The organism is Streptomyces sp. NPDC047043 (genome assembly GCF_040644055.1).
Classification (GTDB): Bacteria; Actinomycetota; Actinomycetes; order Streptomycetales; family Streptomycetaceae; genus Streptomyces.
On sequence record NZ_JBEYVO010000011.1, the window covers coordinates 1 to 54,197 of the forward strand.

The window sequence follows — 54,197 nt, forward strand, 5'->3', positions numbered from 1 at the left end:
CTCGTAGCGGAGCTACTAGGGCTTTTGACCGGTGCGGCGAGAGGGCGTGCCGGGCGTCGCGACGCCGCGGAGATCCATCAGAAGAGCCCTAGCCGACCGGCGGCTTCCTGAACGCGCGCAGGGAGAACTCCGGGTCGGGGCGTGCGCGGTCCTGGTCGGGCAGGGCCGCCACCTGGGTGGCGAACCGCTCGGTGACCGGGTCGCCGGGCGGCAGCACCGTGAACCAGCCGCGGCGCAGGTCGGCCACGGTCCTGCGGGGGCTGCGGCCCTGTCCGCGGCCCGGGAAGGAGGCCTGCCCGGCCGGGAAGAGGCGGTGTGCGGCGGCGTACGACTCCACGAGCTGCCCGGCGTCCCGGGCCGGGCGGCGCGGCCGGGCGGCGAGGACGGCGTCGATGTCGCTGCCGACGTCGTGCGCGGCGGCCTTGTCGACCGTGGTGACGTACACCCCGCCGGGCCGCAGCACCCGGGCGCACTCGGCGACGACCGCCCGGACGTCCTCGGGTTCGTCGAGGAGGTGCAGCAGCCAGACGCTGGTGACGGCGTCGAACGTCCCGTCGTGGAACGGCAGTCGGCGGCTGTCGGCCAGCAGCACCGAGCCGGGCAGCCGGGCGGCGGCCATCCGGGCCATGCCGTACGTCAGGTCGGCGCCCGTCACCCGGGTCGCGGGCCGCGCGGACACGAGCCGCCGGGTGACGATGCCGGTACCGCAGGCGACGTCCAGGAGCCGCTCGGTGCCGGCGGGGATCAGGCCCAGTACGGCGTCCGCGGCGGCCTCGGCCCTGGGCTCGCCGCCGCGTGTGGCGTCGTACGCTGCGGCTTCCTTGTCGTAGTCGAGCACACGGGTCAGTGTGCCCCGTGTCCCGGTGCCAGATCCTCGACCCTGCGTGCGAGCCCGAAGTCCAGCTCGGTGACGGCACCGCCCACGCTGTGCGTGTTCACGGACAGGGACACCGTGTTGTAGCCGAGGGTGAGGTCGGAGTGGTGGTCGAGCTCGTCCTGGACCTGGGCGATGTGGATGACCATCGCGGTGGCCGCGAAGTGCGAGCCGAGCCGGTAGGAGCGGGTGAGCCGGTCGTCCTCGACCGACCAGCCCGGCAGCTCGGCCAGCCGGTCCTCGATCTCCTTCTGCGACAGCGGTTCCACGGGCATGGCTCGCTCCTTCCGAGGGGCGGGGGTTCCTTTTCAGCGTGCCACAGCTGTGCCGTCGAGGCCCTGGTCAGAACGGGTTGCCGATGGTCAGCGACGGGCCGTTTCGGCCGCCAGGTCGTCCGCCAGTGCGGCGATCCGGGAGCGGCCCTCGACCTGCTGGACCCAGGCGTGCGGCAGGCCGACGTCGCCGTGCAGCGCGCCGAGCAGGTTGCCGCAGATGGAGCCGGTGGAGTCGCTGTCGCCGGAGTGGTTGACGGACAGGAGCAGGGCGTCCCGCACGCGCGACTCTGCCAGCGCGCAGTAGACGCCGATGGCGAGGGCCTCCTCGGCGACCCATCCGGCCCCGAGAGTCTCGACCTTCTCCGCGGTCGGCGATCCCTGTGCGGCCAGGTCGAGGGCCTCTTCGAGGGCGGCCGACGTCTCCTCGTGGCCCGGGTGGCGGGCGAGCAGCCGCAGGGTGCGCAGGACCGCGCCTTCCAGGGACTCTCCGTCCACGAGGTGGGCCACGATCGCGGCCAGCGCGCCCGCCGCGTAGTAGCCGGTGGGGTGGCCATGAGTGATCTGGGCTCCGCGGGCGGCCATCGCGAAGGCCGCGTCGGCGGGGTTGACCAGGCCGAAGGGGGCCGAGCGCATCACGGTGCCGCAGCCCTTGGAGTCGGGGTTGACCTGCCCCGGCTTGCCGTCCAGCTCGAGCCACGGGTCGGGCGCGTACAACTGGGCAATCCCCGAGAGACAGGCGTTGCCCGGGGCGCGGCGGGCGTACAGCCAGGGCTCGGTGATCAGACCGCCGGTGGGGGCGCCGCCCTGCTCCGGACCCGGCTTCGACTGGGTGTCCAGCCAGCGTTCGTACGCCTGGCGCAGCAGCAGCGCCCAGGCACCGCCGATCCCCTTCTCCCGCTCCCGGGCATGCGCCTGGATCAGGGCCTCGACGGTGAACAGGCTCATCTGGGTGTCGTCGCTGATCCGACCGGTCACGCCCTGCGCGCCGGATACGAACCCGGTCACTCCGCGCTCGCCGTGGCTCCCGCGGATCCGGTCGAGGGTGGCGAACTCGACGGGGTAGCCGAGGGCGTCGCCGACAGCCCCTCCCAGAAGGCAGCCGCGCACTCGGGCGCGGTACACCGCGGCGGTCTCCAGGATCGGTTGCGACGGCCAGGTCATCTGCTGCACTCCTCGACTACGGTCGTACGTATGACCATTGTCGCGACCGGAACAGACGCCTCCGCCACCGGCCCCGCCGACAAGGGCGTCGGGCCCCTGCTGCGGGCCTGGCGGGAGCGGCGGCGGGTGAGTCAGCTGGAGCTGGCGCTGCGGGCCGACTCCTCGGCGCGGCACATCAGCTTCATCGAGACGGGGCGTTCGCGGCCGAGCGAGGAGATGGTGCTCAGGCTCGCCGAGCACCTGGAGGTCCCGGTGCGCGAGCGCAACGCCCTGCTGCTGGCGGCCGGTTACGCCCCGCACTACCCGGAGACCCCGCTGGACTCCCCCGCGCTGGACGCCCTCCGGCAGGGCATGGAGCGCCTCATCCAGTGCTACGAGCCCTACCCGGCGCTCGTGGTCGACTCGGTGTACAACGTCGTCGCGGCCAACCGTGGCGTCATGATGCTCATGGAGGGCGTCGCGGAGTCCCTGCTCCAACCCCCGCTGAACGCCATGCGGTTGACGCTGCACCCCGAGGGTCTCGCGCCCCGCATCCGCAACCTGCCCGAGTGGCGCGGACACCTGCTCGCGCAGATGGAACGGGAGATCGCCCTGCACCGCTCCGCACCACTGCGCGCACTGTACGAGGAGGTCGCGGCCTACCCGGCACCGGAGCCGGGGCACGGCCACGAACCGGCCGAGCCCGTCCCGTACTTCGCCCTCCCGATGCAGATCGAGCACGACGGCCGGACCCTGTCCTTCATCTCCTCCATCTCCACCTTCAACACCCCCATGGACGTGACGGTCGCCGAGCTGGCCATCGAGACGCTGCTGCCGGCCGACCCGGCGACGGTCAAGTACCTTCAGTCCCTGATGTCCTGACGCGCCTTCAGCGCCATGTACTGCAGTGCCGCGAAGGCGGCGACGACCAGCGCCTGCAGCAGGGTCCACACCGCACCGGCCGCGGACGGCGACAGCCACACGGCCAGGGCGACGCAACTCAGCACGGTCCACGCGACGTTGGTCTCGATCACCGCCCGCACCGGCAGCGCGGCCGGCCGGGCCCGGGAGGCGAGCAGGCCCACCACCGCCCCGGACAGCGCGAGGACCACACCGAGTGCGAGCAGAAGATGGGAACTCACCCCGAGAAGCCGGCCGAGCGGCCCGGAGACGGCGAAGGTGGGCGAGCCCGTCGGCGCCCGTCACCACCGCGTCCAGGGCGAGGAAACGACGCAGCGCGGTGTGCGGGCCGAGGTGCGGGCGAGTGCGGTGAACTGGGTCGCGGACATGGCGAATCACCGTCCGTCGAGGTCGCGTTGCAGCAGCGGGAACCCGGGTTCCGGACCGGAGTGCGCCGCCCCGGAACCCGGTGCCACCACCATTCCGCGCGCCGCCGCGGCGGTCGATTACCCGTGGGGTAACGCAGTACCCGTACGCCCCGCCGACCGGCACGCGTGGCAAGCGCCTCACCGCCGATCCCGTGAGACTGACGGCGGAACATGAAACACTGCTTCGCGCATACTTCGGCGCGTGGGTGCATGATCCGCCGGACAGACCCCAGGGGAGGCGTGGCGTGAGTGAGCGACGTCCCGCGCCCACTGTCGGTCAGGTCGTGCTCGGCAGGCGCCTGCAGGAACTGCGGGAGGCGGCCGGGCTCAAGCGCGAGGAGGCCGCACGCGTGCTGCGCGTGGCCCCCGCGACCGTACGGCGGATGGAAATGGCCGAGGTCGCGCTGAAGATCCCGTACGTCCAGGTCCTGCTGACCGCGTACGGCGTCGCGGACGACGAGGCGGCCGCGTTCGTCGCGCTCGCCGAGGAGGCGAACCAGCCGGGCTGGTGGCAGCGCTTCCACGACGTGCTGCCGGACTGGTTCAGCCTGTACGTGAGCCTCGAGGGCGCCGCCGGCATCATCCGTTCCTACGAGCCGCACTTCGTGCCCGGGCTGCTGCAGACCGAGGCCTACGCCCGCGCGGTCATGGAAGCAGGAACGATCGGCCAGACCGGGCCGGAGAACATCGACCGGCATGTCTCCCTGCGCATGGCCCGGCAGAAGCTCCTGGAACGCCCGGACCCGCCCCACCTGTGGGTGATCATGGACGAGACGGTGCTGAAGCGGCCGGTGAGCATCCGCGGCGACGTGATGCGCGAACAGCTGGACAAGCTGCTGGAGTTCGCGGAGCGGGACCGGGTCACGATCCAGGTCGCCGAGTTCAAGGACGGCCCGCACCCGGGGACGTACGCGCCCTTCACGCTGTTCCGTTTCGGCGAGCCCGAGCTGCCCGACATGGTCTTCACCGAGTACCTGACCGGCGCCCTGTACCTGGACTCGCGCACGGAGGTCTCCGCGCACCTGGAGGTCCTCGACCACATGACGGCGCGGGCCGCCTCGGCCCAGCGCACGAGGAAGATCCTGCGGGAGTACCGCGAGAACTTCTGAGCCACTGTCGAACCACAGCACCTTCGAGTCACGCACCGCACCTTGACCGTCCCGAGGGGGAGACACCGCATGACCGGACCCGACGCCGCGCCCGTACAGATAGACACCAGTCGCCCGCACCCCGCCCGCGTCTACGACTGGTGGCTGGGCGGCAAGGACAACTACCCGGTGGACGAGGAGCTGGCCCGCAAGATCCTCGCCCTGGACAGGACGGCGGTCCGCGGGGCGCGGGCCAACCGGAGGTTCATGCACCGGGCCGTCCGCACCGTCGCCGAGGCGGGGATCCGCCAGTTCCTGGACATCGGTACGGGCATCCCCACCGAGCCCAACCTCCACCAGGTGGCCCAGGAGGTCGCGCCGGAGTCCAGGGTGGTGTACGCGGACAACGACCCGATCGTGCTGCGGCACGCCCAGGCGCTCCTGCACGGCTCCGCCGAGGGCAGTACGGAGTACGTGCACGCGGACGTGCGGGACATCGACACGCTGCTGGAGCGGGCCGCCGAGTCGCTCGACTTCGCGCAGCCGGTCGCGCTCTCGCTGGTCGCGCTGACCCACTACCTGGGCGACGAGGCGGACGGCGACGACGTCCACGGCCTGCTGCAGCAGTACGTCGCGGCCCTCGCCCCGGGCAGCTACCTGATCCTGTCGCAGGTCACCCCCGACCTGAACCCGGAGGCCATCGCGAAGGCGGCCGGCGCCTTCCGGGCCAGCGGCACCCCCTTCTACCCACGCCCGATCACCGAGTTCCAGCGCTTCTTCGAGGGACTGGAACTGCTCGGCCCCGGGGTGATCCCGGTGACCGGATGGCGCCCGGAGGCCGAGGACGTGGCGGCGCAGGCGGAGGGGGTCGTGCCCGTGTATGCGGGGGTCGCCGTCAAGCGCTGACGTGGAGTGGCATGTGACATAGCACTGAGAGTGGTGTGTCACATAGCACTGCCGCCGGTATGTGACACAGCACTGCGACTGGTATGTGACACAGCACTGCCCCCACCCCACCCCCTGCACCCGTACGGCCGCCGTGAACCGGTGCGCTCCCCCGCTCGCCCCTAGCGTCGAAGCACAGGGCCAGCAGGGGAGCGACGCACCGTGACCGACACGCGAATACCGCCCACCGAGCCGGGAGCGGCGCTGCTGCGCGCCGCGAGGTTCTTCCGCCCCGGCACGCCGTCGCCCGACCTGCACAGCATCGGGAGGGCGGGCGGCCGCGAGACGGACGCCTTCTACCGGGACCGCTGGAGCCACGACACCCTGCGCATCCCGCTGGAGTACCTGGCGGAGGTCTTGACGGCCGGTGAGGTGGGGCCGGTGCGCGCCTCACTCGAGAAGCTCGCCGCGATGCGCGCCCACATGCGGGCCGTCAACCTCGGCGAGGAACCCGACGAGGCCGTCGCCTCCGCCGTCGGTATGGGGCCCGCCGAGATCGAGGCGATGTACCGGCTGCTGGCGATCGCCACGTACGAGGACCGGTACGTGATTCCGACCGCGGCCGTGGGCGATGCCCAGCGGCTGGAGGAGTCGGCGCTGCCGGACGAGTGCAGCCTCGACCAGGCCGGCGGGCCGGGCATGGGCGGTGACGGCCCGTCCGGCCAGGACTCGGGACGCAAGCAGGTGCCGCTGGTGTCGGTGGAGAACTTCCACGTGCTGCGCAGACGCCAGACCACGGACGACACGAAGGAGACCTGATGCCCTCGGACGCCGTGCTGTACCAGGGCGCCGCGCTCTGTCTGACGTACCCCGACGAGGACTTGCGCGCCCGGCTGCCGCTGCTGCGCGAAGCCGCCCCGCAACTACGGGAGTTCGTCGACCACGCGGCGGTGACGCCGCTCCAGGAGCTGGCCGCGCACTACGTCCAGGTCTTCGACTTCAAGAACCGCCACAGCCTCCACCTGAGCTGGTGGCGCGACGGCGACACCCGGCGGCGCGGCATGTCGCTGGTCCGCTTCAAGGAGGTCTACCGCGCCGCCGGCCTGGAGTTCACCGGCGAGGAACTGCCCGACTTCCTGCCCGCGGTCCTGGAGTTCACGGCCCGCACCGGCAGCACGGACCTCCTCACCGAACACCGCGACGGCCTGGAGCAACTCCGCTGCCGGCTCACCGACTTCGGCACGCCGTACGCATCCGTTCTGGACGCCGTGTGCGCCGCACTGCCGACCGCACACAAAGGGGTGCGCCCATGACCACACTCCTCCGGGGGCGTCCTGCCGTACGTCGCCTTCGCCCTGCTGGTCGCCGGCCTGATCTGGCGCCACCGCTACGACAAGTACGGCTGGACCACCCGCTCCTCGCAGATCTACGAGTCGAAACTGCTCAACGTCGCCTCCAACGCCTTCCACTACGGCATCCTGTTCGTCCTCGCCGGCCACCTCGTCGGCCTGTTCGCCCCCGTGTCCTGGACCGACTCGATCGGCATCAGCGAGCACACGTACCACCTGCTCTCGCTCTACGGCGGCACGACGGCCGGCGTCCTCACGGTCGTCGGCATCCTGCTCCTGATCTACCGGCGCCGCACCAGGGTGCCCGTCTTCCGCGCGACGACGGCCAACGACAAGCTCATGTAGTCGTGCTGCTCGCCGCGATCGTCCTGGGCATGGTCGGCAAGCTCACCCACGCCTCCGGCGGCGGCTACAACTACCGTGAGACCATTGCCCCTTGGGCCCGCAGCCTGTTCGCACTCCGGCCGAGGACGCAACTGATGGACGGCGCACCGGTCCTCTACCACGTCCACGTCCTGACCGGCATGCTCCTCCTCGCCCTGGTCCCGTACACCCGCCTGGTCCACATGTTCAGCGCCCCGGTGCAGTACCTGTTCCGCCCGTACGTGGTGTACCGCAGCGGCGACCCGAAGCAGCTGGGGGCGCGGCCGGAGCGGCCGGGCTGGGAGCGGCTGCGCGGCTGAGCCCTCGGGTAGCATCGCGACTGCGAAGAATCGATGCTTCCGGTGAGCGCGGCGGGGGAAAGCGGGCATGCCCAAGCGGTACGTGGTCTCGCAGCACGGGGGTTGGCGGACCTACCCCGACATCACGTCCGCGCTGCGTGCTGCCGAGGGCAGCAGATCGGCGCGTATCGAGATCAACGCCGGACACTACGAGGAGACGCTCGCGGTACGTGGCGCGGTCGAGTTGGTCGCGCTCGGGGATCCGGGCACCGTGGTGGTGAACCCACCCCACGGCAAGGTGCTCGACGCCTCCGGCTCGGTGACGGCAAGGGGGTTGGTGCTGGTCGGCCGCGGCGCCGACGCCGTCGACTGCCGTACGGGCACCCTCACCCTGGACCGGGTGGAGGTCCGGGCCCACGACGGTGTCTGTGTGCACGCCAGGCGGAACACCGCCGTGAATTTGATGGACAGTCAGTTCTATTACGGCCGGGTTCTGTTCGCCGGTGCCTCGGGCAGTGTCGAGCGGTGCCGGTTCGTCGACTCCGCCGACAACGCGGTGGCGGTGATCGAGGGTGCCCGGGTGTCGGTCCAGGACAGCTGGATCGGTGGCAGCGCGCTCCACGGCGTACGGGTCAGCGGCGCATGGGCTCACGTCGCCCGGTGCGAGCTCACCGGCACGCGGCGGGGAGCCGTCTGTGCGGACGCACGGGCGGAACTCACTGTCTCGGACTGTGCGATCACCGCAGTGCACGAGGACGGCCTCATGTTCATCGAGCAGTCGCGGGGCTTGGTGCACGGCACGCGCGTCACCGACGCGGAGTACGGGATCGGTGTGACAACCGGTGCCGATCCCGTGGTGCGGAACTGCGTGTTCGCCGACTGCCGCGAGACAGGCATCACCGTCCACTCCGCGGGCCGTGGCACCTTCGAGGACTGCGAGATCCGTGACGCGCGCGTCGTCTCCGTGTTGTCGTCCAAGGGCGGTGCGCCACGGGTCACCGGCTGCCGCATCTCGGGAGGCAACGTCGGCATCGCAATCATCGAGAAGTCCCGCGGTCACTTCACGCGGGTCGACGTACAGGGCCTGACCAACCTGGCCCTGCGGGTCCGGGACGGATCCAACGCCGTGTTCGAGGAGATCCGCGTCGCCGGTTGCCCGGCAGGACTGGAGACACTGGGCGACGCGGCCACCACGGCCGAGCTGACCGACTCGAGCATCCGCGACTTCGACATGACGGCCGTCGCCGCCGGGGGCCAGTCCCGGGTCAAGCTCAGGCGGGTCTCGGCGGAGCGCGGGCTGGTGGGCTTCGGCGCTGTCGAGGAGTCCCAGCTGCTGGTGGACGACTGCACCGCGACGACCATGACCAGGAGTGGGGCGGTCGCCGCGGGCAAGGCGACCTTCATCGCGCAGAACCTCACCGTCACCGGCTCGGCGGGTCTCGGCCTCAGCTGCAGAGACTCCGTGTACGTGGCCGTGACGGGCAGTCACTTCAGCGACTGCGCCACCGGTGTGTCCTTCGAGGGCTCGGCCGGCGGCCAGCTGGTGGACTGTTCCGTGACGGGCGCGGAGAAGGGCCTGGCCGTGCTCCACAACGGCCTGGTCGAACTGGTCTCGCTCCGCACCCGGCTGCGGGTCGTCGAGCGTCCCGCGGAGCCGACCCCTCCCCCGGTGACCACGGTGGTCAACAACTTCAACGGACCGGTCATCTACGGCGCGGTCCAGAATGCCAATCTGGCGTGGAACAACGCCCACGTCGTCCAGCAGCAGACCCATACCGACGGAGCCGACGCATGAGCGAACCGCATCAGGTCAACAACTACGACGGACCCGTGATCCACGGCGGCGTCTCGAACTCCCAGTTCGCCTGGAACAACGAGAAGGTCGACCAGAAGCAGGAGAACAACGGCGCGGCCGCCCCGGGGTTCGAGGCGCTCTCAGCGCTGGTTCACGACCTGTTGCGGCAGCTGCCCGAGGTCGGTCTCGCCGCCCAGGACCGCACGGACACCGAGGCCGCGGCCCGGGGGGTGCTCGCCGAGATCACCGGTGCCGCAACCCCCGAGCCGGGCAGGTTCCGCCACGCGCTGAACGCACTCCGGGGAGCGCTGGTCCCCGTCGCGGCCGGTCTCACGGCCGGCGTGACCGCGGGGGCCCAGGAGTGGGCCCAGGAGGCGATCAGAAGCCTGACGAGTCTGGTCTGAGCCGCCGGGGAGCGGGCCGCCGCCCGAGGCCGGGCCCCGGGCGGCGCACGGACCTCAGGCGGCTCCGCCCTTCGCGTCCTTGTCCTCGTCGACGATCTCCGCGTCGACCACGCCCTCCTCGTCCTGCGGTGAGGTGTGCTGCTCGGTGCCGCCGTCGGTCGGTGCCTGGTCGGCCTGGGAGTACATGGCCTGGCCCATCTTCTGGCTGACGGTGGCGAGTTTCTCGACGCCGGTGCGCAGTTCGCCTGTGTCGGCGTTGCGCTCCAGGAGCCCCTTCAGTTCCGTGGCCGCTTCCTCGACCTCCGCCTTGGTGTCGGCCGGGATACGGTCCTCGTTGTCCCGTATGAACTTCTCGGTCTGGTAGACGAGTTGCTCGGCCTGGTTGCGGGTCTCGGCGGCCTCGCGGCGCTTGCGGTCCTCCTCGGCGTACTGCTCGGCCTCCCGCATCATGCGGTCGATGTCGTCCTTGGGCAGCGCCGAGCCGCCGGTCACGGTCATCTTCTGTTCGCGGCCGGTCGCCAGGTCCTTCGCCGACACGTGCATGATGCCGTTCGCGTCGATGTCGAAGGCGACCTCGATCTGCGGCACCCCGCGCGGGGCCGGGGGCAGACCCGTGAGGTCGAAGACGCCCAGCTTCTTGTTGTACGCGGCGATTTCACGCTCGCCCTGGTAGACCTGGATGCCCACCGAGGGCTGGTTGTCGGTGGCGGTCGTGAAGATCTCCGAACGCCGGGTCGGGATGGTCGTGTTGCGTTCGATGAGCTTCGTCATGATGCCGCCCTTGGTCTCGATGCCGAGGGACAGCGGGGTGACGTCGAGCAGCAGGACGTCCTTGACGTCGCCGCGGATGACGCCGGCCTGGAGGGTCGCGCCGACGGCCACGACCTCGTCGGGGTTGACGCCCTTGTGCGGGTCCTTGCCGGTGAGCTCCTTGACCAGTTCGGTGACCGCGGGCATCCGGGTCGAGCCGCCGACGAGGATGACGTGGTCGACCGCGGCGAGCTTGATGCCGGCGTCCTTGACGGCCTGGTGGAAGGGGGTCTTGCAGCGGTCGAGGAGGTCGGCGGTGAGCTCCTGGAACTGGGCGCGGGTCATCTTCTCGTCGAGGTGCAGCGGCCCCTCGGCGGACGCGGTGATGTACGGCAGGTTGATCGTCGTCTCCGACGAGCTCGACAGCTCGATCTTGGCCTTCTCGGCGCCCTCGCGCAGCCGCTGCAGCGCCATCTTGTCCTTGCCGAGGTCGATGCCGTACTGCCCCTGGAACTTCTTGACCAGGAACTCGACGATCCGCTGGTCCCAGTCGTCGCCGCCGAGGTGCGTGTCGCCGTTGGTGGCCTTGACCTCGATTACGCCGTCCCCGATCTCGAGGAGCGACACGTCGAACGTGCCGCCGCCGAGGTCGAAGACCAGCACGGTCTGCTCCTCGCCCCGGTCCAGGCCGTAGGCGAGGGCCGCAGCCGTCGGCTCATTGATGATCCGCAGGACCTTCAGGCCTGCGATCTCCCCGGCCTCCTTGGTCGCCTGCCGCTGCGAGTCGTCGAAGTACGCCGGTACGGTGATCACCGCGTCCGTGACATCCTCGCCCAGGTAGGACTCCGCGTCCCGTTTCAGCTTCTGCAGGACCCGCGCGGACAGCTCCTGCGCCCGGTAGCGCGTCCCGTCGACGGCGCCCTGGTCCGGGAAGCGCCAGCTCCCGTCGCCCATGTGCCGCTTCACCGAGCGCGCGGTGCGCTCCACGTTGGTCACGGCCTGCCGCTTGGCGACCTCGCCGACGAGCACCTCCCCGTTCTTGGCGAAGGCCACGACCGACGGCGTGGTCCTGGCCCCCTCCGCATTGGCGACGACCGTCGGCTCACCGCCCTCCAGGACGGCCACCACGGAGTTCGTGGTCCCGAGATCGATCCCGACCGCACGTGCCATCTCCGTCCCCTTCCGCCAGGGCACATCTCAGACTCCAGCACAAAACTTGAGTGCGCTGTTGTCAATGGGGCGGCCCCGGGAGGGGGCGGCCGGACGGGGTCAGGTTCCCGCGGTACGCCGCCTGACCAGGCGTACGAGGACGGCGGCCGCCACGGCCGAGCCGGCCACCAGCGGGATGTCGATCAGCAGGAACTCCCAGCCGATCTCGAACTCCCCGCTGATCACCGTGGCGACGACGCCGAGCGCCACGGCGAGCGCGGCGCCCGCCCAGCGGGGCAGCCCGGGACGGAGCAGGGCGATGAACAGGCCCAGGGCGACACCGGCCGCGATCGGGAACAGTTCGTTGCTCATGGTCCGACCTCTTCCTCGGCGGGCGCCGCTCCGGCCGACAGCGCGCCGCCGGCGTCCGTCTGCTGGGGCAGCTCGGTGAAGGCGGGCGGCTCCTGCACCAGACCGCCGCTCGCGGTCAGGCCCACGGGGGCCGGTCCCGCGTCCAGTGCCGGTGCGGCGTTCTGCGGTGTCTCGCCCGTGGTGGAGACCGACACGGGCTGGTCGGGTGTGCCGGTTTCGATGGTGATGCGCATGGGTGTCCTGCCTTCCGCCGACCGTGGCCGGCCGGGGTCAGTTGAGGACGGCGTACCGGCCCTCGAACGTGACGGTGTTCTGGGTGAGGTTCTTGACGGTGATCCAGTACGTGGCCCGGTCGGCGGAGGCGCGCTCGACGGCGACGTCCCAGTCGACCTGCGGGGCGCCCGGCGCCGGCGAGGTGGGCACCATGTACCAGACGACGTGCCAGGACGTGGGCCAGTTGAAGGTGAACCAGCGCTGGGTCGCGCCCGGCGACAGGGTCCCCGCGAACTGGGTGTTGGTCCACATGACCGTTCCCCTCTCGACGTGTCTCGACGTCGGCGGTCTCAGTAGCGGCTGAGGATCTCGTAGCGGCCCTCGAAGGAGACCGGCTCCTGGGTGAGGTTCCTGACGGTGATCCAGTAGGTGACGTACTCGTTGGAGGCGCGCTCCACCTGGGTGGTCCAGCTGATCTGGGGCGCGCCGGGGTGCACGGTGGTCGGCATGACCGTCCACAGGACGTGCCAGGTCGCGGGCCAGTTGAAGGTGAACCAGCGCTGGGTGGCGCCCGCCGCCAGGGTGCCGGTCCACTGGGTGCCGCACACCGGCTGGGTCATCCAGCCGTCGACGGGCACTTCCCACACGCCGCGGTTGCGGGTCCCGGCGCGCAGCACGCGCGCGTGTGGGTGCAGGACGATGTCGCCGACGAAGGCGTTGGGCAGCCCGGTGCCGAACTGCTGCCAGCTCGCCCCTTCGTCGGTGCTCTGGTACACGCCCAGGTCGGCGGCGACCCAGATGCGGGCGCGGTTGCGCGGGTCGACCTCGACGGCGTTGAGCGGCAGGCCGGGCAGTCCGGTCGTGGAGCGGTCGGTCCAGTGGCTGCCGCCGTCCGTGGACTGCCAGACCCGGCCGCCGCCGACGGATGTGTGCGTCACCCACAGGCGGTTGGTGTCGGCGGGGTCGGCGTGGATGTCGCTGATCCAGGCGCCGGTGCGCGGTGCGGTCAGCGCATTGAGGGCGCTCCAGGCGGTGCCGGACCAGGTGGTGCGGTAGAGGCGGCCGTCGGTGGTGCCGACGAGGATGTGGTCGGCGGTCGGGATGTACATGGCGCTCGCGGTGGCCGCGTTCGGGAAGGCCAGGCTCGTCCAGTTGGCCGCGTTGTCCCGGGACACGTACAGCTTCGCGCCGCCCAGCGCGACCGTGCTGCCGTTGGTGGCGCTGGTCTCCAGCGGCGGGTAGAAGAGCGAGCCCTCGCCGGCCGGCACGGGCGGGGACACGTTGGTCCAGCTGCCGAAGTCGCCGCGGCTCACGGACCGCTCGAGGCTCATGCCGAAGAACGTGTGGAACACCGTCCGCGGATCGTTGCGGTTGACGGCGCAGTCGCCGCCGTCGCCGTCCTGGGAGTGCGTCCACACCGGCGACCCGGTCCAGCGGTTGGTGCCGTTGTCCTGGGTGCCGCCGATCACCCAGCGCGAGGAGCCGAAGTCCTGGGCGAGGTACTCGAACTCGGTGATGGTCAGCCCGTTGTTGAGGTGCTGCCAGGTGATGCCCCGGTCGGGGCTGCGGAACAGGCCGCCGTCGTTGCCGACGTAGATCGCGTCGGGGCTGCCGCTCTCGAAGGCGACGGCGTGCTGGTCCGGGTGGATGGAGTCGCCGGTGGCGCCCTTGTTGGAGATGGTCTGCCAGGTCCAGGTCGTGCCGGACAGATCGCCCCGGTAGGCCTCGATGGCGCCCAGGTAGATCCGGTCCGCCCGGTCCGGGGCGACGGCGAGGAACCAGTCGTACCAGGCCTGGCCGGTGGAGACACCGGGCGGAGGTGTCACCGCGGCCCAGGTGCCGCCGGCCCGCCGCCACAGGCGTGCGGTGGTGCCCGTGGCGCCCCAGGTGTAGGCCACCGTGGTGTCGGAACGGGCGATCGCGGTGGCGAGCCGGTCGAAGGAGGCCGGTGCGCCGGGCAGGGTGACGGCGGTCCAGGTGGTGCCGCCGTCGGTGGAGCGGAACAGTCCGTCCCGGCAGGCGGCGAGTGCCTCGCCGGCCGCGACGGACAGCGACCAGGTCCGGGTGGAGCGGCGCCGGGTCCAGGTCGCGCCGCCGTCCGTCGAGACGTACAGGCCGCCGGTGGTCGCCGCGTGCACCGTGCCGGCGCGCGTGGCGTCGAAGGCCAGGTCGTAGAAGCCCTGCCCGACGAAGGGGGTGGTGGCCAGCGGCGACCATTTGGTGCCGCCGTCGGTGGAGCGCAGTACTCCGGTGCCGAGCCAGGACCACCAGTTGCCCTCGCCGGTGCCGGCCAGCACGGTCGAGGCGTTCGCCGGGTCGAAGGCGAGCGCGCCGACGGTGAGGGTGGCCGCGTCGTCGGTGCGCGGCGCCCAGGAGGCCCCGCGGTCGTGGCTCTCCCAGACGCCGCCGTTCGCAGCGCCGACCAGGAGATGGGCGGCGTTGCCGGGGTCGGTGGCGATGGCCGAGACGCGGCCGGAGACGTTGACGCGGCTCGCGCCGTACGTCTGTCCGCCGGGCACCGTCCACGGCCCGAGCGAACGCCATGCCGGGCCGACCGCGGCGGGCCCGGCGAGGGCCTCGGCCGTCTGCTGGTACTCGGCCGCGACGCCGCCCGGCTCCGGGGCGGTGGGCCGGGCCTGAGGCCCGACAGCGCGTTCGATCAGGGCGTTCGTCCCGTCGGCGTCGAGTTGGGGGGCGGCGAGAGCGACCTGGGAGGCGGCTTGTTCGGCGAGCCCGGCTCGGGTCAGTTCCTGCACCAGCCGGGCGAGTGCCTTGCCGCCGGGCGGGCGGCCCGGTCGTCCGGTGGAGCCGCCTTCGGCTGTGCTGCCTGCCGCGTCCTGGGGCTCGTGTGGTTCGGGATCGTTCGGCCCACGCATGACTGCACCTCCCCCGAGGCCGGCGCGGCATACGCCTGTCCGCCGGCGTGGTGCGTGCTTACGGGAGACCCCCGTGCGCTCCGCCCCTCATCCATCCCACCGGTGTCGACCGCTGTCAATCGGCCTCGGTGTCGCTGGGATCAGGGGTGTCGGGTGGTGCCAACAACGAGTCGTTCCGGTGGGGTTGGGCTTCCTCTGCCCCGTTTTCGTGCGCCGGTGGTACCTCGTCCGCGCCCTCTTCGGGGGTGGCCGGATCCGCATCCTGAACAGGTTGCCGGGCGTTCAGGAACTGGCGCAGGCGCTCGGCGGCATGTCCGCCCTGCGACTCGGACGGCTCTCGGTCCTCGGAGCGTTTCTCGCCCATGCACGGCACGGTACTGCGTCGCGCCGCCGCGTCCAGCGCGCCGGGGTGCCGGGCTGCCGGGCTGCCGGGCTGCCCGGGTGCCGGGGTGCCGGGGTGCCGGGGTGCCGGGGTGCCGGGGTGCCGGGCAGTGACGCCCGGCACCCGTGCCGCGGCGGTTCAGGCGAGCTTGGCCGACAGCGTGATGGTCGTGCCGGTCAGGGCCTGGCTGACCGGGCAGTTCTTCTTGGCGTCCTCGGCGGCGGCGCCGAAGGTCTCGTTGTCGATGCCGGGGACCGTGCCCTCGACGGTGAGGTGGATGCCGGTGATGCCCTCTCCCGGCTGGAAGCTGACGTCGGCCGAGGTGACGAGCTTGGTGGGCGGGGTGCCGGCGCCGTTCAGGGCGTGCGACAGCGCCATGGAGAAGCAGCTGGAGTGCGCGGCGGCGATCAGCTCCTCGGGGCTGGTCTTGCCGTTGGCCTCCTGGGAGCGCGAGGCCCACGTGACCGGCTGCGCCGCGATGGCACCGGAGGAGTCGAAGTTGACGACACCGCTGCCCTCGATCAGGTTGCCTTCCCAGACGGTGTGTGCGGAGCGCGTGGTTGCCACGGTGAATCCTTCCGAATTCCGGGTGTTCCTTTGGGATCCCATCCGATCACATTCCGGCTCACTGCACCCGGAACACCGGCCCCCGGGCGGTGAACGGCAGCCGTGCCCCCTGTGGGATCAGATACGCGTGCTCGCGCCGCACCCGGAGCACGTCGCACCAGCCGTCCGTGATGACGAGGACCGGCGCGCCCGGCGGGAAGTCGTCAGCCCGGTGCAGGAGGTCGATGCCGGGCTGCAGGACCGTGCCGCCGCGGCCGTGCACCCGGACCCGGCCGGCGATCTCCGTGACCGGCACGAAGCCGGCGTCGTGCGGGGCCGCGTCGCAGAAGACGACGCGGGCGGCCGGTACGTCGCGGGCCTCGGCGTAGGAGGCGATGGCGCCGAGGGCCTTGCCGAGGAGGGTGCGGTCCATGGAGCCGGAGGTGTCGAGGACGACGCCGAAGGTGCAGCGGGCGATCTCCTCGGGCGGGAACCACCGGCCCGCGCGCGGGATGTCGGGCGTGGAGGACTGACGGCGGGAGGGGCGGGCGTAGGAACGTACGGGCTCGGGGCGGGGCACGAACTCGTCGAACCAGCGGGCGAGTCGGGCGTCCCACGGCAGGGGCGGGTGGCTGAGCGTGCGGATCTCCTCGACCAGGCCGGCGGGCAGGAAGCCGCGCTCCTGCTGCTGGTGCAGGTCCAGGCCCTGGCACAGGCCCCGGCGGTAGAACTCGTCGAGGTCGACGTAGTCGCCGGGCGCGCCCAGCGGGGCGCCGAGCATGTCGCCGGCGCCCTTGCCGCGCAGGGTGGCCAGGCGGCGCATGCGGCGCAGGTCGCCGGCGATGCGGTCGTAGACCTCCTCGGCGGAGAGGCCGGTGAGCGCGGGGTCGTGCAGGAGCCCTTCGGGCATCGTGCCGACCTGCATGTCGCAGAGCCAGCCGTTGATGACGTAGTCGCAGGCGATGTTGAAGAGGTAGTGGTCGCGGGTGCCGCAGCGGTCGCCGTGGCGCAGGGCGGCGTGCAGCATCTCGTGGGCGAGGATGAACCGCCACTCCTCGTCGTCGAATCGGCGGAGCGGGTTGATGTAGATCTCGCCGGCCTCCGCGTTCACCGCGGCCACGGAGATGCCGTGCGCGCGGGCGAGTTCGGCGTCGGCGACGAGCTTGATGCCGGCCGCGATGCCGCCGAGCAGCGGGTAGGAGGAGATGAACCAGCTCAGGGCCTTCTGCCAGGGGCGCTGCGGGGCGAGCTCCCCGCTGAGGGAGTCGCGGCGGCCGCCCGCCATGTCCATCGCCGCGGACACGGTCCGGGTCAGCGCGGTGGCGAACGCCAGCTGGTGGTCCGGGGGTTGGCCGTAGTACCCGTGCCAGGTCAGGAGCCGCAGGTCCGGCTCGTCGCCGGCCGTACCGCAGCGCTCGTACGCGGCCGGGAGGCCGTCCCGGCGCCAGCGCGCGGCGAGTTGCTCCTCGTCGCCGTCGGGGTAGGAGGCGGGGAGCGCCTCGGGGGTGTCGCCGATGGTGAAGTTCAGCAGGAAGCGGTTGACGACGACGCAGCGTGCGGCGAGGTCGTAGCGGTCGGGCTGGGTGCGCTCGCCCTTCGCCGCCGGGACGTGTCCGAAGCCGAGGTGCAGGACGGCGTGCGCGAGGGCCCAGGCCCAGGCGGCGGGTTCGGCCCGGCGGTGCGGGTGGATGTGCAGGTGGGCGGCGGAGTCGACGACCACGAGGCCGTCGCGGGGGGCGACCTTGCACTCCTCGTGCCGGCAGACGTCGAACTCCACTGCCGCAAGGGCCGGGTTGGCCTTCACCAGCCGCATTCCTTCGGCGAACGCCTCGGCCGCGAGGTCCCGTTTCTTCTGGCCCTTGTCCTTGGTACGGCTCACCGGCGGGCCTCCACCAGCCGGGGCATGTCCCGGGCGGCCTCGATGAGGAACCAGGAGGGCAGGACGGGGTTGCCGTCGGCGTCGGATGCGATGACGGTCTGGGCGACCTCGACGGAGATCTCCGCGAGCTGCACCAGCAGCGACTTGGCGCGGTACGCGGTCTGCCGGCCGTTCGCCGACATGTGGTCCTTGCTGACCGGGAGTTCCTTGATCAGGCGGCCGCGGAAGGACTCGGCGAGGTAGTAGAGCAGGTCGCGGTCCTCGATGCGGTTGGGCCAGCGGGCGTCGCCCTTGATGATCGCCTCGATGCCGAACTGGCTGCGCACGATCTTGACGTAGCCGCAGAAGGCCGTGGCGTGCGCGGGTGTCAGCGTGCCGTGCGCGAGGACCTTCAGCGTCTCCTCGTCGAGGTCGCGGCCGAAGGAGTGCAGGGCGTCGGAGAGCATGTGCCAGGAGCGGGGCGTGGAGAACGGCTCCTCGGTCTTGGGCGGCTTGGACCACAGATGGTCGGGCCGGTCGGTGAGGTGGTCGAGGATCCAGGGGTGGATGTCGTTGTTCGCGGCCCAGGTCAGCCAGTCCTTGGCGGACGCCTCCAGGTGGACGTGGGCGAGGCGGTTGACGAGGGCGGAGGCGACGGGACGGGCGAGCGCGTTGTCGGTGGCGCGGTTGCCGGCGCCGATGACGATCGAGCCCTTCGGCAGCTCGTAGTTGCCGATACGGCGGTCGAGGATCAGGGAGTAGAAGGCCTTCTGGACGTCCGGGGTGGCCGCGTTCAGCTCGTCCAGGAACAGGCAGTACGGCTCGTCGCGGGCGATCGCCTCCGGCGGGCAGAACACGGACCGTCCGTCGCGGATCTGCGGCACGCCGATCAGGTCCTCCGGCGCGAGCTGGGTGCCGAGCAGGCTCACGCACTCCAGGCCCAGCGACTCGGCGAAGTCCCTTACGAGGGAGGACTTTCCGATGCCGGGCGCGCCCCAGAGGAAGACCGGCCGCACGGTGGCGAGGCCGAGAAGCAGTTCGGGGATACGGGCGGGAGTGACGGTGACGGCAGCCTGCAAGGCAGCGGCTCCTGAGGAGTGTTCGAGGAAGGTTCGACTCGAACAGTGTGGGCAAACACCGCTTTCCTCGCAGCCGATTTTCAGGCGGCCCGCCGGTCCTGCTCCTCCTTGGTCAGCGGCACCTGGGGGCCGTTGGACTCGCGCAGCCAGCGCCGCAGGACGCGGTGCACGTGCTCAGCGCCGACCAGCTCCTCGCCTTCCTCGACCGGCGCCGAGAAGGCGAGGGGCGACAGCAGGAACGGTCTGCCCTGGGCGCCGCCGAGCCCGCCGTGCGAGCCGATCTGCTCCTCGAACGCGAGCACCTCGCCGTCGGCCGGGTCGTGGAAGGAGTTGACCATGATGTCGGCGGTGTGCGGGAAGGAGTGCGTGCGCCGCACGGCGTCGGCGGCTCCGGGCCCGAACGCCTCCAACGGGCCCGGCTTGTTGTCGAGTCGGTCCAGCGGGATCTCCGCCCCGTAGGCGCCCAGCACGACCCCGCCGTGCTCCTCGCTCCGTACCAGGAGGAAGCCGATGCCGGGGTGGTTGGCGAGGGTCGTCAGCAGCGCGGGATGGCGGGCGTCGATCTCCTCCTTGCTCATCCGGTGCGGCACGTCCGGGAAGGAGACCAGGCCGAGGTTTCCGGAGGCCAGCACCAGCGGCTCCGAGGCCCGGCGGGAGGGGCGGTGCTTCTCGCCGCGCTCCTCGACGGGCCTGCGCAGCGCGGCGCGCACGGCCGCGCGGGCCTCGGCTCCGCTGTGGGTGCGCTGCGCCTTGCGCGGCACGGGCAGCCCGCAGCCGGCCCGCACCAGGTCGCCGAGGCCGAGTCCGTAGCGGGCGCGGAAGGTCTCGCCGGGGCTCTGCCCGTGGTCCGACAGCACGACGATCCGGTACGGCCGCGGGGCGTGCTCGGCGACGTTCGCGATCAGCGCGAGGGCACGGTCGAGGCGTTCGAGGACCTTCTCGGTGTCACGGCTCATCGGCCCGGAGTGGTGCGCCACTTCGTCGTACGCCACCAGGTCGGCGTAGACGGCGGTGCGCCCGGCGAGCATGTCGCCCATCACCGCGGCGACGACGACGTCCCGTTCGACGACCGTCGCGAACGCGCGGACGAACGGGTAGAGGCCGCCGCGTGAGACGCGCGGGCGCTGCTTCCTGATCACGGCCCGGGTGGACTGGCCGATCTCGCGGCCGACTTCGGCGACGAAGGACATGGCGGTGCGCACGGCGTTGGCGGGGTCGGAGAAGTAGGCGAAGTAGCCGGCCCGGGAGCGGTTCTCGCGGCCGCGGCGGCGGGTGGCGATGGACAGCACCAGGGCCTGCTCGTCGGCGCCGCCGCTGAAGAGGTTGCCGCGGCTCGCGCCGTCAACGGTGAGCAGGCCGCCGTCGCCGGTGAACTCGACGGCGCGGCGCTGGAGTTCGGCGGCGCTGGTGGGGCGGTTGCAGACCGTCACCTCGCGGCTGTCCTTGTCGTACCAGCGGAAGGCGGGTACGTCGTGGTTGGTGCCGTGCAGGATGCCGAGCTGGCTGGCGCCGGTCTGGCTGGACCAGTCGGTGCGCCACGGGGTGAGCCGGTGGGTGCCCTCCTCGAGCCACTGGGCGGCGGTGGGCATCACGCCCTTGCCGATCGCGGCGAGGAGTACGTCGTGGCCGACGCCGTCGAGTTGGAGGAAGACGGTGCCCGGGGCGGACGGGCTGGGTGGCAGACGTCTGCGGCGGCGGTCGGCGAGCCGGTAGAGCCGGCGCCGGTAGGCGTCGTCGTCGCGCACGGCCAGCGCACCGCCGGTGGCGGAGGCGACGGCGGACATCACGGCGGCGACGACGACGGCCGTCTCGGGCGCGGCCTCGGCGCTGCTGGACGGGTTGAGCCGCAGGGCGACCAGCAGCAGGGATCCGTTCAGGACGAAGACGAGCAGCCCCAGCACCAGCGCGGGCACGAGCAGCAGCAGCCGTACGAGCAACGGCCAGACCAGTGCCGACAGCACACCGAAGGCGCCGGCGCCGAACGCGGCGGTCACGGCGATGTGGGTGGCGCTCTCGCCGTCCGCGGACTGCAGCCGGAAGTCGGGCAGGATCCCGGCGAGCACGAGCATGGTGACGGTGGAGACGGCCCACACGGTGATGCTCCGCCCCACCTGACTGGCGACCCGCCGCCAACGTCCGCCACGCACGCCCAGCCCACCTCACGTCCCGGCCCGTCGTCGATGCGGGCGTCCACTCAGACTGTCACACGGGTCGGACAACGCGTTCTGTCACCAGGGGCGGGGGCGGGTCAACGCCCGTCGTACCCGGCGGTCGGCATCGACAGGCGCCGGTGCACCCGCGCCTTCATCTGCGCGTCGTAGCGGGGCTCCTCGGAACCCACCGTCTCCACCCGCACCCCGCGCCGCGCGCACTCCGCGGTGAACTCCTCGACGGACGACAGTGCGCTCTCCAGGACCCGGCGGCTGGGCGCCACGAACAGGTCGACGCCCGGCCGGACGCCGTCCCACAGCACACAGTGGTCGGCCCGCAGCCCCCGTACGAGAAGTTCCCGGCTGACGATGTAGCCCTGCTCGGCCGCCCAGCGCGCGCACATGGCGTGCTGGCTGCGGGAATCCACCAGGAAGGGGTCGGCGTCCAGTTCCTCGAGCGGCGTCAGACTCGCGATCGCCGTGACACGCACGCGCACCGGTCCCATGGCGTCCCCCTCACCTCCGGGTTTCGGCGCCGACCCTACTCCTGCCCGTAGGCTTCGGGGAGTCGCGCGAAGGAGGCAAAGAGGTGCCGGTGGAGATCACCTGGTGGGGTCACGCCACCTGCACGGTCGCGGACTCGGACACGCGTGTGCTGACCGATCCTCTGTTCGCACAGCGCCTCGCCCATCTGCGCCGCCGCCGGGGCGCGCTGCCACCGCCCGCCGCGTGGCACGCGGACGTGGCGCTGGTGTCGCATCTGCACGCCGACCACCTCCATGTCCCGTCCCTGGAGCGGCTCGCCGAGGGCACGCACCTGCTGGTGCCCCGGGGCGCACGCCAGGCGGTACCGGGACTGCGCCGGCTCACCCACCTGCGGGTGACGGAGGTGACGCCCGGGGACCGGGTGACGGTCGGTGACGTGGTGATACGGGCCGTGCCCGCACGGCACGACGGGCGGCGGCTGCCGGTCGGCCGGCACCGCTCCCCCGCCCTCGGCTATGTCGTCGAGGGCGAGGCGCGGACGTACTTCGCCGGGGACACCGGGCTGTTCGACGACATGGCGAAGGAGGTCGGGCGGGTCGACGTGGCGCTGCTGCCGGTGGGCGGCTGGGGGCCGTATCTCGGCGAGGGGCATCTGGACGCGGGGCGGGCGGCCCAGGCGCTGGCCCGGCTGGCGCCGCGCAGTGCGGTGCCGGTGCACTACGGCACGTACTGGCCGATCGGGATGGACGCCGTGCGCCCGCACGAATTCCACGCGCCCGGCGACGAGTTCGTGCGCCTGGCGGCCGAGCGCGCGCCCGAAGTGGCCGTGCACCGGCTCGGCCACGGGGAGAGCGTGCGGCTGGAGGTCGCGCGGTGACGTGGCTTGCCGCCACGGCGACGACCGTGCCGCCGGAGTCCACTCAGCAGGCGCTCGGATATCCGTCGCTGTTTCTGCTGGTGCTGTTCGGGGCGCTGGTGCCGGTGATTCCCACGGGGGCGCTGGTGAGTTCGGCCGCGGTGGTGGCCTTTCACCAGACGGCGCCCTTCTCGCTGGCGCTGGTCTTCGTCACGGCGTCGCTGGCCGCGTTCCTCGGGGATGCGGCGCTGTACTGGCTGGGGCGTCGCGGGATGGGGTCGAAGAACGGGTCACGGTGGCTGGAGGCGATTCGGGGGCGGGCGCCCGAGGAGCGTTTGGCGCAGGCGCAGGGGAAGTTGGCCGAGCACGGGGTGGCGGTGCTGGTGCTGTCCCGGCTGGTGCCGGCGGGTCGGATTCCGGTGATGCTGGCCTGCCTGATGGCGAAGTGGCCGCTGCGGCGGTTCGCCCGCGGCAATCTGCCCGCCTGTCTGGCCTGGGCTGCGACGTACCAGGTGATCGGGATCCTGGGCGGATCGCTGTTCGACGAGCCCTGGGAGGGCGTGGTAGCGGCGGTCGCGCTGACCGTCCTGATCAGCGCGACCCCCGGCATCTGGCGGCGCATCCGCCGAACGACCACCGCCTAGTCGAGCACTCGCGAGCCTCCCACCGGCAGGTCCCACAGGTCCTCGCGGTCCAGGCCCGCCTTCTCCCAGGCTGCACGCACGCGCGTGAGCGGTTCCAGGACGGGCTCGGCGGAGAGGACGAACGTACCCCAGTGCATCGGCGCCATCCGCCGCGCCCCCAGGTCCTGCGCCGCCCGTACCGCCTCCTCCGGGTCGCAGTGGACGTCGCTGAGCCACCAGCGGGGGTTGTAGGCGCCGATGGGGAGGAGGGCGAGGTCGATGCCGGGGTAGCGCTCGCCGATGTGGGAGAACCAGTGGCCGTAGCCCGTGTCGCCCGCGAAGTGGACGCGCTGTCCGTCGGGGGCCGTCAGGACCCAGCCGCCCCACAGGGAGTGGCAGGTGTCGGTGAGGGTGCGCTTGGACCAGTGGTGGGCGGGGACGAAGTCGAAGCGGACGCCGTTCAGTTCGGACGCCTCCCACCAGTCCAGTTCCGTGATCGTGGTGAAACGGCGGCGACGGAACCAGGCGCCCAGGCCCGCCGGCACGAACACCGGGGTGTCGCGCGGGAGTTGGCGCAGGGTCGGGGCGTCCAGGTGGTCGTAGTGGTTGTGGCTGATGACGACCGCGTCGACGCGCCGCAGCGCGTTCCAGGGGATGCCCACGGGGGTGATGCGGGCGGGGGTGCCGAGGATGCGGCGGGACCAGACGGGGTCGGTGAGGACGGTCAGGCCGCCGATCCGGACGACCCAACTGGCGTGTCCCGCCCAGGAGACGGCGACGGTGCGGGCGTCGACGCGGGGCAGCGGTCCGGGGTCGAACGGAAGCCGCGGGATGTCGGCCAGCCCCTCGCGTCCAGGCCGGATCGCGCCCTCGCGGGCGAAGCGGGCCATGGCCTTCAGGCCGGGCAGCGGGGCGGTCAGGCGGTCGTGGAAGGTCCGCGGCCACACCCGCCGCTCGCCGAGCGGGCGGGGTTCGGCGAGCGGCGGGTAGGGGGGTGCGAGGGGGGACAGGGCTGACGTGGACGCCGGATCGTCGGCTTCCCTGGTGGTCGTGGTGGTGGTCGACTCGGACTGCTGCGTCATCGAGGAGGCTCCCATCGCTGAGCGTCGTCGCGGAGATCGTCGAAGACCGACTTCACATGGATCAACGCGCGTTGCACGTGTGGCAGTTCCAACGGCGTGGGTGAGGTGAGGCATTCCGCACGTTCCTCGTCCGTACGGCCCAGCAGCGGGCCGGTGGACAGGCGGACGCGCAGCGCGCCGAGTTCGTCGCCGAAGCGGTGGCCTCCGGGTGCGGGCATGCCGAGCCGGGCGGCGAGGAAGTCCTCCAGTTCCTGCGCGTCGCCGACGCCGTGCCCGGTGAGCGCGGGGCGCAGCGGGCCGAGGTCGGCGTAGAGGTGGCGGCCGGCCTGCGGGGGCCGGGCGAGGGTGCCGTCCGCGACGACGGCGGCGTGCATGGCGGCGGCCACGCGCGCGTGCAGCCCTACGGCGGCGGCCACGCGCGCGGTGACCGGCTCGGGCTCGTCCAGCGCGTACGTGGCGGGGGCGGCGACCGGGCCGGCGATACGGGCGCCGAGCGCGGTGAGCACGTCGAGCACGCGCGCGTGGAGGCCGCTTCCGTTCTCGCCCGCCGGGAAGCGGGCGATCGCGGCGGGCCAGCCGGGCGGCAGCAGCGCGCCCGCGAGGTCGGTGACGACGGTGACCCGGTCGGGCAGCATCTCGGCGGGGCTGAGCAGCACGGTGTCGTGCGGGGCGTGCAGGGTGTCGCGCCAGGTCTCGTCGCTGACCAGGTGCAGCCCCTCGCCGACGGCGGCCTCGACGCACTCGTGCAGCAGTTCGGGCGGAGCGACGGTGGCGGTGGGGTCGTCGGCGACGGACAGCACCAGCAGCCGCGGGTCACCCCCCTCGGCGCGGACCCTCCGGACGGTCTCCAGGAGGGCGTACGGATCCGGTACGCCACCGCACTCGGCCGGCGTCGCGACATGGAAGACGGGTCTTCCCAACAGGCGTGCGTACGGCGCCCACCAGGCCGCGCAGGGCCTCGGCACCAGGACGTCGCCGCCGAGCGCGGCGGTCAGTGCGAGCAGCAGGGCGGGGGCGCCGGGGCCGGCGACCAGGCGGTCCGGTCCGGCGGCCAGACCGCGCCGCTCCCAGTAGCCGGACGCGGCCTCGAGCAGTGCGGGTCCGCCGCCGATGGGTTCGCCGTCGGACCGGGCCGCCGCGGCGGCGAGCACGCCGGTCAGTTCGGGCAGTACGGGCAGCCCGTCCTCGGGGAGCGGCGGTCCGTAGCGGACCGGGCCGTGGCCTTCCGGGTCCGTCCGCATACGTACCTCCGCGCAGTCCGTGGTGCCCTGTCCCTGGGCCCTGTCATTTGGATCAGCCCGGCGTCGCGGGGTCTGGCACGCGCATCTGCGGCGTTGTCGTCGGTTGCCGACGCTCCGCGTCGGCGCCCTCCTCCGCCCTGCAACTGCACGCACCAGACCCCGCTCGGGGCGGCTGCAAGGCACCGTTCCCTACAGCCGACCTGATCCAAACGACAGGGCCCAGCCGTCGGACCCTCGCCGTCTTCCGCCGTCCTCGCACTCCGTGTTCCGTCGGTCGCGGGTTCGCCTTCCGCGCGTGGTGTCGGTTGGTTCGTACGGTGCGGGGCGTGCCCTCGGGCTCTGAGTACCCAGGGTGCCGCCACCCCATGGCCGTCCGTTCGGTTGCGCCCGTCACACGGCGGTGCGGCCGCCCGTGGCGGAGCGCCGGAGCCACAGCCGGTACCCGGCGCCGCCCAGCGCGGCCGCGATCAGGGCGCCGCCGGCGACCAGGGCGGGCACGGAGTCGGTGAAGGCACCACCCGCTCCGGCCTCCACCCCGTGCTGGACCGCACCGCCGCCGCAGGAGTCCTCGTGCTGCTCGGTGCAGGGCCGCTCGTGGTCGCAGGAGCCGGCGTGCGACTGGCCGCACGGCTTGGTGCTGCCGGCACCGTCGCCGCGGGCGACGTGGAACGTGGCGCTCCACGGCTTGCCCTTCCCGCCGTGCGCCGCCGGGCAGTCGCCCTCGACGGTCCACACGGAGTTCCCGTCCACCGCGGCGGGGCCGGCGTCCTCGGGGGCGCCGTGCTCGGTGCCGCCGTAGTCGGGGACGGTCTCGGGGCCGATGTCGTCGGGACCGACGCTCTGGGGGCCGCCGCCCTCAGGAGCTTCGCCCTCGCCGGCGTGCTCGGGGCCGCTGTCCTCCAGGCCGCCGCTCTCGGAGCCCCCGACCTCCGGGCCGACGTGCCCGGGGCCGGCGCCCTCGAGGTCCGCGGCGGAGGCGATGCGGGCGGTGCCCCGGTACGCGGTGCCGGCGGCCTTGCCGTCGTTGCCGGGGACCCGTTGCAGCTGGACGGTGCCCTCGTCGAAGGCCTGCGAGGTGGCGTCGATGGTGTCGGGGGCCTTGCCGCCGGTGGACTCGCAGGAGACCGAGACGGTGACGCTGCCGCCCGGAGAACCCGTGCTCGGGCTGACCTCCGCGACCGGGTCCGCGAAGGCGGCCGAGGCGGCGAAGCCGGCCATGGCACTGGCCAGAGCCGCGACGGACAGGACACTGGCGGTGCGACGCATGGGAAGGGCTCCTTCGACCGGCGACTTCAGGAGCACTCAGGTCGTGCCCCATAGCCCATCACAGCCCGCACGGCGGCGAGGCGCGCGCGGCCGGACCCCATTCGCGGGACGGAACCGGCCGAGCGGGTGACACATCGGACCCGTTGCCCGGACGTCAGTTCCGCAGCGCGGCCAGATCCCGCTCCAGGCCCCGCCCCCGCCGCTCCACCACCGCCGACGCCACGTCGGACAGCCTCCGGTTGCTGCCCTGGGAGATGCGGCGCAGTACGTCGAACGCGGCGTCGGCGTCGCAGGCCAGGACGTGCATGACGATGCCGCAGGCCTGGTCGACGACGGGACGGGAGCGCAGAGCGGTGCCCAGCTGGTCGAGTTCGGTGAGGGCGGCGCGGTAGGAGCGGTCGCGGACCAGACAGGTCACGGCGAAGTCGCCGAGCGCCCGGGCGGGCCCGTGCGGGACGTCCTGCAGGGTGCCGGGCCGGAAGCCGTACAGGCTGAGGGTGACCGTCAGCCCGGAGCGCCGGAAGGGCAGCGTCACGCTGGAGCGCACCCCCGAGTCGAGTGCCAGGGCGCGGTACTCCGGCCAGCGTTCGTCGCGCAGCAGGTCCGGGGAGCGGGCGGGCTCGCCGCGTTCCAGGGCGGCCGGGATGGGCCCGTCGCCCGAGCGCAGCTGCACGGCGACGAGCGCGGCGAGATCGGGGTGGGTGACGGCGGCGGGCCGCTCCGGCCCTACGTCGGTGACCATGCTGCTCGCACCGCAGCAGTCGGCCGTGCAGCGCACGGCCTGCTCGGCCAGTTCCGACAGTCTCCGCCCGGGAAGGGCGGACTCGGCAGACTCCGCTCCCCAGCGGCGGGTACGCCCCGTGTCCGACATGCAGTCCTCCTTCTCTCCCCCGCACCTGCCCGCTGACCCGGACCGAAAACAGCGGACGTCAGAGCGAGGGGCGCTAGGTTCTTGGCATGACCGAGACGGACGAATTCGGTGAAGAACTCGCGGACTTCGAGCGCCGCATCGCTGAACTCAAGGCCGCACGAAGCGTGTCGGGCGGCGAGCTGCCCACCGTGCTGGACGCGGCGATCTTCGAACTCGACCATGTGGTGGGCCAGTTGCTGCCCTGGTACGAGCGGCTCTCCGCATCCGGCACGCGCCGTTCCGGCGCTTCCGCGGACCGCCAGGAACAGCACCTGCTGCGCACCGTGTTCCAGCGCCTGCCGCTCCCGGTCGCCCTGGTCGACAAGGAGACGGTGGTACGGCGGCTGAACGGCGCGGCGACCGCCTTCACCGGCGTCCGGGCCGGCTATGCGACGGGCCGTCCGCTGACCGGTCTGCTCGCCCACGCCGACCGGGCCGCGTTCCGCTCCCAGGCCGCGGCCGTGGCCCGCGGCGAGGGCGACCGCAGCCTCACCGTCCGTCTCCAGCAGCGCCCTTCGGTCCCGGTGCACGCCACGCTGGCGGCCGTGCAGCCGAGCGGCGAACCGCGCACGACGGTCCTGGTGGTCCTGCAGCCCGGCGGCCTCGGCAGCCCCGCACCGGCGGACCCGCCGACGGGCCAGGCCCCCGACCTCGCCGAGGCGACCCGGCACGCGTCCCTGATGGACCTGATGGACGCGATGACCACGACCCTGCTCAGCGCGGGCCGTGAGCCCGCTCTGCAGGCGGCGGCACGGGCGCTGCACGGCAGGTTCGCCGACTGGGTGGTCGCCGACGCGGGAACGGCGGGTGAAGCGGGACACCTGTCCCGTACGGCCGTACTCGCCCCCTCGGACAAGGAGGCGGCCGTACTCGAAGCACAGGATCCGGCCGCGTGCCCCCTCGTCGTCGAGACGGCGCGGACCGGATCCCCGGTGCTGCAGATCCGTCCGCCGGACCCGGACGCCTTCGGCCGGGACACGACGGGCGCCCCCGTCCTCGTACAGGCGAACGTCACCTCACTGCTGTGCGTGCCTCTGCAGGACGGGGGCGCCGTTCACGGGGTGCTCACGCTGTTCCGCTGCGGGCCCCGGCTGGCGTTCTCGATGGCGGAGGCGCAGGCGATGGACATGCTCTCCCGCCACGTCGCGCTGGCCATGGGCCCTATGCGACCTCCTGCATGACCTGCTCCCGCATCCGGGTGCAGCAGCGGCTGATCAGCCGCGACACATGCATCTGGGAGATCCCGAGCTGCTCGGCGATCCGGCTCTGCGTCATGTCGCCGAAGAACCGCATGTACAGGATGGCCCGCTCCCGCTCCGGCAGCGCGGCCAGCCGGGGCTTGACGGCCTCGCGGTCCACGACGGTGTCCAGCGCGGGGTCGGCCGAGCCGAGGGCGTCGCTGAGGGAGTAGCCGTCCTCGCTGCCGGGCAGTTCGGCGTCGAGCGAGAGGGCGGTGAAGCTCTCCAGCGCCTCCAGGCCGACCAGCACGTCCTCCTCGCTCATGTTCGCGTGCTCGGCGATCTCAGCGACGGTGGGCCTGCGGCCCGGGATGGTCTGGGAGAGGTCCTGACTGGCGAACCGGACGCGGTTGCGCAGGTCCTGGACCCGGCGCGGCACGTGCAGCGTCCACATGTGGTCACGGAAGTGCCGCTTGATCTCGCCGGTGATGGTGGGCACGGCGTAGCTCTCGAAGGCGTTGCCGCGTGCGGGGTCGTACCGGTCGACGGCCTTGACCAGTCCGAGGGCCGCGACCTGGCGCAGGTCCTCGAAGCTCTCGCCGCGGCTGCGGAAGCGACCGGCGAGCCGGTCGGCCATCGGCAGCCAGGCCTCGACGACCTGCTCGCGCAGTGTGTCGCGCTGGTGTCCGTCGGGGAGGGCGGCGAGCTTGCGGAAGGCTTCGGCGGTGTCGGGGGCGTCGTCGTGCGGGTGGTGCTTCGCGCTCACTGTGGTGGGCATGGTGCGTCGCAACTCCCTTGAAGGTGCTCTGGGTTGGACGGTCACCGTGGGAGGGAGGCCGCGCGTTCGGGACAGGCGCGGCCGGGGCGGCGCAAGGCCGATCCCACGGACGTGCCTCCTGTCCGAAGCACTGGACTTGCGCCTGCCCGCGCGCCTGGGCCGCAAACACCCGCCCAGGTTTCCCGTCGGTCCGCGCGGTGACTCGAAGACCGTGCTGTCCATGCCCCACACCTCCGGGAGGTCCCCGATGAGCACCAAGGTCTCCGACCACGTCCTGCAGCGGCTGCGGGAGTGGGGTGTGGAGCACGTCTTCGGCTATCCCGGCGACGGCATCAACGGCCTGCTCGCGGCCTGGGGCCGGGCCGAGAACCAGCCCCGTTTCGTGCAGTCCCGGCACGAGGAGATGTCCGCGTTCGAGGCGGTCGGTTACGCCAAGTTCAGCGGCCGCCTCGGAGTGTGCGCGGCCACCTCGGGGCCGGGCGCGATCCATCTGCTCAACGGTCTGTACGACGCCAAGCTCGACCATGTGCCGGTGCTGGCGATCGTCGGCCAGACGCACCGCACGGCGATGGGCGGTTCGTACCAGCAGGAGGTGGACCTGCACACCCTGTTCAAGGACGTCGCCTCGGACTTCGTGGAGACCGTGACGGTGCCCGAGCAGCTGCCGAACGTCATCGACCGCGCGATCCGCACGGCCTACGCCCGCCGCTGCCCGACGGCGATCATCATCCCCGGCGACGTGCAGGAACTCGACTACTCGCCGCCCACGCACGAGTTCAAGATGGTGCCCTCCAGCCTGGACCTCAGCTCCTGGACGGCGATCCCGTCCGAGGAGTCGATCGAGCGGGCGGCGGAGATCCTCAACTCCGGTGACAAGGTGGCGATTCTGGTCGGCCAGGGCGCCGCGGGCGCTCGCGCCGAGGTGGAGCGGATCGCCGGACTGCTCAAGGCGGGCGTGGCCAAGGCCCTCCTCGGCAAGGACGTCCTCAGCGACGAACTCCCTTATGTCACCGGCTCGATAGGCCTGCTGGGCACCCGTCCGTCGTACGAACTCATGCGGGACTGCGACACCCTGCTGACCATCGGATCGTCCTTCCCCTACACGCAGTTCCTGCCGGACTTCGGCAAGGCGCGCGGCGTGCAGATCGACATCGACCCGCACATGGTCGGGATGCGTTATCCGTACGAGGTGAATCTCGTCGGCGACGCGAAGGCGACGCTGGAGCGGCTCATCCCGCTGATCGGCGGGGACCGCGGGCCCGAGTGGTACGACACGGTGTGCGACAACGTGCGGCGCTGGCGCGAGGTGATGGAGCGGCGGGCGCAGTTGTCGGCCGACCCGATCAACCCGGAGTACGTGGTCCGTGCCCTGGACCCGCTGCTGCCGGCCGACGCGATCGTCAGCTCCGACTCGGGCTCGGCGGCCAACTGGTACGCGCGGCACCTGACGTTGAAGCCCGGCATGCGCTCCTCGCTCTCCGGCACGCTCGCGACGATGGGCTGCGGGGTGCCGTACGCGATCGGTGCGAAGTTCGCGCATCCGGACCGGCCGGCGATCGCACTGGTCGGGGACGGCGCGATGCAGATGAACGGCCTGGCGGAGCTGATCACGGCGGCCAAGTACCGGGATCTGTGGGAGGATCCGCGGCTGGTCGTGGGCGTGTTCAACAACCACGACCTCAACCAGGTGACGTGGGAGATGCGGGCCATGGAGGGCGCCCCGTCCTTCCTGCCCTCGCAACAGATCCCGGACGTGCAGTACGCCGCGTTCGCGCGGTCGCTGGGCCTGACCGGGATCCGGGTGGAGAAGCCGGAGGACGTCGAGGCGGGCTGGCGGGCCGGCCTGGAGGCGGACGGTCCCGCGGTGATCGAGTTCCTCACCGACCCTGCGGTCCCGCCGATCCCGCCGCACGCCACGTGGGAGCAGATGGAGGCGACGGCCGCGTCGATCCTCAAGGGCGACGCGGACCGCGGGTCCATGGTCAAGCAGGGGCTGAAGGCGAAGGTGCAGGAGTTCCTGCCGGGGCGGGAGAAGAAGTAGCCGGTGGGGTACGGCCGTTGACGCGTTCTCTCAGCCGGTGTGGCGGATCCGGAAGCGGGCCGGTTCCGCCGGGTCTCGATCGACGACTTGGACCGGTGTCCCCGCCCACTGCCAGACGCCGAGGCCGGGCGTGCGGGAGAACCGGATCTGCCCGCGAGTGCCTTCGACGGCGACGCGCGGCCAGGATTCGGCGATGCGCGCCCGGTCCGTGCCGTGAGTACGCAGCGCCTCGGCGAGGACGGCGACCGTGTCGTAGCCCTCGAAGGCCACGAAGGAGGGCGCCTCGGCGAGCCGCTCGCGGAGGGCCGCCTCGACTCGTGCACCGAGTGGACAGAGGCGTTCGGGCAGGTAGCGCAGGAACGGGACCCCGGCGCCGTCCTCGCCCAGCAGCGTCGCCCATTCGGCGAACTCCGGCTGCCCGGCCGGAGCGCCGATCATGATCTCGGTGAGGCGCCGGTCGCGGCGGACGGTCCTGACGATCGGTACGGCCGGCTCCGGGTGGCCGACCAGCAGCAGGAGGGCTGTCGCGCGATGGTCGACGAGTGCGTCGCACACGGCCGCGGGGGTGAGCGCGTTCATGTCGAGCTCGCTGACGGTGCCGCCGCGGGGAGCGAGGTGGTCCCGCAGAATGCGGGTCCCGGATGCCCAGTAGACACTCGGCTGGGCCGCCACGGCGATACGGCTGTGGCCCGCGCCGAGGAGGAAGTCCGCGTAGATCTGCCAGCCGCGGGACTGCGGCGGGCAGAGGCGCGCGACCCACTGCGTCGGCTGTTCGGTGAGCGCGTCGAGCACCGCCGACGAGCAGAGGTACGGCAGGCCGAGGGCGTCGGCCCGGGCGGCGACGGCGCGGGCGACGACGCTGTGATACTCCCCCGCCAGGGCGGCCACGCCCAGGTGAGCCAATTCGTCCACGGCCGCCGCGGCCCGCAGGGGATCGGCCGCGGTGTCCCGGACCACCAGCTCGAGGGGTCTCCCGGCGATTCCGCCGGCGTCATTGACCTCGCGGACGGCCAGCTCGAGTCCGGCGAGCAGGTGCCGTCCCGCCGCGACCCAGCCGGGCCGGGTCAGCGGAACGAGAGCACCGATCCGGACTGCTGATCCGTCGGTTGGCACCGCTCCAGGTGCCGATGGCGGCGTATCCATGCGTCGGCGTCTCCCCCGTGGCGACTCGGTTGCCGTTCGCCGGCCGAGGGTAGCCGAGCCGAGAACGCCCGGCTTCGGCACCCCGTCCCGTGGCCGTCAGCCGACGGGGGTGTCACCCTTTCGGGCCCGGGTCCGGGCTCCGCAGGATCGTGAGTGGCACCGTCGCCGGGCCGGCCAGGGCGTCTTCGCTCGGGTCGGCCTTCTTTGCGGGCAGCAGCAGCTCCTCGTAGCGGCCCAGTGCCAGCACTACGCCGAGCATGAGGAGCGGGATGAGCACAGCGAGTACTGCCATGGCCGTTCCCTCCCCGGGATGTGCGTGGGGGTGGACTTCGGGTCTCCCGCCGTTCGCTCTGCAAACCCTGTGTCGGCCTCCGGTCTTCGGGTACGCGGTGCCCACCCCCGAAGATCTGGAGGGAGTCATGCAGCGAGGAAGTGACCGGCTGAGCGTCCACCGTGACGAGGAGATGAAGCACGAACTGAAGGGTCTGCTCCGGTCCGGGCACCCCACGCGGACCGAGGAGTGGCACGACCCCGAACCCACCGCCGACGACGACCCCGAGGTCGCGGGCGGCCCGATCACCCCCGGGCGTTCCCGGGCCACGGTGGCGGCGATCCGCACGGAACTGGCCCGCCACCTCAACCGCCACACGTTCCCCGCGGGTCCCCGCGAACTGGGCCGCGCCCTGCGCCGCGCCTACGCCCCGGACGCCCTGCTGGAACCGGTGGAGCGCCTGCCGCGCACGGCCCGCTACCACACGGTCCAGGAACTGGCGGAGGCCCTCGTGGGCGAAGGCCGGCAGCAACGGCCGTAGGAAATCGTCAAAGTCGGCCGGCCGCGGGACGTCCATCGGCCGGGGAACGGAGGAAGGCCCACTGTGATGGCTGATTTCGTCAGGGAGGTCATGACGCCGGGCGTGGTCGCCGTCCGTCCGGACGCGTCACTCGTCGAGGCGGCGCAGTTGATGCGCGCGCAGGACATCGGGGATGTGCTGGTGGCCGACGGGCAGCAGGTCGTCGGCGTGCTCACCGACCGTGACATCACCGTGCGTGCGGTGGCCGAGGGCGCCGATCCGCTGACGGTGAGCGCGCAGTCCGTGTGCACGCCCGATCCGGTGCTCGTCGCCCCGGACGACCCCGTCCAGGCCGCCGTCGCGCTGATGCGGGCGCATGCCGTGCGCCGGCTGCCGGTCGTCGAGGACGGGCTGCCGGTCGGGATCGTCAGCCTCGGCGACCTGGCCGGGGCACAGGACCCGGACTCGGCGCTCGCCGAGATCAGCCGGGCCGAGCCCGGCGGCCGGGGCGCCTTATGAGCCGGGACCAGGCCGCCGAGATCAGTGCCGCTGGCGTCAGGGTCGACGTCGGCGACATGACCACCCGCTATCTCCTGTACGGGCTGCTGCCGAGCTGGTTCGTACCCGGTCTCGCCGACTGGGTGATGCACCGCCGCAGCCGCATCGAGGACACGGCGGGCACCAAGGAAACGCTGATCCACTCGCTGATGATGGCCGAGGTCGGCATCCCCATCGCGCTGACCCTGCGCTACGAGGTCAACCCCCTTCTCCTTACAGTGCAGTTGGGGGGCGCCGCGGTGCACGAGGCGACCGCGCTGTGGGACGTGCGTACGGCGGTCAGGAGCGACCGCGAGGTCACGCCGCTGGAGCAGCACATCCACAGCTTCCTGGAGTCGCTGCCGTTCGGGGCCCTGTCCGCGCTGATGTGCCTGCACGCCGACCAGGTCGGGGCACTGCTGCGCGGGGGCCGCGGCCACAGGGACGCCTGGCGGCTGGTGCCGCGCCGCCGCCCGCTGTCCCCCGGCTATCTCGCCGGCATCGCCGCCGCGATCGGCACCTGTGTGGCGCTGCCGTACGGCGAGGAACTCGTGCGCTGTGTCCGTGCGGGCCGCCGCAACAAGAAGCGCGCCACGGCCGACGAGGCCGACTGGCATGCGCCGAAAGGACGTTGAACCATCATGCGTATCGCATTCCTGACCGCACCCGAGGGCGTCGAGCAGATCGAGCTGACCGATCCGTGGCAGGCCGTGAAGGACGCCGGCCACGAGCCCGTGCTGGTGTCGACCAAGTCGGGTGAGATCCAGGCTTTCCACCATCTCGACAAGGCGGACACCTTCCCCGTGGACGAGGTGGTCGGCGACGTCGCGGCCGGTGCCTTCGGCGGGCTGGTCCTGCCGGGCGGTGTGGCCAACCCCGACTTCCTGCGTATGGACCAGAAGGCGGTGGCGTTCGTACGGGACTTCTTCGAGCAGGGCAGGCCGGTCGCCGCGATCTGCCACGCCCCGTGGACGCTGGTCGAGGCGGATGTCGTACGGGGCCGCACCCTCACCTCGTGGCCGAGCCTGCAGACCGACATCCGCAATGCGGGCGGCACTTGGGTCGACGAGCAGGTGAAGATCGACGACAACGGCCCGAACAAGCTGATCACCAGCCGCAAGCCGAAAGACCTGAAGGCGTTCTGCGACGCGTTCCTGCATGTGATCTCCGAGGGGGCGGGCTGATGGGATCCCCGGCAGAGCGCAAGCGGCTGCAGCGCGACTCCTTCCACGCCGACGACCCGGCGGGCGGTCCGCTCACCACCGACCAGGGTGTGGAGGTCGACCACACCGACGACTCGCTGGCCGCAGGCGAGCGCGGCCCGACCCTGATGGAGGACTTCCACTTCCGGGAGAAGCTCACCCACTTCGACCACGAGCGGATCCCGGAGAGGGTGGTGCACGCGCGGGGCGCGGGTGCGTACGGCTTCTTCGAACCGTACGAGTCCTGCGCCGAGTTCACCCGTGCGGCCTTCCTGCAGGACCCGTCCGTGCAGACGGAGGTCTTCGTCAGGTTCTCGACCGTCCAGGGGCCGCGCGGCTCGGCGGACACCGTGCGGGACGTACGCGGCTTCGCGACCAAGTTCTATACGTCCGAGGGCAATTACGACCTCGTCGGCAACAACTTCCCCGTCTTCTTCATCCAGGACGGCATCAAGTTCCCGGACTTCGTGCACGCGGTGAAACCGGAGCCGCACAACGAGATCCCCACCGGCGCGTCCGCGCACGACACCCTGTGGGACTTCGTGTCGCTGCAGCCGGAGACGCTGCACGCGATCATGTGGCTGATGTCGGACCGGGCGATCCCGCGCAGTTACCGCATGATGCAGGGCTTCGGCGTGCACACCTTCCGGTTCGTGAACGCCGAGGGGCGCGGCACCTTCGTGAAGTTCCACTGGAAGCCGAAGCTGGGCGTGCACTCGCTGGTGTGGGACGAGGCGCAGGAGTGCCAGGGCCGCGACCCGGACTTCAACCGGCGCGATCTGTGGAATGCGATCGAGGCGGGCGAGTACCCGGAGTGGGAGCTGGGCGTCCAACTCGTGCCGGAGGAGGACGAGTTCGCGTTCGACTTCGATCTGCTGGACGCGACGAAGATCATTCCGGAGGAGCAGGTGCCGGTGCGGCCGATCGGCCGGATGGTGCTGAACCGCAACCCGGAGAACTTCTTCGCGGAGACCGAGCAGGTCGCCTTCCACACCGGAAACGTCGTCCCCGGCATCGACTTCACCAACGACCCGCTGCTGCAGGCCCGCAACTTCTCCTACCTGGACACGCAGTTGATCCGCCTGGGCGGCCCCAACTTCACCCAGATCCCGGTCAACCGGCCGATCGCGCCCGTACGGACCAACCAGCGCGACGGCTACCACCAGAGCGCGATCCACCAGGGCACGAACTACTTCCCGAACTCCCTCGGCGGCGGCTGCCCCGCGCACGCGGGCGTCGACGGGCACGCGTACACCCACTACGCGGAGCGGGTCGACGGCGCCAAGATCCGCAAGCGGAGCGAGAGTTTCAAGGACCACTACAGCCAGCCCGCGATGTTCCTGCACAGCATGGCCGACTGGGAGCGGCAGCACATCGTCGCGGCCTTCCGGTTCGAGCTCGGCAAGGTCGGGGCGAGGACGGTCCGCGCCCGCACGGTGGAGCAACTGGCCAAGGTGGACGCCGAGTTGGCGGCCGAGGTCGCGCGCGGCGTCGGGGTGCCGGAGCCGGCGGTGCAGCAGAGCGCGCACAAGCTGGACTCCCCCGCGCTCAGCCTGGAGTCGCAGCGCGGCGACGGCTCGATCCGTACCCGGCAGATCGCGGTCCTCGTCACCGACGGAGTGGACGCCGAGCAGGTGACCTCCGTACGGGAGGCACTGGCCGCCGAGGGCGCGATCGTCGAGGCGCTGGCGCCGACGGACGGCACGGTGAAGGGCGCGGACGGTGAGTCGTACGCGGTCGACCGTGCGCTGCCGACCGTGGCATCGGTGCTGTACGACGCGGTACTGGTGCCCGGCGGGCCGACCGGGACGCCGCCCGTGGCCGAGGACCCCGACGCACTGCGCTTCGTCCGCAGCGCCTATCTGCACGGCAAGCCGGTGGGCGCGCTCGGCTCGGGCGTGGGCGTCCTGGCCGCCCTGGAGCCGCGGGGCCTCGGGCTGGCCACCGGTTCGCAGGGCGTGGTGGCGGACCAGGGGGTGGTGACGGACACGTCACCGGGTCCGGCCGCCACCGAGTTCGTGCGGACGTTCGTCGCCGCGATCGCGGCGCACCGGCACTGGGACCGGCCGCCGGTGCGGCGCTGAGCGCAGCACGTCAGGTGCGGGGAGTCGCCGACTCCCCGCACCGGCGGTCCCGGGCGCCTTCGCGGGTGCGGCCCGCGGCCACCATGCGCCGCGGGTTGCGGCGCAGGTACTCGCCCTCCAGCTGGGCCATGCGATCGTTGTGGGCCCGCAGCGCGTCGGTCGAGCCGTACAGCAAGGTGTCGTGGCGCGTGCGGTGGATCGTCTCCAGCTCCTTCATGAGCTGCTGGTCGTCCAGCCGGCTTGGGTCGACTCCGGTCATGGTGGTGCCCCGCTCGTCGTGTTCGTCCATGCGGTCCGGGTACCCGCCCGGTCAGCACTACCCCCAACGGCATCCGGGAGGGAGCCATGGATCTCGCCTTTCTGCATCCACTCTACGAACATCCGGGGCCCTGGGCCTCCGTGTACGTCGACACCTCCCGGCACACGGAGGACACGCCCCACGAACGGCACCTCACGGCTGTGGCGCTCGCCCGCGACCTGGACCGGCAGGGCGCGGACGAGGCGACGTGCCGGGCCGTGCGGGAGGCCCTCGACGAGCTGCAGCATTCCTCGGAGCCGAACGGGCGGGCCCTGTTCGCCAGGGCCGGCGAGGTGATCCTCGACCCGCCGCTGGCCCGGCCCCCGCAGCAGGACAGCGCCCACTGGGCGCCGCTGCCGCGCACCGCGCCCCTGCTGGAGCTGGCCGGGGAGGATCCGGTCTGCGTGGTGGCATACATCGACCGCAAGGGCGCGGGCTTCGAGCTGCGCACCTCGCTGGGCCGGCAGGACGCCGGCTCGGTCACCGGCCGTCAGTGGCCGCTGCACCGTACGAGCACGGTGGACTGGTCGGAGCGGCACTTCCAGCTCAAGGTGGAGAACACCTGGGAGCACAACTCGGCCGAGATCGCCGAGGCGCTCGCCGGCTGCCAGGAGGAGACCCGCGCCGACCTGCTGATCCTGGTGGGTGACGACCGGGAGAGGCGGTCCGTGCACGAGCGCCTGCCCAAGCACCTCCAGGGCCTGGCGGTCGAGGCCCCGCACGGCACCGGCAGCCGGCTCCTCGACGAGGACGTCGAGCAGGCGCGAACGGCGCATGTACGGCAGCGGGCCGAGCGGGAGCTGGGACGCTTCCTGGCGGCCCGCGAACCGGACCCGGAGGGCCGCTCCGGGGCCGTGGAGGGCGTCCCGGCCCTGGTCGAGGCCGCCCGTGAGCACCGTATCGACGAGCTGCTGATCCGCCCGGACGCCCCCGACGCCCACCGCGAGGTGTGGATCGGCGAGGACCCCGACCAGTTGGCGGTGCGCCGCACGGACCTGAAGATCCTCGGCGAGCAGCACTCCTGGCCGGCCCGCGCGGACGACGCCCTCATCCGCTCCGCGGTGACCACGGGCGCCCCGGCCCTGTCGGTGGCACCGGCGGCCGAGGCGACCGGCGGCCAGATCCCGGCGGGCGGCCTGGGCGCCCTGCTGCGGTGGTCGTGACCCCATGAACGGCGGCCGGCGGGCCGTACATGAGCCCTCGCCCGCCGGTCGTCACCGCACCCGCTCCACGCGCCGCTCGTCCCACACCGGCTCGGTGGTCTCGCGGACGCGACCGTCGCTGCCGAAGACCAGGTACCGGTCGAAGGAGCGGGCGAACCAGCGGTCGTGCGTGACCGCGAGCACCGTGCCGTCGAAGGCCTCGAGACCCTCCTGGAGCGCCTCGGCGGACTCCAGGTCGAGGTTGTCGGTCGGCTCGTCGAGCAGCAGGGCGGTCACGCCCTCCAGCTCCAGCAGCAGGATCTGGAAGCGGGCCTGCTGGCCGCCGGAGAGCCGGTCGAAGGTCTGCTCGGCCTGGTTCGTCAGCTCGTAGCGGCGCAGCCGCGACATCGCCGCACCGCGGTCCTGCGAGTGCTCCTGCCACAGGATGTCGAGGAGCTTGCGGCCCTGCAGCTCGGGATGCGCGTGCGTCTGCGCGAAGTGCCCGGGCACGACCCGCGCCCCGAGCTTCCACTCCCCGCTGTGCGCCACCTCCTCGCCGGCCAGCAGCCGCAGGAAGTGCGACTTGCCGGAGCCGTTGGAGCCGAGGACGGCGACGCGTTCGCCGTAGAAGACCTCCAGGTCGAAGGGTTTCATCAGGCCGGTGAGCTCGAGTCCCTTGCAGGTGACGGCCCTTACGCCGGTACGCCCACCCTTGATCCGCATCTTGATGTCCTGCTCCCGCGGCGGCTCCGGCGGCGGACCCGCCTCCTCGAACTTCCGCAGCCGGGTCTGGGCGGCCTGGTAGCGGGAGGCCAACTCGTGGCTGATCGAGGCCGCCTGACGGAGGTTCAGCACCAGCTTCTTCAGCTGGGCGTGCTTCTCGTCCCAGCGGCGGCGCAACTCCTCGAAGCGGGCGAAGCGTTCCCGCCGGGCGTCGTGGTAGGTGGCGAAGCCGCCGCCGTGCACCCAGGCGTCGGCGCCCGCGGGCGAGGGCTCCACGGAGACGATCTTCTCGGCGGCGCGGGCGAGGAGTTCGCGGTCGTGGGAGACGAACAGGACCGTCTTGCGGGTCTCCTTCAGCCGCTCCTCCAGCCAGCGCTTGCCGGGCACGTCGAGGTAGTTGTCGGGCTCGTCGAGCAGCAGCACCTCGTCGGTGCCGCGCAGCAGCGCCTCCAGCACCAGCCGCTTCTGCTCACCCCCGGACAGCGTGCGCACCTGCCGGAACTGCGCCTTCTCGTACGGCACCCCGAGCGCGGCCGTGGTGCACATGTCCCACAGCGTCTCCGCCTCGTAGCCGCGCACCTCGGCCCAGTCGGCGAGCGCCTGCGCGTACTGCAGCTGGGCGGCCTCGTCGTCGACGGTCATGATGGCGTGCTCGGCCTCGTCGACGGCCTTCGCCGCCTCCCGGATACGGGGCGGCGCGACCGACACCAGCAGGTCCCGTACGGTCGTCTCGTCCCGTACGGACCCCACGAACTGCCGCATCACACCGAGGCCGCCACTGACGGTGACCGTGCCCCCGTGCGGTTTCAGCTCGCCGGAGATCAGCCGCAGCAGGGTCGTCTTGCCGGCGCCGTTGGGTCCGACGAGGGCCACGGCGGCCCCTTCGCCCACCCGGAAGGACACATCGCCGAGCAGCGCCCTCCCGTCGGGGAGGTAGTACTCGAGGTGTGCGGCTTCCAGATGTCCCATGAGGCCGCATTCTGCGGGTGGCCGGCAGGGTCGGGCAAACGCTTATCCCGCTTCGTCGAGCGGGCGACCGGTGGGTCCGCCCTCGCCGGCCGGGGCCACCGTCGCGCCCGCCCAGGTGATCGCCTTCCAGCCGTCCGTGGGCGAGCCCTCCAGGATCACCACGCCGGTGTTGTCCAGGGGGCGGGCGGCGGCGAAGGGAATGTCCACGTTGTCGGCGCGGGCCGCCGTCCACATGCGGATCGCCGCGCCGTGGCTGACCATCGCGACCGTACCGGCGCCGCTGCCCGCGGCCTCGGCGACGACGGCGTCGTAGCGCGCGAGCGCCTCTGCGCCGCTCTCGCCGCCCGGCATCCTCAGCTCCGTGTCCCCGGCGGCCCAGGCGAAGACCGTCTTCATGTACAGCTCGCCCTGCTCGGTGTTCCCGGGCAGCATCTCCAGATCGCCCGCCTCGAGCTCGCGGATGCCGTCCCGGACCAGGACGTCGAGGCCGCGGGCGGCGGCCAGCGGGGCGGCGGTGAGCTGGGTGCGCACGAGGGTGGAGGCGTACAGGGCCTCGATGTCCTCGTCGGCGAGCGCCTCGGGCAGGGCGGCGGCCTGCTGCTCGCCGAGTGCGGTCAGGCCCGGTCCCGGGATTGCGGTGTCGAGCAGGAAGTCGACGTTCGAGGGGGTCTGGCCGTGGCGTATGAGGAGCAGACGCATACAGGGCTCTCCGGGTGTCGATCACGGCCCGCGCGACAAGAAACGGGCACTTCAGGGTAACCGGCACCGTATGAGCCCAGACGTCGACCTCACTCTCCCGAAGCCCGGCCCCCACCCGCTGCGCAGCAGGCTGCTCGCGCTCGACGGCCGTCTCTTCGAGTTCGCCGCCGAGCGGAACTGGCCGGCCGCCGAGCCGGTGCTGCCGCGGCTGAGCAGGAGCGCGAACCACGGTGTGCTGTGGTTCGCCGCGGCGGCCGCGATGGCCGCGAGCCGCACCCCGCGGGCCCGCCGGGCCGCCGCGCGCGGCCTCGCCTCGCTCAGCCTGGCCTCTCTGACCATCAACACCCTCGGCAAGCGCTCGGTGCGCCGCCCGAGGCCCGTGCTGGACCCGGTGCCGCTGGTGCGGCAGCTGAAGCGGCAGCCCATCACCACGTCGTTCCCGTCCGGCCACTCCGCCTCCGCGGCGGCGTTCGCGGCCGGTGTGGCGCTGGAGTCCCCGGCCTGGGGCGCGGTGGTCGCGCCGGTCGCCTGGTCGGTCGCGCTCTCCCGTGTCTACACCGGCGTCCACTTCCCGAGCGATGTGCTCGCGGGCGCGGCGCTGGGCGTGGGCGCCGCGTTCGCCGTACGGGGCATGGTGCCGACGCGCGCCCAGATCGTTCCGCCGGCCCGGCCCCGCGCGGACGTCCCGGCGCTGCCCGACGGCGCGGGGCTGATCGTGGTGGCGAACACCGCCTCGGGGACCGCCGACCGGGTGCGCGCGCTGCAGGACGGTCTGCCCGGGGCCGAGGTCCTCACGTGTGAACCGGCCGACGTACGGGCCGAGTTGGAGAAGGCGGCCGCCCGTGCGCAGGTGCTCGGCGTGTGCGGCGGCGACGGCACGGTCAACGCGGCCGCCGAGATCGCTCTGCGGCACGACGTGCCCCTCGCGGTCCTGCCCGGCGGCACGCTCAACCACTTCGCCTACGACCTCGGCGTGGAGGGCGCCCGCGATCTGACCCGGGCGATCCAGCAGGGCGAGGGCGTGAAGGTCGACGTCGGCCGCTTCGCCTGCGACGGCAAGCAGGGCGTCTTCCTCAACGCCTGCTCCCTGGGCGTCTATCCGGAGCTGGTGCTCGAGCGGGACCGCTGGTCGAAGCGGATCGGCGGCTGGCCGGCCGGAGTGCTCGCGGCACTGCGCGTTTTGCGCGCCGACCGGCATCCGCTGGAGGCCGAGTTCCGCGGCCAGACCAGGCCGCTGTGGCTGCTGTTCGTCGGCAACGGCACCTACCACCGGATGGGTCTGACACCGGGCCGCCGACTCGACCTCGCGGACGGCCAGTTCGACGTACGGGTGGTGCACGGCGGCCGCCGGCCCGCGCTGCGCCTGCTCGCCGCCGCCGTCGCGGGACCGCTGACCCGCTCCCCCGCCCATGCCGCCGTCCAGGTCAACCGGCTGCATCTGACCGGCGTCGAACCGGGCACGCTCCTCGCCTACGACGGCGAAGTCACCGAGGTGGACAGCGAGGTCACGCTGGAGAAGCTTCCCGAGGCGCTCACGGTGTACCGCCCGATGCCCTCTTCCTGACGACCAGTCAGTCCACATTGCAAAACGCAGGTCTCACCATTCGACATGCGGGCGTACGGTGACTCGTACCGGCGACGCGTCGAACAGGGGAGTTCAGTCATGTCGAAACCGCAGGAGACGGCCGTCTACACGCACGGGCACCACGAGTCGGTGCTCCGCTCGCACACCTGGCGGACCGCCGCCAACTCCGCGGCCTATCTGCTCGGCTCACTGAAGCCCCACATGAAGATCCTGGACATCGGCTGCGGCCCGGGCACCATCACCGCCGACCTGGCGGAACTGGTCCCCGACGGGCAGGTCACCGGCGTCGACCACGCGCCGGGGATCCTGGCGCAGGCCCGGGCCACGGCCGCCGAACGGGGCCTGAGGAACGTCGAGTTCGCGGTCGCGGACGTGCACGCCCTGGACTACCCGGACGACACGTTCTGCGTGGTCCACGCCCATCAGGTGCTGCAGCACGTCGGAGATCCGGTGCAGGCGCTGCGGGAGATGAAGCGGGTCGCCAGGCCGAACGGGTTCATCGCCGTCCGCGACTCGGACTATGCGGCGATGACCTGGTATCCGGCGTCCCAGGGCATGGACGACTGGCTGGACCTGTACCGACGGGTGGCCCGCGCCAACGGCGGTGAGCCGGACGCCGGACGCCGGCTCAAGTCCTGGGCGCTGCAGGCCGGGCTGACCGACATCACGGCGACCTCCGCCACCTGGACCTTCTCGACGCCGGCGGAGCGGGCGTGGTGGAGCGGGCTGTGGGCGGACCGGACGCTGGCGTCGGCGTACGCGGAGCGGGCCACCGAAGGCGGGCACGCGACGGCGGAGCAACTGCGGGCCGTGTCGGACGCCTGGCGGGAGTGGGGAGCGTGCGAGGACGGCTGGTTCAGCGTGCTGCACGGAGAGATTCTGTGCCGAAAGGACGCCTGAATCTCCTTTTCCGGGATACCCGTTCGAGCAGGAGGTTCAATTATGGTTGCGATCCTGCTCGTATTGCTCCTGGCGCTGGTTCTCTTCGGCGCCGGATTCGCTTTGAAGGCACTCTGGTGGATTGCGCTGATAGTTCTCGCGGTGTGGCTGCTGGGATTCCTGGTGCGCGGCACGACCGCAGCCGGTCACCGCGGACGCTGGTACCGCTGGTAGTCAGTCCCTGGGAAGCAACGGTCCGAGCGGCCCGAGGTCCAGATTCAGGTCCTCGGGCCGCAGTCCGTACCGCTCGCGCAGTTCGGTCATGCGGTCGTCGAGGAGCATGAGGGTGAGCCCGATCCGCTCTTCCTGGTCCTCGCTGAGGTCGCCGGTGTCGAAGCGGCGCAGCGCCTGGCGTTCCATGAGCTGGCGCAGCAGTTCGACGACGGTCAGGACGAGTTTGACGAGGTCGCGTTCGACGGTGTCGGGTTCCAGGTCCAGCCGGTTGCGACGCTGGGTCATGTCAACTCCCCCCACGGTGACGGCACTTGCTCGTTGACCGAGCTGATCAGCGCGTTCAGGTCGATACGGACGAGGTCGACGTCCGCGATGCGCAGGGTGATGTCACCGGTGATGACGACCCCGCCGGCGAGCAGTCGGTCGAGCAGGTCCACGAGGGCGATCTCACGGCGTTCGACGACCGTCACGACTCTTCCCCCGCAAAGGAATAGGCGGCCCACGGGCCGGTGAGTTCCACACGTATTGCAGGGCTGCTCAGCCTTGTTTCGTCCTTGCTCCGGTCCACCAGTTCCACGAATTCCTCGGAATCATTGCGGGACACCAGATAGGCGGCGTTGAGGACATTCCGGCCGGAGACTCCGGACAGTGCGGGATTCTGCGGAGCGTGCAACCGGGAATCATCGGCATACGCGGAAAGCGCGGCGTGCAGATGGTCGGCGAACTCCTCGGTCTGCTTCCACATGTCCTCGTTCGCCCGCACCCGCATACGCCGTTGGCGCAGATAGTCCCGGCCCGACGCCGCCTTCTGCGGGGGCTCGTCTCTTTCCTCGGGCTCGGTTTCGGCATACACCTTGACGCCCCATTCCACCCGCCCCTCCAGCCGGTCGAGGGTGCGCCGGAAGTCGTCCTCGCGGGCCTCCATCATCACCCGGACACCGCTGTCGTCCCGGAAGACGGTGGCAAGCCGCAGGGGCAGCGGAGTGGTGACGACGGTGAGGGCGTCGATGACGCTCTGGTGGGCGCGGGCCGTCTCGGTCAGCCAGTCCAGGTCCTCCAGACGCCTGCGGAGCGGCTCTTCGGCGAAGTCCCGCTCCGGCACATGGCTGACCACGGCGATCAGGCCGTGGTGGGTCAGCACTCTGGGCGGATCACCTGCCACGCCCTTCAACTGGGACTGCAACGGGGCGCCGAAGGGACGGCAGACGGCGTAGACGTACCGCAGTCCGGTCATGGGGCCTCCTCCTCTTCGCGTTCGCGCACTGCGCGGCCGTTCTCCAGTTGGTCGAGCCGCTCGCGCAACTCGGCGTTCTCCCGGGCGAGTTCCTTGCGGCGGGCGCCGGAGGACAACGCGGGGTCGTCCTCCCACCAGTCGATGCCCATCTCCTTCGCCTTGTCGACCGAGGCGACGATCAGCCGGAGTTTGACCGTGAGGAGCTCGATGTCGAGCAGGTTGATCCGGATGTCACCGGCGATCACGATGCCCTTGTCGAGGACGCGTTCCAGGATGTCGGCAAGGTTGGCGCCCGACCCCTGTCCGTAGGGCTCGGGCAGCCGGCCGGCCATGCTCATCGACGGCCCCTGCCGTCGGCGTACTCGTACTCCCGCTCAGGCTCCTCTGCGCCCTCTTCCTCGTACTCCTCCTCGTACTCGCCCTCGGGCTCCTCGCCCTCCTCTTCTTCCTCTTCCTCCTCTTCGCCCGCTTCCTCCTCGGGCTCCTCTTCTTCCTCTTCCTCCTCTTCCGCCCTGGGCTCTCCCTCGTCCTCGTACTCGCCGTTCTCGTCCTCGCCCTCGTACGACTCCTCGCCCTCTTCCTCGGCGAGGGCGTCCTCGTGGCTCTGGACGACCTCGCCGTCGCGGATCTCGCCGCGCCAGCCGTCCTCCGCCTCGCCCTTGAAGGTGATGAAGCGGACGTAGTTCTTGAGGTCGAGCCGGGCCCGGCGGCCCTGGGCGCGCCAGATGTTGCCGGTCTTCTCGAACAGACCCTTGGGGTAGTACTCGATGACCAGCAGGACGCGGGTGAGGCTGTCGTCGAGCCGGTGGAAGGAGACGACACCCTTGGTGGTGCCCTTGGCGCCCTCCGAGGTCCAGGAGATCTTCTCGTCGGGCACCTGCTCGGTGGTCTTCGCCTTCCAGCTGCGGTTGGACCAGAAGATCTTCAGCTGCCAGTCGGACTGGGTGTCGTCGGCGCGGTTCGCGCTCTTGACGCCCTTGGCGAAGGTGCTGAAGTCCTGGTACTGGGTCCACTGGTCGTAGGCGGTGCGCTTGGGGACGCCCACGTCGACGAACTCGATGATGACCGTCGGCTTGTTGCCCGCGCCGCCCTTGCGCTTGCCCTTGCCGCCGCCGAGGTTCTTGAAGGCCGAGACGACGTTGTCCTTGGCCCTGGTGGCGCCGACCTCCAGGGCCGAGCGCAGCGGGCCCTTGCCCTCGGCGAGCTTGCGGCCGCCGTCGAGCGCGAGCTTGGCGAAGCCCGGGCTGTTGCCCTCGGCGATGTCGTTCAACTTGACGGTGGTCTCGCCGAGTTTGCGGCCGAGGCCCATCATCATGCGCGTGGCCTGTGCGGCGAGGTACTCCTGCAGTTCGGCCTTCAGCCGGTCGGCGGCCTCGCTGTGGGCCACGTCGGTCAGCTGGCCGGCCGCCCCCTTGGCGCCGCTCGCGGCGGAGGTCGCGGATCCGAGTGTCTCGGTCATCGCTCACCGCCTCCCTTCGGCAGGCGGGCCCGGGCCGAGCGGGCCCCGCCCCTGGCGGCGGCCGTCTTGCGGGCGGCCGTCTTCTTTGCCGTCTTCTTCGCCGTCGTCTGCTTCGACGCGGCCTTCTTGGCCGGGGCCTTCTTCGCGGGCGCCTTCTTCGCCGGAGCCCGCTTCGCCGCCGCCTTCTTGGCCGGGGCCTTGCGCGCGGCCTTCTTGGCGGTCCTCTTCGCCGAGTCCCGCTCGGCCTCGTCGGCCGGAGACTCCTCCTCGGCCTCCGACTCCTCGGCCTCCTCTCCGTCCTGGTCCTCGTCCTCGTACTCCTCCCTGGGCTCCTCCCCCTCACTCTCCTCCGACTCCTCGCTCTCGTCATCCTCGAGGAGGTCCGTAGCCTGCCCGGTCACGCCGGAGAGCTGGTCGCGGACCTCGGCGGTGCGTCCGTGCAGGCGGTCGGCGAGGGCGTCGATCTGCCGCTCGACCATCGCGCCCGAGGCCGCCTTGCCGACACCGCGCAGGTCCTCGCGCAGCTGGTCCCCGATCTCCTTGAACTGCGGATTGTTCTGCAGCTGCTGGGACACCAGATCCGCGAGCGCCCGCGGGCTCAGATGCATCCGCTTGCCGGCCACCAGCGAGCCGACGGCGAACGCCAGTTTCATCTTCTTCGTACGTCCGAGGACGTATCCGGCCCCTATCGCGAGGCCGAGTCCCACTCGGTTCATCCTGTCGTCCCGTTCCCCGGGGCCGCGCCACCGCGCAGGCCGATTTCCAGCCGGTCCAGAAGCTCGTCCTCCCGTCGGTCGAACTCCTCCTCGTCGATCTCGCCCGCCTCCAACTGCTCCTCCAGCCGGGCGAGTTCGGCCCTGACTGTGGCCGGGTCGTAGTAGATCCGCTCCGCCTCGTGCAGTACCTGGCCGATCACCCATGCGCTGCCGCGCACCGGGGCGAAGGGCAGCAGGACCACTTCCTTGATCAGTCCCACGGCTCTCACTCCTGGGCGATGCCCGGGCCGGCGGCACTGCCCGCGTGCTCGGCGGGGCCGGGCTCGACGAAGCTGTACGGCGGCAGCGGGCCGTTGACACGCAGCTCGATGTGCGGATGGCCCTTGCGGACCTGCTCCACCTCGGCCAGGAACGACTCGGCCGAGTCGCGCTCCACCAGGAAGGACAGGTTGACCAGCCAGCCGCTGGACTCGGGGCCCACACTCACCGCGGCGGCGACGGGTTCCAGGGCGCTCTGCACTTCGGCCGCGTCCTCGGCCTCCCGCTCCTTGACCGCGGCGACGACCATCTCGCCGAGCCTGAGCCGCTGCTCGTAACTGCCGCCGCCCGACTGCCGGTTGGCCTCGGTCATGGCGCGGATCTCCGGGTTCTCGGACATCACGCGGTGCAGTACGGCCTCTTCCTGGTGCGTGGCCTTGACGTTGTACTCGACCTTGCCGTCCAGGGCCTGCAGCCGTTCCTTGTAGTGGTCGGCACGCTCGGCGAGCACGCCGGTCACCCTGTCGTCGTCCGGGGCCACGCTGCCGAACCGCATGGGCAGGACGACGCCGCCCGCGCCCGTCTCGGCGAGCACGTTCTGGTGGGCGAGCAGGTCCTTGCGCTTGGGCCGCAGGCCCTCGGGGGCGTCGCTCACGACGGCCGCGAGCTCGCCCTCCTCGAGGACACGGACCTTGCGGGGCGGGTCGCCCACGCCGCCCATGTCCTTGGGCAGCGCGGGATGCGAGCTCGCGGTGATGCCGTAGACGTACGTGCTCACTCCTGCTCCTCCTTCCTGCGCGAGGCCGTGGTCTTGCGGGCGCGCGGCCGGGACTCGGTCTCCCGCTCGCGGCCGCCCTCCTCACGTGCCTGCTTGAAGGCGTCGGAGAGGGTCTCGGCGGCTCCGGAGAGCGCCCCCTTGGACTTGCCGCGCGCGCCGGACTCGGTGATCTCGCCGACGAGGTCGGGAAGACCCGGGTCCTTTCGCGGTCCTGCCTCCAGGTCGAGGCGGTTGCACGCCTCGGCGAAGCGCAGATAGGTGTCGACGCTGGCCACGACGACACGCACGTCGATCTTGAGGATCTCGATGCCGACCAGGGAGACCCGCACGAATGCATCGATGACGAGACCCCTGTCGAGGACGAGTTCCAGAACGTCGTAGAGGCCGCTGCTGCCGCCTCCGCCGCCGCTCTGCTGGGCCGGGACAACGGTCATGCCGACCGCGCCTCCTTGTCTGGGTAGGTTGCGGGAAGGCGGCCTAGCGGCCGCCGGGCCTGTGTGCGTCGGAACGCCCGCGTTCATAGCGGCGGACGCGCCGGTAGCCGGTGAGCTGCCCCTCGGAGTCGAGGTCGACCTGATAGCTCGCCATCAGGCTCATCGTGTCCGGGACCCGGGCCAGCTCGAGGACCTCGATCTCCAGTGACCAGCCGTCCTCCGTCTGCTCGAAGGACGAGACCGTCTCGGCGGCCATACCGGTCAGCTCCGCGAGCTGCGTGCGCGCCTGGCGCAGCACCTCCATGGGGCTCGGCTTGTTGTCCGCCACGTCTTCCCCGCCGGATTGTTTGTCGGATTTCTGTGAACGTTGCGAGTCTTGGGTGTCTTTTGTGTTTGCCATGGCCACCTCTGACTCCGGGTGGCCGCAATGCTGCTGGCCAAACCTTTACGAACCGCCGTTCAGAAGTTCGCGCGCCGCCCCGTCAGGAGCCCCGCAATGCGTCGAGCCTGCGCCGGGCCGGTCCCAGGGCGCGACCGCGGCTCAGGACCCCGTCCCAGGGGTCGGTGCGGGCCTGATCCAGGGCGTCGGCGATGGTCCAGCGGCGGGCGTGCAGGGCCGCATCGTCCAGCTGGTCCCAGGTGATCGGCGTGGCCACCGGGGCGCCCGGCCGGGCACGGACGGTGAGGGGTGCCACGGCGGTCTGTGCGTAGGCGTTGCGGCCGACGTCGAGGTAGAGGCGGTCGCCGCGCTCCTTCTTGCGGGCGGCGGTGGTGAGCCGGTCGGGGTGGGCCTCGGCGAGGGTGTCGGCCACGTCGCGGGCGAAGGCGCGGACCTCGTCGAAGTCGTGCCGGCCGTCGAGCGGCACGACGACGTGCAGCCCGCGCGAGCCGGTCGTCATCAGCGCCGAGGGGAGCTTCAGCCGGTCGAGGAGTTCACCGAGCAGCACGGCCGCCTCGCGCACCGCCGCGAAGTCGTCCCCGGACGAGGGGTCGAGGTCGAACACCATCCGGTCGGGCCGGTCCTCGTGCCCGACCCTGGACAGCCAGCGGTGCAGGGTCACGGCCGCCTGGTCGGCCAGATACACGAGGGTGGCGGCGTCCTCGCACACTGTGTGGCAGACGGTGCCGCCCTCCTTGGCCTCCTCGACGCGGGTGATCCACTCCGGGTAGTTCTCCGGGGTGTTCTTCTGCATGAAGCGCGGGCCGTCCAGGCCGTCCGGGTGCCGTTCCAGCATCAGCGGGCGGCCGCGCAGGTGCGGCAGCATCAGCGGGGCGGCGGCCCGGTAGTAGTCGACGAGGTCGCCCTTGGTGTACTCCTTCGCCTCGCCCGCGCCGGGAAAGAGCACCTTGCCGACGCGGTGGACCTGCACCGTGCGGCGCCCGGCCCGCACGGTGCGTACGTCGTCGTCGCTCACCGCACGACCGCCTCCTCCACCAGCAGCTTCCCGGCCGCCGCGATCGACTCGGCGTCGATGCCCGCGGCGTGCAGCTGCTCGTCCGGGGAGGCCGAGCCCGGCATCGAGCGGACGGCGAGGCGCACCAGCCGCGGCACGGGCCGCCCGTCGACGAAGGCGTCCAGGACGGCGTCGCCGAGGCCGCCCTCCTCGTGGTGGTCCTCCACGGTCATGAGGCAGCCGGTGTCGTCGGCGGCGCGGCGCAGGGTGAGCCGGTCGACGGGCTTGACGGAGTAGAGGTCGACGACCCGGACCTGGATGCCGTCGCGGTCCAGCGCGTCGGCGGCGGCCAGCGCCTCGGCCACGGTGACGCCCGCCGCGACGATGGTCAGCCGGTCGTGGTCGGAGGAGCGCAGCACCTTGCTGCCGCCGATGGGGAACTCCTCGTCGGCGCCGTAGATCACCTTGCTCTCGCCGCGCGAGGTGCGCAGGTAGCGGATGCCCTCGCGGCCCGCCATCGCGGCGACGAGCTGCGCGGTCTGGTTGGCGTCGCACGGGTACAGCACGGTCGAGCCCTGCACCGCCCGCATCATCGCGAGGTCCTCCAGGCCCATCTGGGACGGCCCGTCCTGACCGATGGCGGTGCCCGCGTGCGAGCCGACGAGGTTGATGCCGGCCCCGCTGACCGAGGCCATACGCACGAAGTCGTACGCACGCGTCAGGAACGCCGCGAACGTGGAGGCGTACGGCACCCAGCCGCGCGCGGCGAGCCCGACGGCGGTGGCGACCATCTCCTGCTCGGCGATGTAGCACTCGAAGTAGTGGTCGGGGTGCTCCTTGGCGAAGAACTCCGTGCGCGTGGAGTCACCGACCTCGCCGTCGAGGGCCACGACGTCACTGCGTGCGGAACCGAGCGCGGCCAGGGCCTGCCCGAAGGCGTTGCGGGTGGCGACCTCGTCTCCCTTGTCCCAGCGGGGCAGTTCGTAGTGCCCGGCGCGTACGGCGTGCAGCATGCGGGCGGCGGGCGGCTCGTGGACCTGGACGCGGATGTCGCGGGGGCCGCCGAGTTCGGCGATCGCCTCGTCCGCCTCGGGCAGCGGCTTGCCGTGCAGGCCCTCGCGGTCCTGGACGGACGCGACGCCCTTGCCCTTGAGGGTGCGGGCGAGGATCGCGGTCGGCTGCCCCGTGGTCGAGATCGCCTCGCCGTACGCGCGGTCGACGGCGTCCACGTCGTGCCCGTCGACCTCGATGGTGTGCCAGCCGAACGCCTGGAAGCGGCGGGCGTAGGCGTCGAGGTCGTGCCCGTGCCGGGTGGGACCGCGCTGCCCCAGCCGGTTCACGTCGACGATGGCGGTGAGGTTGTCCAGATGCTCGTACGCCGCGTGCTCGGCGGCCTCCCAGATCGACCCCTCGGCCAGCTCGCTGTCCCCGCACAGCACCCACACCCGGTAGCCGGAGCGGTCCAGCCGTTTGCCGGCCAGCGCGATGCCGACGCCGACGGGCAGTCCCTGGCCGAGCGAACCGGTCGCGGTCTCGACCCACGGCAGCCGACGCGGAGTCGGATGCCCCTCCAGCCGGCTGCCCAGCTTGCGGAAGCTGAGCAGTTCGTCGTCGTCGACAGCGCCGGCCGCCTTGTAGGCGGCGTAGAGGAGGGGCGAGGCGTGGCCCTTGGAGAGGACGAAGCGGTCGTTGCCGGGGTGGGCCGGCCGGTCGAAGTCGTAGCGGAGGTGGTTGGCGAGCAGTACGGCCATCAGATCCGCGGCGGACATCGAGGACGTCGGGTGCCCGGACCCCGCGGCGTCCGCCGCGCGCACACTGTCCACGCGCAACTGCTGGGCGAGCTCGACGAGTTCGGCGGTGTTCATGAGTCTCCTTCCGCGGGAGAGTCGGGGCTTCGCTTGACGGGGCCGGGGGGTTCGGTGGGATCGCCGACGGGTTGGTTCTTGGCGGGTTCACCGCCGGGCTGGTTCTTCGCGGGTTCACCGCCGGGCTGGTTCCTGGCAGGCTCGGCAGGGAGCTCCGGCGCCGACGCGCCTTCCGTGGCCGTGTCCGCCGCCGTGGCCGCCCCCGGCCCCGGACCGGCCGGCGCTGTCTCCGTCGGCGTCTCCCTGGGCTCCGGCCGGCCCGGCACCCGGGCCAGTTCCGGCGACGAGGTGTCCAGCGGTACCGACCACGACCGTACGAGTCCCAACTGGACGGCCTGGCGCGGCAGTACGGCGTCCAGGAGCCAGTCCGCGGCGACGCGGACGCGGTTGCCGGGCATCGCCGCGAGGTGGTAGCCGCGGGTGACCGCGCCCGCCAGCGGGCCGGGCAGGTGGATGCCGAGCGGATTCGCGGCGGCCTTCGTGCCGCCCAGGTCGACCACGAACCCCAGGTCGCGGTGGCGGTAGGCGCGCCGTTCGCCGATGCCGAGGGACGCGGCGACGTTCTGCGCGACGGCCTTGCCGTGCCGCCAGGCGTGCTGCGCGGTCATCGGCGTGTACGTGCCGGGGTCGTTCAGGTCCGGCACCGCGGCGGCGTCACCGCACGCGAACACCTCGGGGCGGCCCGGCACCTGGAGGTGCGGGTCGACGAGGAGCCGGCCGCGTTCCAGCGGCTGCCCGGTGGACTCGACGAGCGGATCGGGCCGTACGCCGACGCACCACACCAGCGTGCGGGTGTCGACGAACTCGCCGTCGGTCAGCAGGACCCCGCCCGGCGTGGCCTCTTTCACGGAGGTCCCCATGCGCACCTCGACGCCCCGCTGCCGCAGCACCTGGTCGGCGGTCTGCGAGAGCCGTTCGTCCATCTCGGGCAGGACGCGGGGCGCGATGTCGAGCAGCATCCAGCGCGGGTGTATCCCCTGCCGGAGCGGGTGCTTGCGCACCTGTGCCTCGGTGTACATCTGCCCGTGCGCGGCGACCTCCGTGCCGGTGTATCCGGCGCCGACCACCACAAAGGTGCACCGTGCGGCGCAGCTCTTCGGGTCGTCCGCGGCGGCGGCGAGTTCCACCTGCCGGGTGACGTGGTCGCGCAGGTACAGCGCTTCGGGCAGCCCGCGGAAGCCGTGCGCGTTCTCGGCGACCCCGGGGATGGGCAGCAGTTTGTTGACGCTGCCGACGGCGAGCACGAGCCGGTCGTAGGCGAGGCTGCCGTCTCCGCCCTCGGGGTCGGTGTAGTGCACGGTCTGCCCGTCCATGTCGACGGAGTGGGCCTCGCCGAGCACCAGCCGGACGTGCGGCAGGGTGCCGGAGAGGGAGACGGTCACCCGTCGGGGTTCCAGGATTCCGGCGGCGACCTGGGGCAGCAGGGGCAGGTACAGGAAGTAGTCGGTCGGGTTCAGCACGGTGATGTCGGCCTTGTGCCGCACCAGCCGGGACAGGGTGCGGGCCGTCTGGTACCCGGCGAATCCGGCACCGACGATCACGATGCGGGGTCGACTCACGGTTCGCCTCCGGCGCTGTCGCGGACGTCGTACGGAGCCTTCCGCGTCCCCCTGGTCAGGGCCCCCAAACGTCCGCCGGTTTCCGCTCCGGGCGCCGGGTACCCGGACGGCGCCCCACCCCTCGGATCAGAGCCAGCGGAGGTGCTCCATGCCCGAGTACGGCTACTTCCTCTCCTGTGAGGAGTTCGGTCCCGCGGATCTCGTCGAGCAGGCGAGGATGGCCGAACAGGCCGGGTTCCAGTCGCTGTGGATCTCGGACCACTACCACCCGTGGAACGACGCGCAGGGCCAGAGCCCGTTCGTGTGGTCGGTGATCGGCGCGCTCTCCGAGGCGGTGTCACTGCCGATCGAGACGGCGGTGACCTGTCCGACCGTGCGGATCCACCCGGCGGTGGTGGCGCAGGCCGCGGCGACCTCGGCGGTGATGACCAACGGCCGCTTCCGGCTGGGCGTCGGCACCGGCGAGGCCCTCAACGAGCACGTCCTCGGCCATGTCTGGCCGCCCGCGCACGTACGCATGGAGATGCTGGAGGAGGCGATCCAGATCATGCGGCGGCTGTTCACCGGCGAGGAGGTCA

57 protein-coding genes and 3 pseudogenes (1 of these 60 running past the window's edge) are annotated in these 54,197 nt (G+C 71.9%); 22 read left to right on the top strand and 38 right to left on the bottom strand.

Annotated features, from left to right (window positions below; genetic code table 11):
• Positions 1–88 precede the first annotated feature (88 nt).
• The 3 genes from ABZ880_RS18350 to ABZ880_RS18360 form a co-directional block, all read right to left on the bottom strand.
• On the bottom strand, positions 89–838 hold the full coding sequence (locus tag ABZ880_RS18350) for a class I SAM-dependent methyltransferase (protein WP_361263517.1): 750 nt from the start codon (positions 836–838) through the stop codon (positions 89–91).
• Positions 839–843: 5 nt separating this feature from the next.
• Positions 844–1,149: a 4a-hydroxytetrahydrobiopterin dehydratase gene (locus ABZ880_RS18355; RefSeq protein WP_361263520.1), complete on the bottom strand. Its 306-nt coding sequence runs from the start codon at positions 1,147–1,149 to the stop codon at positions 844–846.
• Positions 1,150–1,236: 87 nt separating this feature from the next.
• Complete coding sequence (locus ABZ880_RS18360; RefSeq protein WP_361263523.1) at positions 1,237–2,310, bottom strand: ADP-ribosylglycohydrolase family protein; 1,074 nt, start codon at positions 2,308–2,310, stop codon at positions 1,237–1,239.
• Positions 2,311–2,340: 30 nt separating this feature from the next.
• Between ABZ880_RS18360 and ABZ880_RS18365 the strand changes: the two genes are divergently transcribed.
• Positions 2,341–3,171 (top strand): helix-turn-helix transcriptional regulator, encoded by an 831-nt coding sequence (locus tag ABZ880_RS18365; protein WP_361263526.1) that lies wholly within the window; start codon positions 2,341–2,343, stop codon positions 3,169–3,171.
• Here the strand turns inward: ABZ880_RS18365 and ABZ880_RS18370 are convergent.
• Positions 3,153–3,578, bottom strand: a pseudogene (locus tag ABZ880_RS18370) (hypothetical protein). The gene ABZ880_RS18365 and the pseudogene ABZ880_RS18370 sit on opposite strands and share 19 nt — an antisense overlap.
• Before the next feature lie 284 nt (positions 3,579–3,862).
• Between ABZ880_RS18370 and ABZ880_RS18375 the strand changes: the two are divergent.
• From ABZ880_RS18375 to ABZ880_RS18405, 7 genes and pseudogenes are all read left to right on the top strand, one after another.
• Positions 3,863–4,726, top strand: a complete 864-nt coding sequence (locus ABZ880_RS18375) for a helix-turn-helix transcriptional regulator (RefSeq protein WP_361263529.1) — start codon at positions 3,863–3,865, stop codon at positions 4,724–4,726.
• 69 nt (positions 4,727–4,795) lie between these two features.
• Positions 4,796–5,611, top strand: coding sequence for an SAM-dependent methyltransferase (locus tag ABZ880_RS18380; protein ID WP_361263532.1), 816 nt, complete (start codon positions 4,796–4,798; stop codon positions 5,609–5,611).
• 357 nt (positions 5,612–5,968) lie between these two features.
• Positions 5,969–6,409 (top strand): annotated as a pseudogene (gene narY, locus ABZ880_RS18385) (nitrate reductase subunit beta); the annotation flags it as partial.
• Complete coding sequence (gene narJ, locus ABZ880_RS18390; RefSeq protein WP_361263535.1) at positions 6,409–6,903, top strand: nitrate reductase molybdenum cofactor assembly chaperone; 495 nt, start codon at positions 6,409–6,411, stop codon at positions 6,901–6,903. The pseudogene narY and the gene narJ, both read left to right, overlap by 1 nt.
• A gap of 21 nt (positions 6,904–6,924) precedes the next feature.
• Positions 6,925–7,622 (top strand): annotated as a pseudogene (gene narI, locus ABZ880_RS18395) (respiratory nitrate reductase subunit gamma).
• 67 nt (positions 7,623–7,689) lie between these two features.
• Positions 7,690–9,396, top strand: a complete 1,707-nt coding sequence (locus ABZ880_RS18400) for a right-handed parallel beta-helix repeat-containing protein (protein WP_361263539.1) — start codon at positions 7,690–7,692, stop codon at positions 9,394–9,396.
• Complete coding sequence (locus ABZ880_RS18405; RefSeq protein ID WP_361263542.1) at positions 9,393–9,800, top strand: hypothetical protein; 408 nt, start codon at positions 9,393–9,395, stop codon at positions 9,798–9,800. Before ABZ880_RS18400 ends, ABZ880_RS18405 begins: the two co-directional genes overlap by 4 nt.
• Positions 9,801–9,854: 54 nt before the next feature.
• Here the strand turns inward: ABZ880_RS18405 and dnaK are convergent, their stop codons facing one another.
• The 11 genes from dnaK to ABZ880_RS18460 form a co-directional block, all read right to left on the bottom strand.
• Positions 9,855–11,720, bottom strand: coding sequence for a molecular chaperone DnaK (dnaK, locus tag ABZ880_RS18410; protein ID WP_361263545.1), 1,866 nt, complete (start codon positions 11,718–11,720; stop codon positions 9,855–9,857).
• 99 nt (positions 11,721–11,819) lie between these two features.
• Positions 11,820–12,071, bottom strand: coding sequence for a hypothetical protein (locus ABZ880_RS18415; protein ID WP_361263548.1), 252 nt, complete (start codon positions 12,069–12,071; stop codon positions 11,820–11,822).
• Positions 12,068–12,304, bottom strand: a complete 237-nt coding sequence (locus ABZ880_RS18420) for a hypothetical protein (RefSeq protein WP_361263551.1) — start codon at positions 12,302–12,304, stop codon at positions 12,068–12,070. Before ABZ880_RS18420 ends, ABZ880_RS18415 begins: the two co-directional genes overlap by 4 nt.
• Before the next feature lie 37 nt (positions 12,305–12,341).
• Positions 12,342–12,596 (bottom strand): hypothetical protein, encoded by a 255-nt coding sequence (locus ABZ880_RS18425; protein ID WP_361263554.1) that lies wholly within the window; start codon positions 12,594–12,596, stop codon positions 12,342–12,344.
• A 38-nt stretch (positions 12,597–12,634) separates the two neighbouring features.
• A complete protein-coding gene (locus ABZ880_RS18430; RefSeq protein ID WP_361263557.1) occupies positions 12,635–15,160 on the bottom strand; it encodes a hypothetical protein in 2,526 nt (841 codons plus the stop codon).
• A 115-nt stretch (positions 15,161–15,275) separates the two neighbouring features.
• Positions 15,276–15,524 carry a hypothetical protein gene (locus ABZ880_RS18435; RefSeq protein ID WP_361263560.1) on the bottom strand — a complete coding sequence of 83 codons (249 nt, stop codon included), beginning with the start codon at positions 15,522–15,524 and terminating at the stop codon, positions 15,276–15,278.
• A gap of 156 nt (positions 15,525–15,680) precedes the next feature.
• Positions 15,681–16,109 (bottom strand): OsmC family protein, encoded by a 429-nt coding sequence (locus ABZ880_RS18440; protein ID WP_361263563.1) that lies wholly within the window; start codon positions 16,107–16,109, stop codon positions 15,681–15,683.
• 58 nt (positions 16,110–16,167) lie between these two features.
• Positions 16,168–17,967 (bottom strand): hypothetical protein, encoded by a 1,800-nt coding sequence (locus ABZ880_RS18445; RefSeq protein ID WP_361263566.1) that lies wholly within the window; start codon positions 17,965–17,967, stop codon positions 16,168–16,170.
• Positions 17,964–19,025 (bottom strand): MoxR family ATPase, encoded by a 1,062-nt coding sequence (locus ABZ880_RS18450; RefSeq protein WP_361263569.1) that lies wholly within the window; start codon positions 19,023–19,025, stop codon positions 17,964–17,966. The genes ABZ880_RS18445 and ABZ880_RS18450 overlap by 4 nt, the downstream gene beginning before the upstream one ends.
• A gap of 80 nt (positions 19,026–19,105) precedes the next feature.
• On the bottom strand, positions 19,106–21,118 hold the full coding sequence (locus ABZ880_RS18455) for an alkaline phosphatase family protein (RefSeq protein WP_361264263.1): 2,013 nt from the start codon (positions 21,116–21,118) through the stop codon (positions 19,106–19,108).
• A gap of 155 nt (positions 21,119–21,273) precedes the next feature.
• On the bottom strand, positions 21,274–21,681 hold the full coding sequence (locus ABZ880_RS18460) for a hypothetical protein (RefSeq protein WP_361263571.1): 408 nt from the start codon (positions 21,679–21,681) through the stop codon (positions 21,274–21,276).
• An 83-nt stretch (positions 21,682–21,764) separates the two neighbouring features.
• On the opposite strand from ABZ880_RS18460, the gene ABZ880_RS18465 reads away from it, so the two are divergent.
• Positions 21,765–22,538 (top strand): MBL fold metallo-hydrolase, encoded by a 774-nt coding sequence (locus tag ABZ880_RS18465; RefSeq protein WP_361263574.1) that lies wholly within the window; start codon positions 21,765–21,767, stop codon positions 22,536–22,538.
• Positions 22,535–23,161, top strand: a complete 627-nt coding sequence (locus ABZ880_RS18470) for a VTT domain-containing protein (protein WP_361263577.1) — start codon at positions 22,535–22,537, stop codon at positions 23,159–23,161. The genes ABZ880_RS18465 and ABZ880_RS18470 overlap by 4 nt, the downstream gene beginning before the upstream one ends.
• Here the strand turns inward: ABZ880_RS18470 and ABZ880_RS18475 are convergent.
• The 4 genes from ABZ880_RS18475 to ABZ880_RS18490 form a co-directional block, all read right to left on the bottom strand.
• Complete coding sequence (locus ABZ880_RS18475) at positions 23,158–24,222, bottom strand: MBL fold metallo-hydrolase (protein ID WP_361263580.1); 1,065 nt, start codon at positions 24,220–24,222, stop codon at positions 23,158–23,160. The two genes, ABZ880_RS18470 and ABZ880_RS18475, sit on opposite strands and share 4 nt — an antisense overlap.
• Complete coding sequence (locus ABZ880_RS18480) at positions 24,219–25,463, bottom strand: aminotransferase class I/II-fold pyridoxal phosphate-dependent enzyme (RefSeq protein ID WP_361263583.1); 1,245 nt, start codon at positions 25,461–25,463, stop codon at positions 24,219–24,221. Before ABZ880_RS18480 ends, ABZ880_RS18475 begins: the two co-directional genes overlap by 4 nt.
• Before the next feature lie 390 nt (positions 25,464–25,853).
• A complete protein-coding gene (locus ABZ880_RS18485; protein WP_361263586.1) occupies positions 25,854–26,729 on the bottom strand; it encodes a hypothetical protein in 876 nt (291 codons plus the stop codon).
• Positions 26,730–26,883: 154 nt separating this feature from the next.
• Positions 26,884–27,600: an ANTAR domain-containing protein gene (locus tag ABZ880_RS18490; RefSeq protein WP_361263589.1), complete on the bottom strand. Its 717-nt coding sequence runs from the start codon at positions 27,598–27,600 to the stop codon at positions 26,884–26,886.
• An 86-nt stretch (positions 27,601–27,686) separates the two neighbouring features.
• Here ABZ880_RS18490 and ABZ880_RS18495 point away from each other — a divergent pair, with 86 nt between their 5' ends.
• Entirely contained in the window at positions 27,687–28,820 is a 1,134-nt protein-coding gene (locus ABZ880_RS18495; protein ID WP_361263592.1) for a GAF domain-containing protein, read from the top strand.
• On the opposite strand, the gene ABZ880_RS18500 is transcribed toward ABZ880_RS18495, so the two are convergent.
• Complete coding sequence (locus ABZ880_RS18500; RefSeq protein WP_361263595.1) at positions 28,801–29,595, bottom strand: RNA polymerase sigma factor SigF; 795 nt, start codon at positions 29,593–29,595, stop codon at positions 28,801–28,803. The genes ABZ880_RS18495 and ABZ880_RS18500 overlap by 20 nt on opposite strands.
• 247 nt (positions 29,596–29,842) lie before the next feature.
• Here ABZ880_RS18500 and ABZ880_RS18505 point away from each other — a divergent pair, with 247 nt between their 5' ends.
• Positions 29,843–31,636 carry a thiamine pyrophosphate-requiring protein gene (locus tag ABZ880_RS18505; protein WP_361263598.1) on the top strand — a complete coding sequence of 598 codons (1,794 nt, stop codon included), beginning with the start codon at positions 29,843–29,845 and terminating at the stop codon, positions 31,634–31,636.
• Between the two features lie 30 nt (positions 31,637–31,666).
• On the opposite strand, the gene ABZ880_RS18510 is transcribed toward ABZ880_RS18505, so the two are convergent.
• A complete protein-coding gene (locus tag ABZ880_RS18510) occupies positions 31,667–32,779 on the bottom strand; it encodes an ABC transporter substrate-binding protein (RefSeq protein WP_361263601.1) in 1,113 nt (370 codons plus the stop codon).
• A 112-nt stretch (positions 32,780–32,891) separates the two neighbouring features.
• Complete coding sequence (locus ABZ880_RS18515; protein ID WP_361263604.1) at positions 32,892–33,071, bottom strand: hypothetical protein; 180 nt, start codon at positions 33,069–33,071, stop codon at positions 32,892–32,894.
• 127 nt (positions 33,072–33,198) lie between these two features.
• Between ABZ880_RS18515 and ABZ880_RS18520 the strand changes: the two genes are divergently transcribed.
• The 5 genes from ABZ880_RS18520 (at position 33,199) to ABZ880_RS18540 (ending at position 37,393) form a co-directional block, all read left to right on the top strand.
• Entirely contained in the window at positions 33,199–33,591 is a 393-nt protein-coding gene (locus ABZ880_RS18520; RefSeq protein ID WP_361263607.1) for a DUF2795 domain-containing protein, read from the top strand.
• A gap of 66 nt (positions 33,592–33,657) precedes the next feature.
• Positions 33,658–34,089, top strand: coding sequence for a CBS domain-containing protein (locus ABZ880_RS18525; protein WP_361263610.1), 432 nt, complete (start codon positions 33,658–33,660; stop codon positions 34,087–34,089).
• Positions 34,086–34,742: a diguanylate cyclase gene (locus ABZ880_RS18530; protein ID WP_361263613.1), complete on the top strand. Its 657-nt coding sequence runs from the start codon at positions 34,086–34,088 to the stop codon at positions 34,740–34,742. The genes ABZ880_RS18525 and ABZ880_RS18530 overlap by 4 nt, the downstream gene beginning before the upstream one ends.
• A gap of 6 nt (positions 34,743–34,748) precedes the next feature.
• Complete coding sequence (locus ABZ880_RS18535) at positions 34,749–35,291, top strand: type 1 glutamine amidotransferase domain-containing protein (RefSeq protein ID WP_361263616.1); 543 nt, start codon at positions 34,749–34,751, stop codon at positions 35,289–35,291.
• On the top strand, positions 35,291–37,393 hold the full coding sequence (locus tag ABZ880_RS18540; RefSeq protein WP_361263619.1) for a catalase: 2,103 nt from the start codon (positions 35,291–35,293) through the stop codon (positions 37,391–37,393). Before ABZ880_RS18535 ends, ABZ880_RS18540 begins: the two co-directional genes overlap by 1 nt.
• A 10-nt stretch (positions 37,394–37,403) precedes the next feature.
• Here ABZ880_RS18540 and ABZ880_RS18545 read toward each other — a convergent pair whose 3' ends face one another.
• Positions 37,404–37,682 (bottom strand): DUF6158 family protein, encoded by a 279-nt coding sequence (locus ABZ880_RS18545; protein ID WP_361263622.1) that lies wholly within the window; start codon positions 37,680–37,682, stop codon positions 37,404–37,406.
• A 56-nt stretch (positions 37,683–37,738) separates the two neighbouring features.
• Here ABZ880_RS18545 and ABZ880_RS18550 point away from each other — a divergent pair, with 56 nt between their 5' ends.
• Positions 37,739–38,854 (top strand): Vms1/Ankzf1 family peptidyl-tRNA hydrolase, encoded by a 1,116-nt coding sequence (locus ABZ880_RS18550; protein WP_361263625.1) that lies wholly within the window; start codon positions 37,739–37,741, stop codon positions 38,852–38,854.
• A gap of 51 nt (positions 38,855–38,905) precedes the next feature.
• Here ABZ880_RS18550 and ABZ880_RS18555 read toward each other — a convergent pair whose 3' ends face one another.
• Together ABZ880_RS18555 and ABZ880_RS18560 are read right to left on the bottom strand one after the other, a co-directional pair.
• The gene (locus ABZ880_RS18555; protein ID WP_361263628.1) at positions 38,906–40,525 is read right to left on the bottom strand and encodes an ATP-binding cassette domain-containing protein; all 1,620 of its coding nucleotides are present in this window, start codon (positions 40,523–40,525) and stop codon (positions 38,906–38,908) included.
• A 42-nt stretch (positions 40,526–40,567) separates the two neighbouring features.
• Positions 40,568–41,224, bottom strand: coding sequence for a histidine phosphatase family protein (locus ABZ880_RS18560; protein ID WP_361263631.1), 657 nt, complete (start codon positions 41,222–41,224; stop codon positions 40,568–40,570).
• A 70-nt stretch (positions 41,225–41,294) separates the two neighbouring features.
• Between ABZ880_RS18560 and ABZ880_RS18565 the strand changes: the two genes are divergently transcribed.
• From ABZ880_RS18565 to ABZ880_RS18575, 3 genes are all read left to right on the top strand, one after another.
• Complete coding sequence (locus ABZ880_RS18565) at positions 41,295–42,788, top strand: phosphatase PAP2 family protein (RefSeq protein ID WP_361263634.1); 1,494 nt, start codon at positions 41,295–41,297, stop codon at positions 42,786–42,788.
• A gap of 99 nt (positions 42,789–42,887) precedes the next feature.
• Positions 42,888–43,709: a methyltransferase domain-containing protein gene (locus ABZ880_RS18570; protein ID WP_361263637.1), complete on the top strand. Its 822-nt coding sequence runs from the start codon at positions 42,888–42,890 to the stop codon at positions 43,707–43,709.
• 42 nt (positions 43,710–43,751) lie between these two features.
• On the top strand, positions 43,752–43,922 hold the full coding sequence (locus ABZ880_RS18575; RefSeq protein WP_361263640.1) for a hydrophobic protein: 171 nt from the start codon (positions 43,752–43,754) through the stop codon (positions 43,920–43,922).
• On the opposite strand, the gene ABZ880_RS18580 is transcribed toward ABZ880_RS18575, so the two are convergent.
• From ABZ880_RS18580 to ABZ880_RS18640, 13 genes are all read right to left on the bottom strand, one after another.
• Entirely contained in the window at positions 43,923–44,207 is a 285-nt protein-coding gene (locus ABZ880_RS18580; RefSeq protein ID WP_361263643.1) for a gas vesicle protein K, read from the bottom strand. It lies immediately after the preceding gene.
• The gene (locus ABZ880_RS18585; RefSeq protein WP_030936857.1) at positions 44,204–44,392 is read right to left on the bottom strand and encodes a gas vesicle protein; all 189 of its coding nucleotides are present in this window, start codon (positions 44,390–44,392) and stop codon (positions 44,204–44,206) included. The genes ABZ880_RS18580 and ABZ880_RS18585 overlap by 4 nt, the downstream gene beginning before the upstream one ends.
• Entirely contained in the window at positions 44,389–45,156 is a 768-nt protein-coding gene (locus ABZ880_RS18590; protein ID WP_361263646.1) for a GvpL/GvpF family gas vesicle protein, read from the bottom strand. Before ABZ880_RS18590 ends, ABZ880_RS18585 begins: the two co-directional genes overlap by 4 nt.
• Entirely contained in the window at positions 45,153–45,494 is a 342-nt protein-coding gene (locus ABZ880_RS18595) for a gas vesicle protein (RefSeq protein WP_361263649.1), read from the bottom strand. Before ABZ880_RS18595 ends, ABZ880_RS18590 begins: the two co-directional genes overlap by 4 nt.
• Positions 45,491–46,615 carry an SRPBCC family protein gene (locus ABZ880_RS18600; protein ID WP_361263652.1) on the bottom strand — a complete coding sequence of 375 codons (1,125 nt, stop codon included), beginning with the start codon at positions 46,613–46,615 and terminating at the stop codon, positions 45,491–45,493. The genes ABZ880_RS18595 and ABZ880_RS18600 overlap by 4 nt, the downstream gene beginning before the upstream one ends.
• Positions 46,612–47,331 carry a DNA primase gene (locus ABZ880_RS18605; RefSeq protein ID WP_361263655.1) on the bottom strand — a complete coding sequence of 240 codons (720 nt, stop codon included), beginning with the start codon at positions 47,329–47,331 and terminating at the stop codon, positions 46,612–46,614. Before ABZ880_RS18605 ends, ABZ880_RS18600 begins: the two co-directional genes overlap by 4 nt.
• Positions 47,328–47,591, bottom strand: a complete 264-nt coding sequence (locus ABZ880_RS18610) for a gas vesicle protein GvpG (protein WP_361263658.1) — start codon at positions 47,589–47,591, stop codon at positions 47,328–47,330. The genes ABZ880_RS18605 and ABZ880_RS18610 overlap by 4 nt, the downstream gene beginning before the upstream one ends.
• A 5-nt stretch (positions 47,592–47,596) precedes the next feature.
• Positions 47,597–48,367 (bottom strand): GvpL/GvpF family gas vesicle protein, encoded by a 771-nt coding sequence (locus ABZ880_RS18615; protein ID WP_361263661.1) that lies wholly within the window; start codon positions 48,365–48,367, stop codon positions 47,597–47,599.
• Entirely contained in the window at positions 48,364–48,801 is a 438-nt protein-coding gene (locus ABZ880_RS18620; protein ID WP_361263664.1) for a gas vesicle structural protein GvpA, read from the bottom strand. Before ABZ880_RS18620 ends, ABZ880_RS18615 begins: the two co-directional genes overlap by 4 nt.
• 43 nt (positions 48,802–48,844) lie before the next feature.
• Positions 48,845–49,201: a gas vesicle protein gene (locus tag ABZ880_RS18625; protein WP_361263667.1), complete on the bottom strand. Its 357-nt coding sequence runs from the start codon at positions 49,199–49,201 to the stop codon at positions 48,845–48,847.
• 82 nt (positions 49,202–49,283) lie between these two features.
• On the bottom strand, positions 49,284–50,216 hold the full coding sequence (gene ligD, locus ABZ880_RS18630; protein ID WP_361263670.1) for a non-homologous end-joining DNA ligase: 933 nt from the start codon (positions 50,214–50,216) through the stop codon (positions 49,284–49,286).
• Entirely contained in the window at positions 50,213–52,060 is a 1,848-nt protein-coding gene (locus ABZ880_RS18635) for a transketolase (RefSeq protein ID WP_361263673.1), read from the bottom strand. The genes ligD and ABZ880_RS18635 overlap by 4 nt, the downstream gene beginning before the upstream one ends.
• Positions 52,057–53,619 carry an NAD(P)/FAD-dependent oxidoreductase gene (locus ABZ880_RS18640; RefSeq protein ID WP_361263676.1) on the bottom strand — a complete coding sequence of 521 codons (1,563 nt, stop codon included), beginning with the start codon at positions 53,617–53,619 and terminating at the stop codon, positions 52,057–52,059. The genes ABZ880_RS18635 and ABZ880_RS18640 overlap by 4 nt, the downstream gene beginning before the upstream one ends.
• Before the next feature lie 148 nt (positions 53,620–53,767).
• On the opposite strand from ABZ880_RS18640, the gene ABZ880_RS18645 reads away from it, so the two are divergent.
• Positions 53,768–54,197 carry the start of an LLM class F420-dependent oxidoreductase gene (locus ABZ880_RS18645; protein ID WP_361263679.1) on the top strand. Its footprint extends 530 nt past the window's final position, so only the first 430 of its 960 coding nucleotides appear in the window; it begins with the start codon at positions 53,768–53,770; the stop codon falls past the right edge of the window.

Excerpts from the sequence above, each read along its gene's own strand:
- ABZ880_RS18355 (WP_361263520.1), bottom strand. The coding sequence starts at position 1,149 with ATGCCCGTGGAACCGCTGTCGCAGAAGGAGATCGAGGACCGGCTGGCC.
- ABZ880_RS18360 (WP_361263523.1), bottom strand. The coding sequence starts at position 2,310 with ATGACCTGGCCGTCGCAACCGATCCTGGAGACCGCCGCGGTGTACCGC.
- ABZ880_RS18365 (WP_361263526.1), top strand. The coding sequence starts at position 2,341 with ATGACCATTGTCGCGACCGGAACAGACGCCTCCGCCACCGGCCCCGCC.
- ABZ880_RS18380 (WP_361263532.1), top strand. The coding sequence starts at position 4,796 with ATGACCGGACCCGACGCCGCGCCCGTACAGATAGACACCAGTCGCCCG.
- narJ (WP_361263535.1), top strand. The coding sequence starts at position 6,409 with ATGCCCTCGGACGCCGTGCTGTACCAGGGCGCCGCGCTCTGTCTGACG.
- ABZ880_RS18400 (WP_361263539.1), top strand. The coding sequence starts at position 7,690 with ATGCCCAAGCGGTACGTGGTCTCGCAGCACGGGGGTTGGCGGACCTAC.
- ABZ880_RS18405 (WP_361263542.1), top strand. The coding sequence starts at position 9,393 with ATGAGCGAACCGCATCAGGTCAACAACTACGACGGACCCGTGATCCAC.
- dnaK (WP_361263545.1), bottom strand. The coding sequence starts at position 11,720 with ATGGCACGTGCGGTCGGGATCGATCTCGGGACCACGAACTCCGTGGTG.
- ABZ880_RS18415 (WP_361263548.1), bottom strand. The coding sequence starts at position 12,071 with ATGAGCAACGAACTGTTCCCGATCGCGGCCGGTGTCGCCCTGGGCCTG.
- ABZ880_RS18420 (WP_361263551.1), bottom strand. The coding sequence starts at position 12,304 with ATGCGCATCACCATCGAAACCGGCACACCCGACCAGCCCGTGTCGGTC.
- ABZ880_RS18425 (WP_361263554.1), bottom strand. The coding sequence starts at position 12,596 with ATGTGGACCAACACCCAGTTCGCGGGGACCCTGTCGCCGGGCGCGACC.
- ABZ880_RS18430 (WP_361263557.1), bottom strand. The coding sequence starts at position 15,160 with ATGCGTGGGCCGAACGATCCCGAACCACACGAGCCCCAGGACGCGGCA.
- ABZ880_RS18435 (WP_361263560.1), bottom strand. The coding sequence starts at position 15,524 with ATGGGCGAGAAACGCTCCGAGGACCGAGAGCCGTCCGAGTCGCAGGGC.
- ABZ880_RS18460 (WP_361263571.1), bottom strand. The coding sequence starts at position 21,681 with ATGGGACCGGTGCGCGTGCGTGTCACGGCGATCGCGAGTCTGACGCCG.
- ABZ880_RS18475 (WP_361263580.1), bottom strand. The coding sequence starts at position 24,222 with ATGACGCAGCAGTCCGAGTCGACCACCACCACGACCACCAGGGAAGCC.
- ABZ880_RS18480 (WP_361263583.1), bottom strand. The coding sequence starts at position 25,463 with ATGCGGACGGACCCGGAAGGCCACGGCCCGGTCCGCTACGGACCGCCG.
- ABZ880_RS18485 (WP_361263586.1), bottom strand. The coding sequence starts at position 26,729 with ATGCGTCGCACCGCCAGTGTCCTGTCCGTCGCGGCTCTGGCCAGTGCC.
- ABZ880_RS18490 (WP_361263589.1), bottom strand. The coding sequence starts at position 27,600 with ATGTCGGACACGGGGCGTACCCGCCGCTGGGGAGCGGAGTCTGCCGAG.
- ABZ880_RS18495 (WP_361263592.1), top strand. The coding sequence starts at position 27,687 with ATGACCGAGACGGACGAATTCGGTGAAGAACTCGCGGACTTCGAGCGC.
- ABZ880_RS18500 (WP_361263595.1), bottom strand. The coding sequence starts at position 29,595 with ATGCCCACCACAGTGAGCGCGAAGCACCACCCGCACGACGACGCCCCC.
- ABZ880_RS18505 (WP_361263598.1), top strand. The coding sequence starts at position 29,843 with ATGAGCACCAAGGTCTCCGACCACGTCCTGCAGCGGCTGCGGGAGTGG.
- ABZ880_RS18510 (WP_361263601.1), bottom strand. The coding sequence starts at position 32,779 with ATGGATACGCCGCCATCGGCACCTGGAGCGGTGCCAACCGACGGATCA.
- ABZ880_RS18515 (WP_361263604.1), bottom strand. The coding sequence starts at position 33,071 with ATGGCAGTACTCGCTGTGCTCATCCCGCTCCTCATGCTCGGCGTAGTG.
- ABZ880_RS18520 (WP_361263607.1), top strand. The coding sequence starts at position 33,199 with ATGCAGCGAGGAAGTGACCGGCTGAGCGTCCACCGTGACGAGGAGATG.
- ABZ880_RS18525 (WP_361263610.1), top strand. The coding sequence starts at position 33,658 with ATGGCTGATTTCGTCAGGGAGGTCATGACGCCGGGCGTGGTCGCCGTC.
- ABZ880_RS18530 (WP_361263613.1), top strand. The coding sequence starts at position 34,086 with ATGAGCCGGGACCAGGCCGCCGAGATCAGTGCCGCTGGCGTCAGGGTC.
- ABZ880_RS18535 (WP_361263616.1), top strand. The coding sequence starts at position 34,749 with ATGCGTATCGCATTCCTGACCGCACCCGAGGGCGTCGAGCAGATCGAG.
- ABZ880_RS18540 (WP_361263619.1), top strand. The coding sequence starts at position 35,291 with ATGGGATCCCCGGCAGAGCGCAAGCGGCTGCAGCGCGACTCCTTCCAC.
- ABZ880_RS18545 (WP_361263622.1), bottom strand. The coding sequence starts at position 37,682 with ATGGACGAACACGACGAGCGGGGCACCACCATGACCGGAGTCGACCCA.
- ABZ880_RS18550 (WP_361263625.1), top strand. The coding sequence starts at position 37,739 with ATGGATCTCGCCTTTCTGCATCCACTCTACGAACATCCGGGGCCCTGG.
- ABZ880_RS18555 (WP_361263628.1), bottom strand. The coding sequence starts at position 40,525 with ATGGGACATCTGGAAGCCGCACACCTCGAGTACTACCTCCCCGACGGG.
- ABZ880_RS18560 (WP_361263631.1), bottom strand. The coding sequence starts at position 41,224 with ATGCGTCTGCTCCTCATACGCCACGGCCAGACCCCCTCGAACGTCGAC.
- ABZ880_RS18565 (WP_361263634.1), top strand. The coding sequence starts at position 41,295 with ATGAGCCCAGACGTCGACCTCACTCTCCCGAAGCCCGGCCCCCACCCG.
- ABZ880_RS18570 (WP_361263637.1), top strand. The coding sequence starts at position 42,888 with ATGTCGAAACCGCAGGAGACGGCCGTCTACACGCACGGGCACCACGAG.
- ABZ880_RS18575 (WP_361263640.1), top strand. The coding sequence starts at position 43,752 with ATGGTTGCGATCCTGCTCGTATTGCTCCTGGCGCTGGTTCTCTTCGGC.
- ABZ880_RS18580 (WP_361263643.1), bottom strand. The coding sequence starts at position 44,207 with ATGACCCAGCGTCGCAACCGGCTGGACCTGGAACCCGACACCGTCGAA.
- ABZ880_RS18590 (WP_361263646.1), bottom strand. The coding sequence starts at position 45,156 with ATGACCGGACTGCGGTACGTCTACGCCGTCTGCCGTCCCTTCGGCGCC.
- ABZ880_RS18595 (WP_361263649.1), bottom strand. The coding sequence starts at position 45,494 with ATGAGCATGGCCGGCCGGCTGCCCGAGCCCTACGGACAGGGGTCGGGC.
- ABZ880_RS18600 (WP_361263652.1), bottom strand. The coding sequence starts at position 46,615 with ATGACCGAGACACTCGGATCCGCGACCTCCGCCGCGAGCGGCGCCAAG.
- ABZ880_RS18605 (WP_361263655.1), bottom strand. The coding sequence starts at position 47,331 with ATGAACCGAGTGGGACTCGGCCTCGCGATAGGGGCCGGATACGTCCTC.
- ABZ880_RS18620 (WP_361263664.1), bottom strand. The coding sequence starts at position 48,801 with ATGACCGTTGTCCCGGCCCAGCAGAGCGGCGGCGGAGGCGGCAGCAGC.
- ABZ880_RS18625 (WP_361263667.1), bottom strand. The coding sequence starts at position 49,201 with ATGGCAAACACAAAAGACACCCAAGACTCGCAACGTTCACAGAAATCC.
- ABZ880_RS18635 (WP_361263673.1), bottom strand. The coding sequence starts at position 52,060 with ATGAACACCGCCGAACTCGTCGAGCTCGCCCAGCAGTTGCGCGTGGAC.